Raw genomic sequence first — 56,684 nt, forward strand, 5'->3', positions numbered from 1 at the left:
CTATAACTCGGCATAGCAATTTTTCCTTCCGACCAACCCTAGAGGCATGGCTTTAACGTTTGCGTAAACGTCAACTTGTGACGGAATATAGAGCGCCCTCGCGCCTGCGGCAAGTTATACCCAAGTGTAATTTCTTAGGGGTAGGTACGTATCCCCGGAATCCCGCGGGTTTGTACCTCATAACTTCCCTGTGAAATCTTAGTGTGCCCTGCCTCTGGCACTATGAAAGTGACGTGTAAGCTTTGTCTGCCCCTCAATTTTAAAGGGAGAATATGGCGTGAAAGTGAGAATCGCCGCTTTTGGAAAACTCGATAATGCGGCTTCCCTCCACGCGCTTGGCCCAGCCTTGCTCCAGAAAAAACGAGAGCAGGGAGGTTCCCGCAATTCCTGCCAGATGAGAGCGCCGAGCACTCCAATCCAGACAGGATTTACACAAAGGGCGCCGCTTGCTCTCTTTGTCCGGTAGCACCACGCCCAGTTCACTGAGGAAGGATCGCCCGTCGCCAGTCAGATGAAGCTGCTCGCCGTCCTCCACCAAAAACGCTCGTGCCAGCAGACTGTCATAGGCCTGCACCCCATACTCTCCAGCCAGATGGTTGTAACAAACTCGGGCTTTGCGCAGGGCAGGCTCCTTTGGTCCAGTCCGCACACGGGTCATACCAGCGCGCATGGCAATCCCGCTCATGGCTTCCAGCAAAGCCGCAACATCAGCATCTGCCAGATTGTAATACTTGTGCCGCCCTTGTCTGCGCAGGGTAACCAAACCGGCCTCCGCCAGTCGTCCCAGATGAAAACTGGAGGTCTGAGGCGTGACACCAGCCTCTTGAGCCAGTTCACTGGCCGTCAACGCCACGCCAGTCATAAGAGCCTGCAACATGTTCGCCCGTGCCGGATCTCCAATGAGCGCGGCAATCCCGGCAATATTCGGACCTTCTTTCATGAGGGGGCTCCATCCTTGAATTCTACCCGATGACTATAGCACACACGCAGAATTGATTGTTCGATCACGATCGAAACAATTGCACATGCCAGCTTGTTACACCGGGGACATCGATGAATTGAACCGGAGATTTGTGATGCTCACCTGTGTCATCCGCTACCAGATAGATCCGACAAAAAAGGCAGAATTCCAACAATATGCACGCAATTGGGGGCAGGCGATCCCACGATGTGGAGCAGACCTGATTGGCTATTATGCCCCTCATGAAGGTTCCACCACATTGGCCTATGGCATCTACAATGTGCAAAGCTTGGCTCACTATGAAGAATACAGAGCCACTCTTGCAAATGATCCACTTGGACGCGAAAACTATGAGTTCGCTATGAGAGAGAAGTTCATCCTGAAAGAAGACCGAACATTTCTCACTCTTGCATCCACGCCGCATGCAAAGCCGTAATCGCCATACAAGCCGTGAGAGTTCCCAGCATGATTGCCGTTATTTTTGAAGTTGAACCCTTCGCAAACCACAAAGCCAGCTATCTGGATATGGCCGCCTCAATTAAGCCTGAACTGGAGAAGATCCCGGGGTTTATCTCGGTGGAGCGATTTCAGAGTCTCACCAATCCTGAGAAAATTTTGTCACTGTCATTTTTTGAGGATGAGGAAGCGGTGAAGCGCTGGCGTACTCAGGAAAAGCATCAGGAGGCGCAGCAACTGGGAAAAAATGAGTATTTCCAGAAGTATCGCATCCGCGTGGCAAGCATTTTGCGAGATTATGGTTTGGATAACAATTAAATTAAGACAATTCAGAAAGTTCGAGGTCATCCTATAGGTGAAAAATATTGAACGTATTCATCAGGAATAAATTCGAGCACCTACTGAGCCACTAGATCAAAAAAAGGTGGGGTAAATGCCCCACCTGACCGGACTGAAAATCAGCCGCGTTTCTCACGCAGCATACCCTCAACAATCGTGACGGTTCTCTGCAGGTCTTCAACCGCTTCATCAATGTTAGCGCGCTGACCTTCAAGCACTTTAATCTGCTCCTGAAAGCGGCTCAGCGCCACTTCAAGCTGTGTGACCTGACCGTCACGCAGATCATAAAGATCCAGCATACTGCGGATTTCAGTGAGAGAAAAACCGACACGTTTTCCCATCAAAACCAGCTTCAGGCGCGCCCGATCCCGACGGTTATAAATGCGATTAAGCCCGTCACGCTTAGGATTCAAGAGGCCTTTGTCCTCGTAAAACCGAAGAGTGCGGAGGGTAACATCAAATTCTTTTGCCAGGTCGCCAATGGTAAACTGTGTCTTCTTTCCCTTACCCAGCTCATTGGCAACAACATCAACAATCATCTCATTGATATGTAGGGCTTCGCTCATCTGCTTGACCTGTTCTTCTTTGCTCTCACGACACTGTCTCTAATGTATGACACGTGTACTTAAGTGCATGCTAAATGATGCACCGCGCAATTTCTATCAAGTTTATACATTGGCAAGAACACGTAGGTCTAGCGGCAGCTGCTTGATAACCCTTAATTCGAGTAAATCCAGACACGAATTATTTTCATGAGTTTGTTCCGTACTCCCTGAAATAGCGGGGTATCTGCACGATAACCGCAGTAATTCACATTCCTTAAGGGCTCTTCACGCAGAATTCGAGCTATTAACCCGCTATTTACCCTAACGAGTAAAAAACTAGTCCTACGAGTTTTAAGACCGGTGCAAAACCGCAAAGTGATTCGTTTCTTGACCCACTCATAGACCGCGTAAGGTGGTTGACGTTTATTTTTATAATGTGATTTGGGCAGGGAAAGACGACATGGCGCGGTCCGGACAGTTTTATGAGGCCCTTCAGGCATGTCTTGGAATAAACCAGAATTTGGAAAATCCGCTTCAGACAAGTCCTTTGGTGAAGGGCTGGATGCAGACCACGTAAAGTGGTTGGAGGAAAGTGGAATGGCGCAACATAATCCTGCAGCAGCAAGGCATGCGGCCCATTCTCCTTATTCTGATGAATTCGGTACAGAGGCACAGCAACCCTACGGACAACCTCATCCCACCTCTCAGGAAGCGGCGATGAATGAAGTTGCGCAGGCACTAAGCCGCCTGATGCAGTCTGAAGGCCGTACACCCCGCGCCCATACAGAACCACAGCCGCACACACGGGATCAACATATGCATGCGCCGCATGCGCGTAATCCTCATATTCGCGACTCTCACACTCGTGATCCCCAAACTCGTGACCCATGGCACCGCTCTGATCTGAGATCCGGTTTGGACCAGTCAACAAGCCCACATGCCTATGAGGATCAGTATGATACGTCTGCCGCCGAGCACTTGTATGCGCGCGCAGGTATTTCGCGTGATCCGCTCATGCACCCACGTCCACCAGTGATGCGCAGACAGGAACAGGCTCCTTTACCACAGGCTCCTGAAGCCTATGCGCCGCAGCACCGTGTCCAGCAATATGCTGAGCCTGCATCAATGCAGCCGCGTATGCATCAGCCATCTGCTCATCCCGCAGCTCCTGCGCAACCGGAAAAGCAGGAATGGGCTGCGCCAGTCGCCAGACAGGAAGAAGATCCAAACGCGGAAAACTCCAAGGTCAAGCGTATCAGTTCTGTGCTGGATGCCTTGAACGCTCTGGATGAACGCTTGAACTCCCTTGCTCATAATGAAAATGAAAAAGGGAAGGGTGTTCCGCCAAAAGCTGAAAACGCTGCGCCTATGCAGGAGCCAAAGCCTGCGCCTATGGAGCAGAACTGGGCACCTGTCGCACAAGACTATGCTCATCCTCCTGTCACTCAGATGGAGCCTCGCTTCAACGCAGGCGCAATGCCACACGGTGTAGAAGCACGGCAAAGTCAGAGATCAGCAGCACCGCAGCCAGCACAAACTGCGGAGTATTCTGAGCTCAACACAATGATTGATGGCCACTTCAAGCAGCTGGCCAGTCAACTGGATACATTGCGTGAGCCAGATGAAGCACGCTTTGAGCAACTGCATGATGGCATGCAGACGCAGCTCAACAGCCTGCGCGATGAAATGATGGATCGCACCTCAGACAATCGCTCGCAGCTCTCTGAGATTATTGGTCGCCTGCGCGATGAAGAGGGCAACGGCCTACTGCTGAAAGAACTGCGCCACGAACTGGAGCAGATGAAGTCTGCGCTGTCCCGCTCTGACATTGAGGACAGCCTCAATGCTCTGGGCATGGCGCATTCATCCATCCAGTCTCGCTTGCAGGAACTGGCAGAAAAGAATGTTGATCCGGCGATTTACGAGAGCCTGTCTGAGCGGATGGCCGAGGTGGAAAACCAAATCCGCCAGCTGCCTCGTGTTGATCAGCTCAACTCGCTGGAAAACCGTCTGTCCTCCATGGGCGACCGTCTGGAAGATGTTTTGCTTCGCTCCGGTACCGCTGGCCTGGAAGTTGTCCGCGATGAAGTTGCTCAGCTGAGACAAGTAATCGACCGTCTGGACTCAGGACGCATGATTCATGATGTGGATCAGCGCATCCGGTTCTTGACCGCCCGCATGGATGAGCTGGACCACTTCTCTGCCATCCAACGCGATATCCAGTCCCGCCTCAGCAGCGTTGAAACACGCATGCCAGATGGTGAGGTGATTGACCGCTTGCATGGCCGTCTGGACTCCATCTCCAACATTTTGGCTGAAGGCCCGGAAAAAGCAGGCAACAACGATCAGCTGAACCGCTTGGAAGATCGCCTTTCTGATATCGGCCAGAAATTGGACCGCATGGAGAAAAGCCCGGAGGCCTCAACTGGCTTCGATCAGGCTTTCTCTTCCATCGAAGGACGCCTCGACCATCTCTGCAATAAAGTGGATGGTATCGAAGTTCGTCTGGCGGAAACCTCTTTCGAAGTTGCTCTGAACGAGAACGAAAGTGCGGCTCTTGCCCGTCTTGAACAGCGTGTAATGACGCTGACCCAGATGGTTGAAGACAGCGCGCACGCCGGATCCTCCGATAAAGCGATGTCCATGATCCGCGCCGAGATCGCGGAATTGCGCGGCCACATCGGTGCATTGGCAACATCTGGCGACATTGAAACCCAACTGCAGGAGCTGGCTGCAACCATCTCCAGCCCGTCTGGTCTGTCCTCTGATGTTGAGATTGACCGTCTGGAACAGCAGATTGCGGACCTTTCTCACAAGCTGGATATGTCTCAGACCCAGTTTGGCGCGATCGGTAATCTGGAAAACAGCTTCGGGACCATCGAGCAAGAGATCAAGGGCCTTCACACCGATATGGTGGATAAGGCACAGCAGATCGCACAGGACGCAGTAAAGGCCGCAACAGACAATCTGGCTCTGGGCAATGGTGCAGAGCAGGGCGAAGCTGTTGAAGCCGCCATTTCCGCACTGCGTCTTGACCTACAGTCTCTACTGGAAGCATCTGGCCCGAAAGACGATGTAGATCAGCATGCTCTGCAAGATGTGCGTGATGTTTTGGGCACCATTTCCCATCGTCTGGAAAATCTGGAAAGCATCCGCCACGCCATCGGCAACACAGAGATTTCCAACGAACACCAGAAGCTGGTTGGCGACACGCAGATCAGCAGCATTCTGGGCGCCTTCACAATGGGGCGTAAGGGTAACTCGGCTGATCAGGCCGCTTTGGCAGCTGAACCGGAAGGTCCACGCAACCGGAAGGCTGACTTTATCGCAGCGGCCCGACGTGCCGCAAAAGCAGCGGCCAAAGAAGCGAAGACAGTCAAGCAGGAAGAAGAAAAACCTGCATCTGGTACGAGCAAAGCACCAGAACGGGCGCGTCGTCTGCGCGACTACATCAGCCCAAACCGGACCAAGAACATTGAGGTTCCTGAAAACCTGCGCGCCAAAAAGGCAGCTGCAACGGCTGAGGTTCTCAGCAAACTTCAGGTAGCCGAAGAGCCCATTTCCTTAAGCTCAGAAGATATAGTAAGCGAGACAGAGACTGCGGTGAAAGAGCCGATCAATCTGTCTGCTGCACCTGTTGAGTTGGGCAAAGTTGAAACAGAAACAAAAGGCAAGAAGAAGGAAAGCAAATCCAACCGCCGCCGTGCAATCATGCTGGCAGCAGCGGCTCTTCTTCTGACCATCGGCGCGTTGCGGGTGTTCGACACAGGTCTGTTCTCCAGTTCAGACGGCGTTGACACTGCAGGATCTGACACAATGCCAAGCATCATGGCGCCAGATGCACCAATGCCAGGCAAAGACAACTCCTCCCTGCTGAGCGGTGGTGTAGACGCAATTGCAGCACCTGATGTTATCAGCCGCGTATCCTCCATGCCTTCTGGGGCAGAGTTACCATCACCCGTCAGCTCCACAAGCATCTGGCAGTCTGGCTCCGCCACCGCACCGTCCGAACCAACCAAAGAGTTGATCTTTGGTCAGGCAACCGACATTGGCGGGGGAAATAGCAAAGCACAGCCAGCTCAAAAAGTTGCTTCCAATGTGGCCGCTGATCCAATCACAACGGCAAGCGTCCCAACCACACAGGCAACGGCCTCTGGATTTGGCGAGCAGGTGACACCAATCATTCCGCAGCAGCCAGTTCAGCAAGTTGCGCCAAAACAGTCAGCTTACGATCTGCCGTATGCAATCGGTCCGATTGATCTGCGCACAGCCGCCGCCACTGGAGAAGCCGCCGCCCAGTTCGAAGTGGCCCGTCGCTACACCGAAGGCAATCTGGTTCCGGCCAATCTGGGAGCCGCAGCGGACTGGTACCGCAAAGCAGCAGCCCAAGGCCTGGCGCCAGCGCAGTACCGCCTCGGCAGTTTCTATGAAAAAGGCCGCGGTGTTGAGAAGGATCTGGCACAGGCACGCGACTGGTATTCTCTGGCAGCTGCGCAAGGCAACATCAAAGCCATGCACAACCTCGCTGTTCTCTTCGTAGAGGGCATCGATGACAAACCAGACTACACCTCCGCCGTCAAATGGTTCCGCATCGCCGCTGACCATGGCGTAGCAGACAGCAAGTTCAACCTTGCCATCCTTGCAGCGCGTGGCCTTGGCATGAAGCAGGATCTGGTGGAAAGCTACAAGTGGTTCGCCCTCGCAGCCCTGCAAGGCGACGATGATGCCGCCGGAAAACGCGACGAAGTTGCCGCCAGCCTGACCAAGCGCCAGCACGGACAGGCTCTGGAAGCAGTCGCGACCTATCAGATGAAGCCAGTCGACCCTGCTGCCAACAAAGTCATGATCGACACCAAGTGGTCCGGCAAGCCGAAAACCACAGTTTCACAAGCTGGTTCTCCATCTGTGAAAAAAATACAGCAAGCCTTGCTTGATATGGGGTATGATCCAGGCAACCCAGATGGTGTAATGGGACCTAATACACGGCGCGCGATCAAGAGTTTGCAAGTGCGCTTGGGAATGGAAGCAACGGGTGAACCTGACCGGCGTCTGATGACGGCGCTGGCCTCTCAGACCATATAATTTCACGTTACTAGGGGATTTCTGGTTAGATTTGCACTTGCTGCTCCGCGTAGATTGACAGAGCGTCTGGAATGGCGCTTAACACTCTACAATGTTGTTGGATAAAAGGTGACTCGGGGCGCACTGTCAGGTCACCTGAGTGACCCGCGGTGCCATTTTGCAGATCTATCTACCCATTGCAGAACTACCGATTAATGTCTTTATGATCTTCGCCATGGGCGGAACCGTCGGGTTCCTCTCAGGGCTTTTCGGCATTGGTGGCGGCTTCCTGCTCACGCCACTGCTTATTTTCTCCGGAATTCCGCCAGCCGTCTCCGTTGCAACCGTCACCACACAGATCGTTGCCTCTTCGGCTTCCGGCGTTCTGTCGTACTGGCGCAAAGCGGGCATTGACTTCAAACTCGCCGGAGTTCTGCTGTGTTCGGGTATCATTGGCTCGGCAATCGGCGTCTGGATCTTCGGCATTCTGCGCAGCCTCGGGCAGTTGGATCTGGTGATCTCACTGGCTTATGTCACCTTCCTCGGCACCATCGGCGTGCTGATGCTGGGTGAATCCATGAAGGCCATCATGCGCCGCAAAAGCGGGAAAGCACCTGCTGGTCGAAAACCCGGACAACACAACTGGGTACATGGCCTGCCGTTCAAGGTCCGTTTCCGCCGGTCTAAACTCTATGTGAGTGTCATCCCGATCTTCGGTATCGGCAGCTCCATCGGTTTCCTCGGCTCTGTCCTCGGCATCGGCGGCGGCTTCATGATGGTGCCAGCACTCATCTACCTGCTGCGCGTACCGGCCAATATCGTCATTGGCACGTCGCTGCTGCAAATCCTCGGCACAATGGCCGTAGCAACCTTTCTGCATGCCATCAACACCCAGTCTGTTGATATCGTGCTCGCCCTGACGCTCATGATCGGCGGCGTGATCGGCGCTCAGTTCGGCGCACAGGTGGGGCAGGGCATGCGCGGTGAACACCTGCGCCTCGGCCTCGGCCTGCTGGTGCTCCTCGTTGGCCTGCGCTTCGCGTTCAACCTCATTGTGGAACCGGACGACCTCTACTCCGTCAGCGTGATCGAGGAGCCTGTCAAATGAGACAAGCGATCCACTCACTCACAATGCTGATGACGGTCCTCTTGCTGGCACTTATCTCTGGTGCGCCAGCTTTGGCTGAAAAGCTCGTGTCTGCCATCTCATCCTCTCACGTGGCCATCACCTCCAACTTTACCGGAACGCAGATCCTCGTTTACGGAGAGATCGCCAGAGACGCAGAAACCGTCTCCAGAACCGGCAATCAGGATGTGGTCGTCGTTGTGGAAGGCCCGCTGGAGCGCGTCACCACATGGCGTAAGGATCGTATCGTCGGCCTTTGGATCAACGCCACCTCACAGACCTACATCGCTGTCCCAAGCTTCTACGCCGTCCATGCAACGGATGACCTGCGCAACATCGCATCAGACGACTGGCTCAAACAGTACCGCATTGGTTTGGAACACCTGCCGCTTGCAGCCTTGGGCACCCGTGCGCCAGCGTTAGAGCGCAATGCGTTCAAGGCAGCGTTCCTGCGCTCCCGTGTCCAGCACGGCCTTTATTCGCAGATGTCCAAGTCCATCAACTTCCTGAGCCCGACCCTGTTCTCCACCACCGTGGACCTGCCAGCCACCATCCCGACAGGGGACTACAAAGTCACGACCTTCCTCTTCAGCGGAGGCGTATTGCTGGACCAGCAGGAGCAAGTGCTGACCGTGGCGAAAACAGGCTTTGAGCAGGTGACATTCAACCTGTCCCGGCAACATCCGGCAGTCTACGGCGCACTGGCCATTATTCTGGCCCTGTTCACCGGCTGGCTCGCAGGCGTGATCTTCAAGAAAGATTAGGAAGCGAAAGCGTTCAGCGATGGTAGACAAAAGAAAAGGCCCTCAAATCAGAAGGGCCTTTTTTGTTAGTCGCTGAGGAGCTTGGAGGCAGTGAATGGGAACAATCGCCCGTTGCCCAGCATGAACACCGAGAACCGCTTCTCGGCAAACACATCAGAAAAAGCTCTGTCCATCACATTCAGGCCACCTGTCAGCGCACCAAAGGCTGGCAACACAAGGCGGTTGCCGTTGGTCGCAAAGCAGGCTCTGCGAATGGTACGGCCCATCCGGCGCACTTTGGCGGCTGGGTGCAAGTGCCCGCAAATCTCGCCGCGCTCAGCCTCTTCATTCGGTTCATGCCGAAAACTGAGGGATTTGATGGAGAGCTCTTGATAACGCTCACCGCAAATGTGCCGGGCAATCTCAGGGTCGTGGTTGCCGGTAATCCAGATCCACTCCCGTCCCAGCTGCATGGTTGCCAGCATGGCGAGATACGCCGCAGGCATGCGCTCGGAGCTTTCGCAGTCATGGAAACTGTCACCAAGGCAGATCACGCGGCGCGGATCGAACAGATCGATCAGGGCGGAGAGCTTTTCCAGTGTGGCAGCTGTATCATAAGGAGGCAGCATCAGGCCCTTGCTCTTGGCAATGCTGGCTGCTTTTTCCAGATGGAGATCGGAAACCACAAGGGTCCGCTCTTCTGGCCACCACAGGGCTCCACTGTCGTGAAGGCCAACAAGTTCTCTTGCGAGAGACAAGTCGTGGCATACAGGAATAGGTTGACGATAACTCGGTTCTACTCGTGGCTGCAACTGACTGTTAAGTCTCACAATTGGGCCTCCAGTAATAAATCATCTGCTGCGTCCGCAAGCAGCTCTTCTGTCGCACTTCCAAAGATAGGCTCTTTCCCAATTTCAAGAAGAACCGGAATAGCCAAAGGAGAAACGCGACCCAAAGCACTATGCGTGATTCTTTTGTCGATACGAGAAAGAAAGTGACCTAAACGAGAGATATCCAGAAGTCCTGTAGCGGCATCCGTCCAGGTTGCTTGTAAAAGTAGGTGATCGGGCTCGTGTTCGTGCAGTACGTTATAAATAAGATCCGTATTTATAGTTATCTGCCGCCCGGTTTTCTCTTTGCCAGGGTGCCGTCGTTCTACGAGACCTGAGATCATAGCGCAATTTCTAAAGGTTCGTTTCATCAAACTACTTTCAGCAAGCCACGCTTCAAGGTCATCACCAAGCATATCTTCTTCAAATAGGTCATCCAGCTTCAAGCGCCCGCTTTTTATGGTAGCGCCCAAATCTGTCAGCCCCCACAGGGCCAGTGAATACTCAGTTGCCACAAACCCCAGAGGATGCAGGCCAGCGCGCTCAAGACGGCGTGTCAGCAGCATTCCCAGCGTTTGGTGAGCCAATCTGCCTTCAAACGGGTAGCACACAAGGTAGTGCTTATCGTTCCGCGGAAAGGTCTCTACCAGAAGACGTTCATAATCTGGTAACTGTGATTTCTCTTTTTGTAATTCCAACCATTCACGAACCTGACCTGGCAAAGAAGACCAACTGTTAGGATCAGAAGCAAAGTTGCGTACACCCTCAGCAAGATAGGTGCTGAGCGGAAACTTGCCGCCCTGATAACTCGGGATCTTCGGGTCTTGCGAAGCACTGCGGGACACATAGGCCTCGCTCTCCTTAAGGCCCTCAAACTTAAGCACCTGACCGGCAAACACAAAGGTGTCACCTACAGCAAGCTGCTCAATAAACCACTCTTCAATCTCTCCCAGCATCTTGCCGCCAAACCCAAGGGGCCGTTTGCTGTTGGCTCCCCGTGGTTTCACCTGACGAACTTTAAGCGTTGCTGCATCTAAAATCGTGCCGGAGTTGAGACGATATTGCTGGGCAAATTGCGGGTGGGAAACGCGAAACAATCCCTCTTTGGTTGGGCGCAACTTGGCGTATCTGTCATAGGCTTTGAGCGCGTAGCCACCAGTTGCCACAAACTCCACGGCCTTCACAAACAGATCATAATCCAGATGCCTGTAGGATTGGCTGCTGATCACCTCTTCATAAAGCTGCTCGGGCTCAAACGGTGCGGCACAGGCAACGCACATAATGTGCTGAGCCAAAACATCCAGTCCGCCCTCGCGAAGAGGAGGGGTGTCTTGCTCCCCTGCTTCTGAGGCTTCCAGGGCTGCCTGACATTCCAACACTTCAAACCGGTTGGAGGGCACTAGAATGGCCTTGGAGGCTTCATTCATGCGGTGATTGGCGCGTCCAATACGCTGCGCCAGCCGGCTTGCCCCTTTGGGAGCGCCCACATTGATCACCAGATCGATATCACCCCAGTCGATACCCAGATCCAACGAGGAGGTGCACACCACTGCTTTAAGCTGACCCGCGGCCATATGCGCTTCTACCTTGCGGCGTTGTCCCACATCCAGCGAGCCATGATGAAGCGCAATGGGCAGAGTGTACTCATTGATACGCCAAAGCTCCTGAAACAGCCGCTCCGCCTGCGAGCGCGTGTTTACAAACACCAGTGTGGTGGTGTGGGCTTTAATCTCCTCATAGATCTCCGGCAAAGCATAGATACAGGAATGACCAGACCACGGAAGACGCTCCTGTGTTTCCAGGATGCTGATATGAGGCTTGGCCCCACCTTTGGCCTGCACAATTTCAGCATGGCGAACGTCTTGCGATAAAGGTTGTTCTACCAGATAGGCACGCAGATCATCAGGGTGCGCAATGGTGGCTGAAAGCCCGATACAGCGCAGGTTAGGCGCCAGCTTGCGCAAACGGGTCAGAGCCAGAGCGAGCAAATCCCCACGCTTGGAGGTCACCAGCTCGTGCAACTCATCCAAAATAACATAATGCAGATCAGCAAACAGCCGCTCTGCGTTCTTGTCAGAAAGCAGAAGCGAGATCTGTTCCGGCGTGGTCAGCAAAATGTCTGGTGGAAGACGTTTCTGTCGCTGCTTCTTGTGGCTGGGCGTATCGCCGGAACGGGTCTCCAGCTTGATGGAAAGCCCCATCTCCTCAATTGGCACCTCAAGGTTCCGGTGAATATCCGTCGCCAGAGCTTTAAGGGGAGACATGTAAAGCGTGTGCAGACCACCCGTCCCGGCAGCCTTAGCTTCTCCGGCCTTGCGCTTGTCTGCCTGACGTTTGTGATGCAGGTCCACCAGTGACGGCAAAAAGCCCGCCAGTGTCTTACCGCCACCAGTCGGAGCAATCAGAAGGGCGGAGTTGCCAGCGGTCACCTTGTCAAACAGCTCCAGCTGGTGAGCACGCGGAGCCCAACCACGGCTGCCAAACCAGTTGTCAAAGACTGAGGGAAGGTGAGAGGTGTCTGTCATAAACGACGAAAAGGTCCGATCCTGAAAACAGTTGAGCGCACTTTGCCACCAATGATCACATGTGCCAATCAGAAATGGGGCAAACCAAGAACATTTTAGCAAAGAGGAGAAGGGAGGGGGATAAACCGATCTCACTCAACCCATTGGTGTCAAACCATGAGATTTATTCTGTGAGGTGGTCGGGATATCGGCATAAAAAGCGGAAAATACCCATGAAATTTGTTTCCTTCTGAAAAAAGGACTGGCAAACTGAGCCCTATCCACGGCATATAAGGGAAAACGGGCTCCAGAAGCCTTACCTTCGTGAAAAATGCTGGCACATCAATAAGCTGGGAAAAGGGGCAGTCACTATGAGTGTTCAGGACGAAACAGAACTAATGCTCTCCGAGTTGTTTGATAGCTATGCAGATGCCTATGAGGATTATGACGCCGGGCTGATTGCAGATTGCTTTGCATTTCCCTGTGTAATCTGGCAGCTGGAAGAAGGCCATGTCTTCAACGACAAGGCTGAGCTTTGCGAGAACATCGAAGCACTCTTGGAAGTGCACCGCGAGCATTATGTAACCTCTTCCATCTACGAAGTGGTGTCCTCTCACATCTCCGGCTCCACCGCGAGCGTCAGCCTCGACTGGCAGCAGGAAGATGACGAAGGCGAAGCAGTCTTCGATTTCACTTGTCACTACCTGCTTATCAACATCGAAGGCCGGTGGAAGATCGCAAGCATTGTGAACGAGCCTGCCTGATTGAATTCGGCTCAGCAATGAAGAATGAAGCTCCCGACTGCGAAGTTTGGGGGCTTTTTTGTAACCAACGCACAAAAAACGCCTTTAACGCAAACCAACGCACATAAGAACGCAAAGCTGATTTCTGATGTGTATCCGACTCCAATGTGACCGGTTTTCAGATAAACAGCCGTAAAAACAAAACTCTATAGCTGCTCATACGGTCTGCGCGTTTTTGTGAACGCCAGCACAGGGCTTTCTCATTGAAATCTATCTGTTTTTGCAACAGGATAGGCTGAGTGTATACATTGGGGAACAATCATGACTGCACAGATCGATTACTTCTATACGCACCTGTCGCCATGGGCGTATCTGGGCCATCAGGAATTTCTGCGCATTGCGGAAAACTATGATGTCACAGTAACCTTTCGGCCAGTCAATCTCGCTGTCTTGTTCCCGCTGACAGGCGGTCTGCCGCTGGGCAAACGCCATCCGGCCCGCCAGAAGTACCGGTTTATTGAGCTTCAGCGCTGGGCAGAAAAGCGCGGCGTTTCAATGAACTACAAGCCAGCCCATTTCCCGGCGGACATTGCGCTGGCAGATTCCATCGCAATTCGTCTGCAGGAGCAGGGCGGTCCGGTTGGCACTTATTCCCAGAAAGTCTTTGAAGCGGTCTGGCAAAAAGACCTCAACGCGGCCGATGAAAACGTCCTGACAGCCATCCTGAATGAGCTCGGTCTGGACGCGGATAACCTCATCGCGGCTGGAAAGTCTGATGAGATGCTGGAAGCTTACACAGTCAACTCCCGCATGGCTGAAACGGCAAATGCTGTCGGTTCACCAACCTATCTGCTCAACTCCGAGCCATTTTGGGGACAAGACCGCCTCGATCTTCTGGAAGATGCGTTGAAAAGTGGCCGCGGCCCTTATCAAAGCCTCGAGTAGTTCCCATTTCACACCTATGTCTGATCGGATGGTCAAGGCGCTCTGATTGCTGCTAAACTGAAAGCCATATCTGCAAGCAGGTATGGCGCTGCAATCTCCAGCTGCTCTAAGTCGTTGATTTGAAACAGAGATGGGAAGAAATCGTGAAACAGTCTTATCTGGCCAGTGGAATCCTTGCGGTCACCTTTGCGCTGAGTGGACAAAGCGCATTTGCCCAAAGTGAGCAGGATGTTCCCGTTCGCTTTGAAATGCAGCAGACGGATAAAGGACTGATCCGCCTCGACACCCGCACGGGGATAGTTTCACTGTGCGCCACCAAGGCTGAAAAACTCGTCTGCCAGCCTTCCCTCGACGGCATCATGGTCTACGAGGACGAAATCACCCGTCTGGAAGCAGAAAACAGCAAGATGCGTCAGGAACTTAGACGCATCTCCGAAGCACTTGCTACCCTGACCGAAGACGCCAGCATCGCCGCCATCAAACCCGAAGCAGGCCTCGACCTCTCCATCGCCAAACAACAGGAAGAAGGCTGGTTCGGCGATGAAGAAGAGCAAAAACTGGAAGAAGCACTGGAGTTCACCGAAAACGCCATGCGCCGTTTCTTCTCTGTTGTCGAAGAAATGAAAGACGATTTCCAGAAGGGCGAAAACGAACAACCAGCACAGTAACAAGCGGGCATAAAAAAAACCGCCTTCAAAGGAAGGCGGTTCTTAACGCGTTGATCGCAAAGCTTACTGTGTTTGTAAGGCCACCAGTGCTGTGCGGAAATCTGCTGTCAGAGGAACAGTCTTACGGCTGTTCAGATCCATGCTGATAGACACCTGATCACACACCGCCGCCAAACGCTTGGTACGAGATTCAAACAGATGATGGCGTATTGTGAAGGTGTTTTCCTGAACGCTGGTCAGCGTAGAAATCACCAGACCCATATCCCCCAGCTTCAGCGGGCTGATCCAGGAAAGCTTCTGCTCCAGCGCAACCCGGCCATATTCATTCTCATCCAACCACGCCGTGTTCATCGGAGTCCGCTCCCACACATGCGCCGCTGCATCAGAGAAGCAGGCAAGTGCAAATGCGTCTTCAGCTTTCTGCTCAGCATTCAGATTCCGTGGCAGAACTGTTGAGCGGCCAGTAATTTGCGCACCGCTCTTGAGCAAATCATCAATGGTTGGTTTGCCAGAGAACGGGCTCGGAGAGATGCCACGTGGAACCGCTGGCTTGGAGATATTCTCCTCAACATCTTTGAAGCGCGCCCGCAACTGCTTTGCAGAACTAGGATTTGGCGTATATCCGTCGATGGCGGTCGCACATATTTCCCCGGTGGAGCCTTCAATCATTTCATGCACAACAGAGAGCATGTGCGGCCCGTCAAAGGCCACATAAGACTTCACGGTAATCAGGGATGCAGCAACCAGCTCTGCATGGTAACGCACGTGCCGAACACGGCGCGCACCAACCAGTGCTTCGCTAAATCCGGTCATCATTCTGAATTGACGGTCAGCTTCTTCAAATTTGGAGAAGTAAAACTGCACGTTCAAATGGTCGTTCTCGTCGCATTCCCATGTATTCACAAACGAGAGAAGTGTTTCTAAGCTTGCCATATCCAACCCTTTGTGCAGCCTCGGTCCATAAGCGCTACTGCGATAACCCACTAATTATTAATAATTAGGTCAGGTCGAACCGAATTTCGTCCGAAAAAAACTATCTATCCTTTGGGTGCTCAGCTTGGCAAGAGCAAGATCAAAACTTTGAAAAACATGACATCCATGGGGATAAACCTCAAGTGAAGTCTCCACTTCAGCAGATTTCAACCTGGACGCGAGAAAACAAGTATCATCCAGTAGTGGATCTTCTGTACCTACACTTAGTAGCGTTGGCGGCAATCCTTCTAGTCGTGCATACAAAGGGGAAACAGCCGGATTGTCCGTATTTTCCTCTCCCAGCAGAAAATGCCGGCTGAACATTTGAAGGTCGCGGGTTGTTGGAAAAAGCACCTCCTCACCCCAAAGGCGAGCAGACGGTGTAAGGCCGATGTCATACCAACCTGATAGTAAAACCAAGGCCTTAAAGGGGATCATCCCATGCTTGTCACGCAACCGTAGGGCGGTCATCAAAGCCAGCGTTGCTCCCGCACTCTCCCCGGTCAGAGCGAAGGAGTTCCAACCATACTTACTTGCACCTTCATTCAAGATCCAATGACAAGCCGCCTCACAATCATCAGGTCCTTGAGGGAAGGGATGTTCTGGAGCAAGCCGGTACTCAACTGAGATTACATCTAACCCTGTAGCCTTCGCCATGCTCTCTAGGTAAGGATCTTGAAAGGAGGCAGAGCCGAACACAAAGCCTCCACCATGGAAATGAATAATCACACCTTTTGATGAGTTATTGTCAGCTTTGAAGAACCGCAGTGGGATAGAACCGTGCTGTCCTTCGATCTCCAGATCTTCAGCCTGCTCCGAATAAGTGGGGATAGGAAACGCACCAAGCCCCTGTAACCGGCGTTCACGGGTGACAGTTGGGGGGAAACTCCATGGATCAGGAAGCGCGCGCAGCTGTTCCGTCATTTCCTTGTTAAATGCCTTTGCTTCAGCGACGGCCTCTTGACTTATCGACAGAGGAGCGAAATTCTCGGACATGCATTTTCTCCGGAAGCGACAATAAGATGTTGCCAAGATGTTTATTATAGAAGTTGTCGCGCAATCTCGCGTCAATGACAACGACACGATCTTAATTAACGAATAATAAGGGGATGGATTTCGAGCATGTCGGGTTGGTCAAAAACGAAGAACAGCTGCGAAGTCTGGACCATCGATAGTGGTCAGACGCAACTCTCTCAATCTATGGGACGACTGGTGTTCATGACGGAAGGTTTGGGCTTTTATGAAGTTACCAAAGAGATCCGGGAATGGGCCAAGTCGCTTCAATTGAAAGACGGACTGCTCACATTGTTCGTTCGCCATACCTCGGCCTCTGTCACCATCCAGGAAAATGCCGACCCAACTGTTTTGCAGGACCTGCAAAAGGCTCTGGCAAATGTCGCGCCTGAAAATGGTGGGTGGCTCCATTCCTATGAAGGTCCGGATGATATGCCTGCCCACATCAAAACGATGCTCACAGGAGTATCCTTGCAAATACCGGTGGTCGACGGGGAGTTGGATTTGGGGACCTGGCAGGGTATCTACCTGATCGAGCATAGAAGAGCGCCGCATAGACGCTCTATGACCCTGCATTATCTTGGTTCCTGACCGCTAGTGAACGTCAGTCAGAAATACTAGCCACAACACTTACGAACCAGAGCCCCAGAGCGACAACCATCGCACGTTTGGAGTATTCGTGATAGGCGGTGCGTAGCGCGTCGCTTTGCATCCTGTTTGGATCTTGCCCACTGCTATCCTGCCCCTTGATCAAGGCCCACGCATCATCGCCTTCATGGTTGCCGTTTGGCATGATCCAGGCCTTGTAAACCAGCACAGCACTCAGAGCGATTGCGAGCATGGCACCTGTACGAAAGGAACTGGCTGGATCAAAGCTGAGCGCTGCCATAATGAGGAGTACGCCGAGGCAGTAAAATCCGCAGATACGAGCAACGCTGGCACGGGCAGCACGTTGTAAAGCGTCCATAGGTTTCTCCTAGGCTTCTATTGGAGATAAACTATAGACGCAGCTCTATTGAATTCGACTTAGCGGAAGTTGTAAATTTGAATCGGCGTAAATGGACTGCAAACGACCTTCAGTGTTTGTAAGAGTTTACTTACAACTTTCTGAAAATTACGTCTTAATCTCTATGAGTTCTTCTGGTTCATCCTTGTCAGAAGTATCAGGTGGATCTACCGAGAGATCACGTTCACCTGGTTGCTCTAGTAGACTTGCCAGATGAAAATGCCGCTCGTCCTCGGAAAAAGTAACGTACGAAAGTGAAATTCCGACGGCAAACCCAAGGAACACACCGAGCAGCCCGCCCATCTCCGCAGGAAACCCAAACCAGAAACCGGTAGAACCACTGGTCACCGCAAGAGCGTAAAACAAAGTCGCCAGGCTGCCTGCAAGCATTGCGCTGTAAGCCGCAGTTGCGTGAAACCTGCTCCACCAGCATGAAAGTACAAGCACAGGAAAGAAGGCTGCTGCTGCAAGGGAGAGCGACAATGTCAGCATGTTCAGGAACAACAAGCTCTCGCTATAGGCCAGGTACGTGACAAAGGCACAAATCAGCAGCACCACAACACGTGCCAGCACGATCTTCTGGTTGAGTGAAGCACGCGACAGCACCAAAGCCTCAATGAGATCTCGCGAAACGCTTGTTGAAAGTGCCATTAAGAGGGCCGAACTTGCCGCAAGTGCTGCTGCAACAATCCCGGACCTGATCAGCGCGGCAATGAGACCGCTTTGATGACCTTGATCCAATGCGTTCGGACCAAGCAAGCTCTGAAGCCGCTCATCTGCCAGCAATAGGAAATAAGCCGAACCAACGACCATCAGCAGTAAAAGGAAGGAAAGAGAATACCCGGCCGCACGACGAGAAGACGATGAACTCCCAGTACCCAAAAATTTGCTGAGAAGGTGGGGAAGGCTAGCCATGCCAATGGCAAAGAAAAGAGCTGTTCCAATCAACGGCCAGAGCCCACCAGCATATGGACCTTGCATTAAGAACCAACCGATACTCGTATTCTCAAGATCAATGATTGCAGTGAGTTGCTCTGTGAGCGAGGTGCTGACAACGCTGGTGAAACCGGCATTTTCAGAGATCATAGGTGATGTCAGCTGGTCTAACCCTAGCAAGATGACTGGCGAAAGACAGGCAAACACCATCAGCACGCCTTGCAGAGCCTGGGTCCACACAGCACTGCTGACACCGCCAAGCACAACAGAAATGAGCAACACCATAGAAAAGAGCAGAATACCCGTTGTCGAGGTCGCGCTGAGAGATGTTGCCAGTACCTGACCGCCAATCAACATCTCGGTGCATAGGAGAGGAATGCCAACAAGAATAACCAATCCGCTGGCAATCAACCGAACCAAATTACTCTGCATACGGACACCCAAAAACTCAGGAACCGTCGCTGAACCAAACTTCCGGAGAGGGGAGGCAAATAGCACTGCACACAAGACAACACTGCTCACCCATCCTAAAACAATTGGGAAGCTGATGTATTCTGGCAGGAAAATGACAGAGAGAAACAGCGGAAAGAAGCTGCCGCCAACAAAGCATGCAGCCAAGGTCACGCCTGTCAAACCTGCAGGCACGCTCTTACCGCCCCAATGATACTCGGAGAGCTTCATGGTCCGTGCCAGAACACCCACCATGGCGAATACCAGCAATGGCAGCAAAGCCATCAACGCCTCGATGAGCACGACAACAACACCAGCTTTCTCCATAACTGCAAGTAAGCCAGTCAGCAAAAAGAGTGCGAGCGTAAACAGAGAAAGCGCAAGCGGAAGGCCTTTGTATTGCGAAGGATGAGGGTCGAGACTGGAGAGTGTCATGATGTGCTCCCCCGTCGCTGAGATGAACCAGTGCTGCCTTCATCAAGCCTGTCCTGTGCACCGCAAAACCATGAGATCAAGATACTGGCGATGAAAAACAGGAGGCATCCCCACACATAACTATTTGACAGAGAACCTAAAAGCCCACTCAATCCATTTTGAGAGGCATTGGGATCAGAGCCGGGTGCTCCATAAAAGACAGCGACGCCAAAGAAGATGAGCCAGAGAATTAGCGTTGCAGCCATGAGCGCACGTGTTTTGGTCCAGTAGGCGACTCTATTTGGTGTACGCACTCCCACCTCCAGTAATGATTACCCAACGTATACATACTCTACAGTCCCCTAAGCGAACCGCTAGACTAAAATTCTACTACCTAATACTAATCCCCAATCCTCGAAGTGCACAAAACAGAAAGACGCAGGATTTAGGCAGCCCATACTTTGGGAGCAACTCTTGAGTTCTCTGCATGCCTTCTTGCAATATCTTAATGATTACTGACGGTTTTGTGGTAAAAGTACGTGAGATGAGTGAAAACAATCAACTTCATGCTTGCCAGCACCTCCCTGTTTCGCATAATGCTTTTGTATAGGGGGATGCGACCGGTTGAAACTCCGCGGAGTTCTAAGGTTGTAAAATATCTATCGTGGCGTTTTGGGAGAGCTGCGAAATTCTCGTTTATGCTCCCGAGGCGTCGAAAACTGCAAATCTGATGATCTTATTTCGACGAGACGGATCGAAGATCATTGGAGGCAGTCCACGACAAGAAATGGAGGAGCACAGCGTGCACAACGCGGTCCACCGCTTTATTATCGCTGATGACCACCCGCTGTTCCGTGGTGCAATGCGTCAAACAATCGAGAAACAGTTCGCATCGGTAAAGATTATCGAGGCTGGGAGCCTTGATGAAGTCACCGCTGCTCTCGATCGGGAGGAAGACGTAGACATGATCCTTCTGGATCTGTCCATGCCGGGCATGCGAGGGTTCTCTGGATTAATGTACTTGCGTGCTCAATATGTGGGTGTGCCAATTGTTGTCGTTTCCGGAACAGAAGATCCGACTACAATTCGCAGTGCCATTGAGTTTGGCGCGTCCGGGTATATTCCAAAGTCACTTGGTATTGATGTCATTCAGGATGGTGTTTCAGTAGTTCTGGAGGGAGGCGTTTGGATTCCACCAGACATTGACCTGAACACCGTTGATGAAGCAACCAAAATGGCTCAGCGTCTCGCGTCTTTAACACCGCAGCAAGTGCGCGTGTTGATGATGCTTTCGCAAGGTTTGCTGAATAAGCAGATCGCCTATGAGTTGTCTGTATCTGAAGCGACTGTAAAGGCGCACGTTTCTGCTATTTTGCAGAAGTTGGGCGTTGAAAGTCGGACACAGGCAGTCATTGCAGCGGCAAAAATCGAAGCTGGTCAGTGGCAAAGCATTGCTGGCTAGGCATTCATCGAGATGATCTACGAAAAAAGGCGCTCTTTGGAGCGCCTTTTTTGTTGCCAATGCCAAGCATATGCCCCTGAAAGGTCATGTATCCCCAAGAGCTGCCTTACAACGCATCAGATGTGCTCTGAGCACAGCTGGCTTCAGCGGTTTATGGATCATCTCCATATCTTTATCAGAGGCTTCTGCCCGTACCTCAGCTGTTCGGTCTGCAGTAATAAGCATAGCGGGGAAATGGACACCAAACTTCCAGCGCAAGTGAACAACTGCTTCAATGCCAGTGCCCTGATCCAGGTGGTAGTCTGCCAGAATAATGTCTGGTTGTGTCTTGCTGGCATAGATCGCCTTGGCAGCATCCTGTGCATTTGGAGCGGTCAACACGTTGCATTTCCATGTCCGCAACAAAGACTCCATGCCTTCCAGAATCTGAGGTTCGTTGTCGATGGCCAGCACATTGAGACCAGCCAGCTGACTGACGATAGCACTAGGTTGAGCTTGCTTCGCGGCAACCGGCACGCTCATGGCCTCTTTAATGGCAAGAGAGAAGCGAGAGCCTTTCCCATCCTGAGACTTGAGTGCCACGTTGAGCGCCAACACCTTGCTTATGCGTTCTACGATAGAAAGGCCAAGCCCAAGCCCGGAGGCAATGCGTGCACCATCATCAAGGCGGCGGAACTCTTTGAAGATCAGCTCCTGTTGCTTCTCTGGAATGCCAATCCCGCTATCGTAGACCTCAATATTTGCCATGTTGTTCTTCGTCTTGCGAACGCCAACAACCACGCCACCTTTTGTGGTGTACTTCAGCCCATTCGAAATGAGGTTCTGCAGCAAACGCCGTAAGAGACGTCGATCTGAGCGTACACAAACATCAGTGCTGCGGATTTTAAGCTTAAGCCCTTTTTCCTTGGCGATTGGAGTGAACTCCACGCGCAGCGGATTAAGAATGTCATCAAGGCGGAACGTCGAAATCTCTGCTTTGAACGCACGCGTATCCAGACGAGAGATATCGAGAACGGCGCCAATGATCTCCTCCACAGACTCCAGTGAGGCCTCGATGTTGCTGACCAGTTTACGGTCTTCCGGGTCTCCGTCCATGAAGCGGTCTGTAAGGGTAGACGAATAAAGTCGCGCCGCATTCAAAGGCTGCAAAATGTCATGGCTAGCAGCTGCCAGGAACCGCGTCTTGTCCTGATAAGCCAGCTCAGCTGTCTTCTTTGCAGCCTCAAGCTGCTCATTCACCTTCGTCAGCTCTTCGGTCCGGTCACGAACCCGTTGCTCCAGATTCTCATTGGCCCGCGCCAGAGCTTCCTCTGCAAAGACACGCTCTGTAATATCGGTGTAGCTGGTGACCAGACCACCATAAGGCATCGGGCTTGTGCGCACTTCCAACACCGTTCCGGTACTGACCAGATGCTCCTGATAGGTCTCTTGGCGGTTGATGAAGTTGTGCATGCGCAGGCCGACGATCTCGTCAACGTCACCATCCCCAAACTCACCAGCCTCAGCGATGTGGCGGATCATCTCTTCAAGCGATGTACCGACCTGCCCAAATTTGGCTGGCAACATCAGCATCTCACGATACTGCCGGTTCCAGCAGATCAGACGGAGATCCTTGTCATAAACGGAAATACCCTGACGAACCTGATCTAGCGCGATCTGTAAAAGGTCGCGGTTATACTGAATAGCCTCAGTTGCATCATCCAGCAGCTTGATCGCTTCCTGAGTGCCCGGGTCCCGCCGTTTGAGCAAAAGGGAAAGCACCAGTCGTGCGGACGCTGATCCGATTGCGCTGGCAAGTAGCTGCTCGGAAAAACGCAGGATCACGGCATCGGCTTCTTCGCTGCTGTCAATCGTGATGCGATGCTCCGCAGCATAAGTATCAAAGGAGCGTTGTGTCCGCTCTTCTCCGACATAGCGAGAGATCGTTGCTTGTAGATCTCCAATCGTCACGGTTGTTCGCAGCTTCCTCAGGGCAGGGGCCTGCGCAATCCCGGTGGGCACAAAAGTGTTTGCCTGTATACGCTCAATCGCAGTTGGATGCCGCGTGAGTGAGAAGACCACATAGAATAACAGTCCTGATAAAAGGCTCCAAAGTACACCATGCACAAACGGATCCATATCAAGATACAGCAGTGCTTCAGGCTTCAGGATCTCTATGCCGAACGGTCCATTATTCAGGATGTTTGAGCCAAAGATGCTCTCACGTGCAAAGACAGGAAGCAGTAGCGTGTAGAACCAGACAGCAAATCCAGCGGTCATACTAGCAATTGCGCCGCGTGCCGTCGCTCTGCGCCAGATCAAGCCACCGATAAAGGCAGGAGCGAATTGCGCAATTGCTGCAAATGAGAGGAGGCCGATGCTTGAAAGAGCCGCGCTATCACCTGCAACGCGATAGTAGACATAGCTTCCCAGAATGACGAGGAAGATCGACATGCGCCGAATGCCCAACACAAGCTGGCTCATGTCTTCTCCTGAAGTCGAGATGATCTCGTCTTCACTACGCCGGCGCAGAATGATCGGCATCACCAGATCATTGGAAACCATGATGGAAAGCGCAACGGTGGTCACAATCACCATGGCTGTAGCAGCAGAAAGGCCACCTATAAACACCAGTAAGGTCAGCCAGTCAGCATCATAAGCACGAGGCAGTGCCAGCACGAACATGTCTGGATCAACCGTGTTTCCCAAAATTGTTAGACCTGCAAGGGCAATTGGCACGACAAACAGGTTGATAGCGATCAGGTAACTCGGGAACAGCCATGTCGCTCGTTTCAGCTCTGCTTCGCTGTTGTATTCCGTCACAGTCACATGGAACTGACGTGGCAAAAGCACAATCGAGAACAAAGACAGGAGCGTGATAACGGCCCACTTGCTCGCGTTGATATTCGTGAACAGATCCTGCGAACTATTGGTGTTGGCAAAGGAAGCGTGCAGGAGATCCCAAGGGCCATCAAACAACATGAAGGTGACCCAGATGCCGATCGCGAGGAAAGCAATGAGCTTAACGACGGCTTCAGTAGCGATGGACAGCATCAAGCCTTCTTGGTGCTCGGTCGCATCAATATGACGAGTGCCGAACAACCATGTAAACACCGCCATAAAAATAGCGATCATCAGTGTCTCATCACCGAAGATCGAGATCTCTGCGTCATCGAGCGACAATAATGGATGCAGCACAATTGTGCCGACAGACAGATCCAGTGCCTTCAGTTGAAGTGCGATGTAAGGGATCATGCCGATAAAGGCGATCAACGTGACAATCGCGCCAACCATAGGGTTTTTGCCATACCTGGCGGCAATAAAGTCAGCGACAGATGTGATCTTTTCCGCCTTCGCAAGTTGGATCACTCGCAGGATCAGCGGAAACCCAAAGGCGAACACAAGAATAGGCCCGAGGTAGATGGCAATAAACTCGAAACCATTTCTTGAAGCAGATCCAACGGATCCAAAAAATGTCCATGATGTGCAGTAAACGGAGAGTGAAAGGGCATAGATGAGTGGCCGCCCTCTTGTCTTCTTAACGCGGTTCTTGGCGACTTTGTCACCGTAACTCGCGATAACAAATAAGAGCAGTATATATGCCAAAGCGACAAGGACTACGATCCAACCTTGAAGCATGCTTCCCCCGCCGGACTGGTAAGTCCGTTACTTCCATTAAATGTTTTTTGTCTCTCAATGTTGCACAGTTGACCGATCTTTTGTGAAAGGCAAGAGTTCAATACGAGTTATTGCGTCTTTGTAACTGTAGATTTTTCCGACCGCGACGAAAGGCTATGAGTTGGGACAGCAACGCAATTCTACCAAAAAGAACCTGCTGGGTGCCTTTGAAAATATCGAGAATGTATCTCTCGACAGTCCAAGCTGGCTGAAGCGCATCTATGCTTTCTTCTTTTATAGATCCGACTTGGATACCCTTGCCAAGTTAAAAGGGTATCTTGGGCGTAGTGCGGCCTATCTGACTTATAAGAATGTGCAGGAATACTCCCGCTCTCGAGCAGGTGTCCATTGGAAGACACTGCTTGACGAGGAAGATTTTCAGCAGGCTCTTGAAGCCTCTCGCTGGAGTTCCTTCTCCATTACGGTTGAGCTTGTCGGCGAAATGGCTCTTATTGTGTTGCGGCAAAAAACGAGAATGGACCCGCAGGACCTTGCTGGCATGATCGGGCAGCTCCTTAAAGAAATCTTGGTCGAGCATCGGGAAGTCTCCGTTTGCTCAGCGCAGGAATGGACCACCGCAGCTCAGAACATGCCAACCAAAATGCGCACAGATGCTTTGGTGCCAACCCGTAATGTTGCAGATATTGCAGCTACACAGGTCTCAAAGATCTTTGGTAGTCTGCCGGTTCACAAACGCCTGCATGGTCACGATGAGCTGTTGCTTCTCAATGGATTGCGTCTGAATCTTTTGCAGCTGCAGCATGAGTTCTCAATACGTGCCAATTTCAAAGCGCTCACTGAGTTGGCGCAAAACCATCAAATCCGATCTCCTGATCCCGACTTGTAAGTGGCGAAATAAAATTTCAACTGGCAAACACGACTCAAAGAGAAGCTTCGATAACTGAGCCAAAGAGCCGAAAACGTTGTGCTTCGGTGGAAAACATGGGTTCAGGACATGATATATCCTGCGACATATACGCGCCGTATAGGTGAACACGCTTACTACTTTTGGTTTACTCTACTTAGTCTTATTCCAAATTACGCAATGATTTTGCGTCACCACCTAAAACTCGTAAAATAATATTTTACATAAACTAACCTAAGGGTTCTCTGGGTTTTGCAATAGGTAAGTGCATTATCTAGGCGGGGGTTTATCTCGCTATCAATGTCTTCAAACTTCAAATTTACACGCTCAGGTTTAGAGAACGCTCGTCTCCTACATAATATATCAATGAATTAGCGGGAATTAATCGTTAAATCAGTCGCAGGCTAGGTGATTGACCTAGCTCGGGCCATGGGATAGCTGATTAGTCAAAATACCCATCTAGATACCCGTTTAGATAAGCGTACGGGTACGCCTACAACAACTAGGAAACTACTATGGTCTCCTCTTCATGCTTGCACAGTGTTCTGGATACAGCCGTTAATGGCATCATCGTCATAGATGATAACGGAACTATCCTGATCTATAACCGTGCTTGCGAGAACATGTTTGGCTACAAGAGCGCCGAAGTCGTTGGCAAGAATGTCAACACATTGATGCCGAGCGCCATAGCTAAGCAGCATGACCAGTTCATTCGGAACTATCTGAAATCTGGAGACCCGAAAGTTGTCGGCATTGGCCGCGAAGTCGTCGGTCGCCATAAAGATGGAACCGAAATTCCAATAGAGCTGTCCGTTGGTGAAGCTCAGACCGAAAGTGGCCACCAGTTCATTGGCGTCCTGAAAGATCTTCGGGCAACCAAGGAATATGAAGAGCGCCTTCGTGTGTTGCAATCTAACCTGGTGACGATGACCCGCGTGAACGCGCTGGACGAAATGGGCGCGGCGATCGCACACGAAGTTAATCAGCCACTCACTGCTCTGATGCTCTATCTGCAAACGGCAGCGCGCCGTGCAAGAGCTGCCGATCAGCCCGATGATCCCATGATCAGCCTGATGGATAAGGCTGTGGTGGAAGCTGAACGTGCTGGTCAGATCATCCAGCGGATGCGTAACTTTGTCGAACGGCAGGCCCCGCAATGCATCGGAACCGGTCTTGCAACACTCATTGATGATTGTCTTGAGCTCGTTCGGGTAGGGCACGAAGCGGATGATGTCGAGTTCATCTCTACTTTCGTGGACTATAACTACCAGCTTGAGTTGGACTCCGTACAAATACAACAGATTCTTGTAAACTTGATCCGAAATGCAGGCGAAGCCGTAAAGGATCAACCTGTTAAGCAAGTAATTGTCTCCGTCGAACGCGACGATGACAATGTGTTTGTTAAGGTTATGGATACCGGACCGGGGCTGGATGAGGAAGCAGTGTCGCACCTTTTCAAGGCCTTTACTGGGACAAAGCGGCGCGGTTTAGGTATTGGACTTGCGATTTCTCGGAGTATAGCCCAAAACCATGGTGGCGATTTACTTGTAAAGCCATATGAGGAAGGTAAAGGTGCAACCTTCACTTTGAGGCTCCCGGAAAACTCAAAAGCAACGAGCTAAGCTGAAGCTGTTGTTTAGAACAACAAGAATAAGGACCTGAGCAATCATGACCATGCCGTCTGTGATCCATATTGTTGACGATGACCCAGCGGTTCGCGACGCGCTTTCTCTGCTGTTTGAAACAGAAGGGTTTCGCGTAAAATCCTTTGCGAATGCTGAAGAGTTTCTTGGTGGGGTAGAAGAAGAAACACCGAACTGTGTGCTTCTTGACGTTCATATGCCAGGACGCTCAGGCATTGATATTCTGAAAAGCCTGAATGGTGAGAACTTCCCTGCACCAATCTTTATCATTTCCGGTCAGGGCGATATCCCAATGGCTGTTGAAGCGATCAAATCAGGCGCTTACGACTTCATTGAAAAGCCGTTCGACGTTGAATCCATCATCTCCCGTGTGCGTGAAGCTGTTTCCAGAAACGCGCAGGCGAGTGGTGCAAACACACTGACATTCCCTGGCGCAGAAACTTTGACGCCACGCGAACGTCAGGTGCTGACTGAGATCACTGCTGGCTCCTCCAACAAGGAAGCTGGTAGAAACCTCAAGATCTCTCCACGTACTGTTGAAGTTCACCGCGCGCGCATCATGGAAAAACTTGGTGCACGTAATGCTGCGGATCTCGTCCGCATCGTCCTCACAGGTGAGCCACCAGCTGCTTGATGTAGCGCAACTTCATAGGGAATGACTGGCTATACTTTCGGCCAATCTTGTTATTCCCGAGTGTTACTACGCATTACAAGACCCCGGCGCTTGGTTATGGTGACTGGTGAGACAAAGTGCTGCACCTTTGTGCTTTGTCTCATGAGCTACGAGAACAACGCTGGGGTTTGTTGTGATCTATATTGTCGAAGATGATGTATCTGTACGAGATGCAATTGCTAGGATGTTTGAGAGCCTCGAACTCTCATGCGCCGCTTTTGCAGATGGAGAATCGTTTCTCTCAGATGCTTCACCTCGTATAGATGACACTGTCTTTGTTGATCTGCACCTTCCCGGATTGGCGGGATCTGATCTCATTGAGAAGGTTGCTGCTTTGGATGAGGCGCCACAAATTGTCGCAATCAGCGGCCAGCCTCTCTGGAAGATTACGCGAGATTTACCAAAAATCACCACAACGCCTGTTGTTCGTAAGCCATTGAAAGAACAGGATTTATTGGTGTACGTGTAAACTTGATCTAACGCAAAATTTCGGTTGTTTCAGATCAAATTACTAAGATATGAACCTGCTCTATAAGTTTTAATGCGTATTTTGACGTTGCATTCTAATCAGTAAATCTGCATCAACAGGTCAGGCAAGCAATGACGGATGTTTGCCATGGCCAAGCGGCATTTAGAGAATAGACGAATAGTTCTCGCTACTTGCCCAGGCACGATGTTTGCGGAGATATCCGCGAGGAGGGATTATGGTATCGGCCACATTGACAAAGCTTAGCGACCTTGATGGCCAGGCACCATTCAGCGGTTGTCAGGAAAGCTTCAAGCAGCCAGAAGCCGCGGGAAAGCATCTTGGTCGTAAGCAGCGTTTGTCTGCGCATGACGTGCTTTTCTACGAAGGTGACAAGGCAGAACGCCTCTATGAAGTCGTGCGTGGGGTAATGATGCTCTACAAGCTGCTTCCGGACGGTCGTCGCCAGGTGGTATATATTCTGCGTGAAGGCGATATGCTTGGTTTCTCCAACCGTGACTTCTTTGACTGCACGGCAGAGGCGTTGACCGAAGTTGAACTGCAGGTTTTTGAAAGCCGCGAGATCTCTACATCTCCGATGATGCAGCACTATGTAAACCGTTGCTTGCTCTCCCAGATGGAGATCCTTCACGAGCACACAGTTCTGCTGGGCCGTAAATCCGCACTGGAGCGCGTTTCTACCTTCCTGATGAGCTTGGTGCCAAACCGTGGCGGTCACGGCTGTTCAGGCCCGAATGAAGAAGGTCGACCAGATACCAAGACTGTTGCTCTATCCATGACACGTCAGGAAATTGCCGACTATCTCGGTCTGACCATTGAAACCGTAAGCCGCGTGATTTCTCAGTTGAAGCGTCGTGGTCTGATCAAGGTTGAAAAGCAGGACAGTATCCACATCACCAACATCTGCGGCATCTGCCAGCTGACCGGTATGCATTAAGAAGCTTACTGTAAGATCAAAGATGACCGACTAAGGCATCCGTAGTACATGAATGAAACAGGCGCTGAAAACTCAGCGCCTTTTTTGTTGTCCGGACAAAAGAAAAGCGGCCCATAAAGGCCGCTTTTTTCATCATTGGATCAGGTCGCGATTATACCGCAACAGAGTGCCGTGCTTGCTGAGTTGCAAGGTAAGTATCAAACGCCGCTGCTACAACGCGAACATAGCGTCGACCTGCATCTGTCACTGTAACAACCGTTCCCTCAAGGGTCGCAACGCCATCATCGATCATTTCCTGCATCTCAGCTGGAATGCTGTCAAACTCACTGACTGGCAATCCGTGCTTTTCTGCAGTGGCTGCGTAATCGACCTCATAGTAGGTCATCAGCTGCATGATGATTTCAGCACGACACAGATCAATCTGATCAACGGCAATGCCTTTCTTGATTGGCAGTACATCATCAACAACCATACGCTCCCATTCGCGAGCTGATGGTGTCGTTTGCACATAGCCCTGTGGCAAGAAGCCGATGGAGCTGCAACCGAAGCCGATCAAGGTATCAGCCGTGTCGGTGGTGTACCCTTGGAAGTTCCGGCGTAGGCGGCCTTCCTTCAAGGCGATTGCCATCTCGTCCGTTGGCAGAGCAAAGTGGTCAAGACCGATCACTTCATAGCCTGCATCGACAAGCGCATCGCGAGAAACGTCAGAAAGGCGGATACGCTCGTTTGCGCCCGGCAGGTTCTCTTCCTTGATCAACTGTTGGTGTTTCTTGAACCAAGGCACGTGCGCGTAACCGAACAGAGCAACACGGCCCGGCGCAAGTTCTTTGGTGTACTCAACTGTCTCGTGAATTGTCTGCTCAGATTGTCCCGGCAACCCGTACATCAAGTCAAAGTTGATATCGTTCAATCCAACATTACGAAGAGCGGTAACAGCCTTCATCACTGTTTTGTAGGGCTGAATGCGGCCAATCTGTTTCTGAACGTCTTCATCAAAGTCCTGAACGCCCAAGCTGGTCCGTGTGATGCCAGCCATCTTAAGTGTCTCGGCCAGATAATCACCAACGGTTCTCGGGTCGAGCTCAATCGCGTGCTCAATGTCCTCGGAGAAAACGAAGTTGTCCTTCAGCTTTTCGACAATCTTCAGGAAGGCTTCGCGCGGAACGAGGCTTGGTGTGCCGCCACCCCAATGGATGTGGTGCACCAGACGGCCTATACCAAGGCGCTTCAGCACAAGGTCAATCTCTTTGAGCATCAACTCCACATACGCAAGCACCGGCGCCATCTTGCGTGTCGCCTTGGTGTTACATCCGCAGTAATGGCACATTTCCTGACAAAACGGCACATGCAGATAAAGCGACAAAGGAGTGTCATGAGGAATACTCTCCAGCCAGTCACCATAGAGAGACGGCGTCACAGCTTCACTGAAGTGAGGGGCTGTGGGATAGGAGGTGTAACGGGGTACGTTCAAGGACGCATATTTTTGCTCTAGATCGGTCATGACGCTACCATACGCAAATGGACTAATTGAACTTTGATCCCTGTCAACAACACTGAGTTTTTAAAAAACTCAAGTCCCTTCAAGCAATTCGTGGCTGTTTGCGAACAGTTCTAAACTCTCTGATTGATATTATATATTGATTGGTTCTATCAAGATTGATCATATGAATTGCGATTTGTACTTCTTGTGTCGTGACGACATGAGGAGGTAAAGCCGTGAGCGGAAAAGACATTCTGAGTTTAGTTGGAGTTCTTGTGCTTGGAGGGGCAGGAGCTGCTGTCTTTGAACTGCTTTCTCTTCCTGCTGGTTTTCTGGCTGGGCCTATGGTTGTCTTGGTTCTGGCGAAATCTCTTTCTCTACCTTTGATCGCTAATCAGGATTTCACGTTTCCTAAGCACCTAACCTCCACAAATTCCATATTTATCGGAGCTGCAATGGGGACTGCTGTCTCTCCAGATTTCTGGGAGGGGGCCTCTTTGTGGCCTTTGTCGATGTTAGCACTGGGTGCTGTTGTCGGTGGCATCACCACAACGGTCTACCTTTACGCTTACAAAAAATGCAACTGGGGTAGGGATGAGGCATTCTTCGCAGGTTTGCCGGGCGCACTGGGAATGACCGCTGCGCTCGCCTTGGAGAGGGGAGCGCCCATGGACCGAATTATGATTGTCCAGCTCGTGCGCCTCTTCCTTTTGATTGCTGTTCTGCCTTTGATTGTCACAAATATGGTCGATTCAAATGAGGCAGCCGACGTTATAGCTAAAGATGCCGAAGTGGCATTCAGCCCAACGGTTGCAGTTGAACTCATAGCTGCTCTTCTGGTCTGCGCGATCTTTGCAGTGCTGGCCTTAAGGCTGAAGGCGCCTGCTGGACTGCTCACCGGGGCATTCTTTGCCAGTGCTGCCCTTAACTCAACGGGGATTTTAGAGTTTAACTTACCTGCTTGGCTTGCCATACCTTGCTACGTAATCATGGGAACCAATGTAGGCCTCTATATTGGGAAGATGGAAAGCAGCACCCTAAAGCCCATGCTTGGCACGTCTCTTGTGGTGTTTGCGATCAGTCTGTCAGTTGCGCTAACAGGGGCGCTGGTGACGTCTTGGGCTCTGGACATCTCATTCGATAAGGTTTTTCTGGCCTTTGCTCCCGGAGGTATGGAAGCAATGCTTCTTATATCGATCCTGCTGGACATTGATCCGGTGTTCGTTGCCACCCACCAGTTAGCTCGCTTTATGGGACTTTTAGCATTCATGCCGGTTGTGACCAGATACGTGCTGGGGCCAACCTGCGCGCAAAAAACAGATCCCACGGAAAATTCGGTTGCGACCTAGGTCGAGTTTCGCCGCGGGAGTTTGGTGCGCTGCGGTATAGAATTGAGAACTTATCTAGCTAATCGTGATTCTATGTATGCGTGCCGCCTCCGCTTCACCTATCAAATTACGCTAACTTTCTCAGGAACCAGTGAAACTCGCTTCAAGCTGCGCCAAAACAACGCATCTTACCCTAAATTCATGTAATATATGACGAAAACCCAATAATGGGGGGTGTAGTTGCGAATTAGAGTAATTTTATTTTTTTTGTTCGAGTTCTTTTTGACATGTATCAAGGGCGGGGCAATTTGCCACCCATAGAACTACGCTCAGGTAGTCCTATCTGGACGAACTTGTTTACTTTATATGGGGCGAACATCATGGGTGAGCGGAAAGTCAGATATCTGTCACTTGAAGAAGGCGGTTACACCGTACTTCTTTTGGTAGCAGCGATTTTCTGTCTGATCATTGCAGGGAAAACCTGGGATCAGGTCTTGGCATTTCATACCGCTTTGATTGCATTAGCATCACTGGCGGGTATCTTCTTTATTTTTCGCCGATACTTCGACGGAAACAACAGTCCGGCACCGTTAGAGATTAACGGCAAACCGAACTATAATATGGGGCCCGTAAAATTTGCGACTTGGGCTTCTGTTTTTTGGGGTATCGCAGGCTTTTCCGTCGGCGTGATTATCGCTTCGCAGTTGGCATTCCCAGCGTTGAACTTTGATCTGCCTTGGACCAATTTTGGGCGTCTCCGTCCTCTCCATACTTCAGCCGTGATTTTCGCATTTGGCGGAAACGTGTTGATTGCAACATCGTTCTACGTTGTGCAGCGCACGTGTCAGGCCCGTCTGATGGGTACGATTTCGCCTTGGTTTGTTGTTCTGGGTTATAATCTGTTCATCGTTGTTGCGGGTACAGGTTACCTGCTTGGTGTTACACAGAGTAAAGAATACGCCGAACCAGAATGGTACGCAGATTTGCTGCTAACTATTGTCTGGGTGGCCTACCTGTTGACATTCTTGGGGCCAATCTGGCGTCGCAAAGAAGCTCACATTTACGTAGCGAACTGGTTCTACCTCGCGTTTATCGTGACAATTGCAGTTCTGCATTTGTTCAACAACGCGTCTATTCCTGTCAGCATCTACTCCACTAAATCCTATATTGTTTGGGGCGGCGTTCAAGATGCGATGGTGCAGTGGTGGTATGGCCATAACGCTGTTGGCTTCTTCCTGACTGCTGGTTTCCTGGCAATCATGTATTACTTTATTCCAAAGCGTGCTGAGCGTCCGGTGTATTCTTACCGTCTGTCAATCGTGCACTTTTGGGCTCTGATCTTCCTATACATCTGGGCTGGTCCTCACCACTTGCACTACACGTCTCTGCCTCAGTGGGCGGGCACGCTCGGTATGACCTTCTCCATCATCCTTTGGATGCCTTCCTGGGGTGGTATGATCAACGGTCTGATGACCCTGTCAGGTGCTTGGGACAAACTGCGGACAGATCCTGTCCTGCGTATGATGGTTGTTTCCGTTGCATTCTACGGCATGGCGACCTTCGAAGGACCTCTGATGTCCATCCGTGCTGTGAACGGTCTGTCGCACTACACCGACTGGACGATTGGTCACGTACACGCTGGCGCACTCGGCTGGGTTGGTTACATCTCCTTCGGTGCTCTGTATTGCCTGGTTCCTTGGCTTTACAATAAGTCATTGTACTCTTTGCGCTTGGTTAACTGGCACTTCTGGGTCTCTACACTTGGCATCGTGTTCTATATCTGTTCAATGTGGGTATCCGGCATTATGCAGGGTCTGATGTGGCGTGCTTACGACAGCCTCGGCTTCCTTGAGTACTCCTTCATCGAAACAGTTGATGCGATGTACCCGTTCTATGTCATGCGTGCATTCGGCGGTCTGCTCTTCCTCGCAGGTGCTCTCGTCATGGTTTACAACCTCGTAATGACAGTTCGTGCCGGTGAAGCAGTTGAGAGCGAAGGTGCAGGTCAACCTGCTCTGACGCCAGCGGAATAATCGGGAGATCACGAATGTCTGCTTGGAAAAAACACCAAATCTTCGAGAAAAACTCGCTGATCCTGATTGTTGGCATCATCATCATGATCTCAATCGGCGGTCTCGTGGAAATCGTGCCTCTTTTTTACCTGAAGAGCACGATTGAGAAAACTGAGGGCATGCGCCCTTACACTCCGCTTGAGCTTGTTGGACGTAACATCTATGTGCGTGAAGGCTGTTATGCATGTCACTCACAGCAAATCCGTCCAATGCGTGACGAGCTGGAGCGCTACGGCAACTACTCGCTGGCAGCGGAATCCATGTACGATCGCCCATTCCAATGGGGTTCTAAGCGTACTGGTCCTGACCTCGCTCGTGTAGGCGGCAAGTACTCTGATGAGTGGCAGCGTGATCACCTGATCAACCCACGCTCAGTGTCTCCGACCTCAGTGATGCCTGGCTACCCGTTCCTGATGGATGCCAAGCTCTCTACGATCGAGATCGAGAACCATCTGAAAGTGAATGCATTGTATGGTGTTCCTTATACCGAGGAACAGATCGCAAGCGCAAAAGTGGATCTCCTCGCTCAGGCCGAGCCTGATAGTGATGCAGCGGAAGCGTTCGAAGAGCGTTACCCAGATGTTCTCATCCGCGACTTTGACGGCAACGCCAAAGAAGTGACTGAGATGGATGCACTTGTGGCTTATCTGCAGATGCTTGGCACACTCGTAGACTTTAGCCTCTACGACGAAAAAGCCAACTTGCGCTAAGGAGAAGATGATGGACGCGACTTACACCGCTCTTGCACACTTCGCGCAAACTGGTGGCCTGCTCTATTTCATGGCAATCTTTGCAGGCGTAGTTCTTTACGCTTGCTGGCCAAGCAATGGGGAGCGCTTTAACGATGCTTCACAGATCCCGCTGCGGGAGGACGATTAATGGCTGAGCACAAAAAGGAAATCGACCAGATAACGGGTGTCGAAACCACTGGTCACGAATGGGATGGCCTGAAGGAACTCAATCATCCGCTCCCTAAGTGGTGGCTCTATATGTTCTACGGCACCATCGTATGGTCCGTAATCTACTGGATCCTCATGCCAAGTTGGCCATTGGTCAACGGCTATACAAAAGGTCTTCTGAACTACAGCCAGCGTGCGGTTGCAACGGAGAACTTTGATGTAGCGGCTGCAGAGCGCGCAGAAACCGGCAAGATGCTTCTCGAAGCATCTCTCGAAGAAATTCGTGATACTCCGGAACTGCTCGAGTTTGCTATGGCTCAGGGTGAAGTGGCATTCGGTGACAACTGTGCACCTTGTCATGGAACTGGTGCGACAGGCTTTGAAGGCTATCCTAACCTTCAGGACGACAGCTGGATCTGGGGTGGTGACTTGGACACCCTCTCAACCACGATCTCTTATGGTGTTCGTTCAGAACATGACGAAACCCGGTATGCGGAAATGCCTGCATTCGGCCGTGATGAGCTGCTTGAAAAAGAAGAGATTGTTCAGGTTGCGAACTATGTTGGTTCTATAGCAGGTCTTCCAACACAAGAAGGCGTTGATCTGGAAGCAGGCAAAGTGATCTATGAAGAGAACTGTGCTGCCTGTCATATGGAAAATGCTAAGGGTGATCTGGAAACAGGTTCTCCGAACCTGACAGCACCAACCTATCTCTATGGCAAGTCCGTAGAAGACATCATCGCGCAGGTGAATGCACCACGTCACGGTGTGATGCCTGCATGGATCGATCGTCTGGGTGAAACCACAGTTAAATCACTGGCTGTGTACGTTCACTCACTCGGTGGCGGTCAATAAGATCTCTGAATATTTTTGAGATGACGACACAAGCGAGGACGCGTAAGTGCCCTCGCTTCACTTGCACAAAGCACATCGCCAACTGAGGAAGACATTATGTCTAGCCAAGTTGAACCCATCGATAAAGAAGAGGACGAAGCCTGGTTCGCGTCAGCGGCTAAAGTTTACCCTATGGAGGTAAATGGCCGTTTTCGGAAAATCAAATGGGCAATCCTTTTTATTACCCTTGGAATTTATTACTTTACTCCCTTCATCCGTTGGGACAGAGGGCCTTTGCTCCCTGATCAGGCTGTTCTCGTCGATTTTGAGAGAAAAAGAGGTTATTTCTTCTTTCTCGAAATCTGGCCACAGGAAGTCTATTACCTCGCCGGATTGCTCATCATTGCAGCTGTTGGTCTGTTCTTGATGAATGCTATCGCGGGTCGTCTCTGGTGCGGTTATCTTTGCCCGCAGACAGTTTGGACAGACCTGTTCTTCCGCGTAGAAAGCGTGATTGAAGGCGATCGCCGCAAAAGGATTACGCTGGACAAACAGCCCTGGAATGCAGAAAAGATTCTCAAAAAGGGAACGAAGCACTTCCTCTGGCTGATGATTGCCTGGTGGACTGGTGGGGCGTGGGTTCTTTACTTCGCGGATGCTCCAACCCTTGTGTATGATCTGGCAACCGGTCAGGCTGCATTTTCTGCTTATGTCTGGATCGGCATCCTGACGTTCACCACCTATTCGCTGGCTGGTCACATGCGTGAGCAGGTCTGTGTGTATATGTGTCCTTGGCCACGTATTCAGGCAGCTCTTACGGATGAGCATGCGCTCAATGTGACGTATCGCTACGACCGTGGTGAACCTCGTGGTCACTTGAAAGAGAGCAAAAAGCGCATCGCAGAAGGCTTGCCAGCTGGTGATTGTATCGACTGTAATCAGTGTTTCTATGCATGTCCGACTGGTGTCGACATTCGTAAAGGCGCGCAGCTCGATTGCATCCAGTGTGGTCTGTGTATTGATGCGTGTGACTCAATCATGACCAAGGTTGGAAAGCCAACGGGTCTGATCGCATATGACACGGACGATAACATTGAGCGTCGTGAGAAAGGTGAGACAGCAGTTTACCGTCTGATCCGTCCTCGTACTGTAGTCTATACAGCAATCATTGCGTTGATTGCAGGTGGGATGCTGTACGCCCAGCTCAATCGCTCCATGACGAGTTTGTCTGTCGTTCATGACCGGAACCCGCTGTATGTTAAACAAAGTGACGGGTCCTTCAGAAACGGCTACTCACTCCGTCTGCTGAACAAACACAACAACGAGCAATCTTTCACGCTTAGCGTTGAGGATATGCCTACAGGGGCTACCTTTGAGGTTGTGGGCATTCACAAGAATGCGGCTGACGTGACAAAGGATACTCAGCTGAGCTTGTCGGTAGATGCTGATACGACCCGTTCTGTACGAGCACTGGTGTTCTCTCCAGCTGGCGTTGAAATGCCAAGCTCTCTGCCTATGAGCTTTAAGCTGGTGGACACAGAGACGGGTGAAACAACAGTGATCAGCGACTTCTTCCGGGCACCCGGCAAATAGTCGTCACAGGCTGTAAAAGCACCTAATTAAACTTGCGTGATAAGGGGTACGCCCCTTATCACTTTAACAATCAAAAGGCGAAGCTCACCCCCCATCTTATGAGCCGCCAAAAGGAGCTAGGATATGACAATGGCTGTAGACCACAAGTCTCCACGCAAGCCACGGCAGATTACCGGCCGCATGGTTCTGTTCAGCCTTATCGCGTTCTTCGGTGCTATCGCCGCTATGAATGCTGTTATGATCTATATTGCGCTCGACACCTTCCCAGGACTGGAAGTCGATAGCTCCTACAAGGTAAGCCAGCGATACAACAAAGAAATCGCCAAGGCGAATGCTCAGGCCGCTCTGAACTGGAGCGTAAATGCTTCCATTGAACGCAACGGTGATGGCTCTGCCCATATTCGCGTTCTGGCTAAAGATAAAGCCGGTGCTCCAATCACCGGTGAAATGGTAACCGTTAAACTACATCGCCCAACAATCACCGCAGCTGATCAGGATCTTATCTTGTCTGAGCGTTCCGCAGGTGAATATGTAGCCAATGCATCTGGCATTGGCGCTGGCAACTGGAACGTGGTCGTAGAAATCGCGGATCGAAGCGATAAGACGCTTCCGATTTTCCGTTCCAAAAACAAGATTTTCTTCGCTGAGTAAGGCGGTAATAGCATGTCTGCGCCTGAAAGGGATTGGGCTGCATTCGTAACAAACTCCGACGATGGCAAGGCTCATATGGACCTTGCCGTTGACGGTATTACGTGTGCTGCATGTATGTACGAAATTGAGCGCGGCCTCCAGAAGTTGGATGGCGTAGAAAAAGCACGCGTGAACCTATCATCCCATCGACTCTCAGTTGACTGGGATGGCGAAAAGACCAACCCATCTCCGATTGTCGATCTTCTCCAAAGGCTGGGCTATAAAGCATATCCTTTTGATCCTGCGCAGGTGAAGTCGCGTGGCGATGCGGTCGGCAAAGAGATCTTGCGGGCGCTGGCTATTTCTGGCTTTGCAGCAATGAATATCATGCTGCTATCCATCTCAATCTGGTCTGGTAACGCATCGGATATTGATCCAGAGACCCGGTCTTTCTTCCACTGGATTTCCGCACTCATTGCATTGCCGACCGTCGTTTACACTGGCCGCATTTTCTTCCGCAGTGCCTATATGGCAGTGAAAACAGGCCGTTTGAACATGGACGTGCCGATCACGATCGGTGTGTTACTCGCAACTGGTCTGTCCATGTGGCAAACTGTTCAGGAAGCCGAACACGCTTACTTTGATAGCGCGGTGATGCTGCTGTTCTTCCTGCTTGTCGGGCGTTATTGCGATCATCTCATGCGCAGAAAAACGCGTTCTTTTGCGGAAAACCTCGCGACTTTGAAAGCTGAGAGTGCTGCAAAGATACAAGAGGATGGCAGTGCACTCGATGTGCCTCTGTCAAAGTTGTCCGTCGGTGATCGCGTTTTGGTCAGAGCCGGTGAACGCATTTCCGTCGATGGCAAAATTTCGACGGGCACATCAGAAGTCGATCAGAGTTTGGTGACAGGTGAAACCCTCTTGCAGCCCGTTGGGGAAGGGGACCTTGTCTACGCAGGTACCATGAACACCTACGGCGTGTTGGAGATTGAGGTAACAGCTGCAGCCAAAGGCACATTGCTTGATGAAGTGAACAGACTTCTGGAAACGGCCATGGAAGGTCGTTCCAAGTACGTTCATATCGCAGATCGCGCCTCACAGCTTTACGCGCCCGTCGTGCACGCCGCTGCGCTTTTGACACTCGTGGGCTGGATCATGCTTGGTATGGCATGGCAACCAGCTTTGGTTATCGCAATCTCTGTACTCATCATCACATGCCCTTGTGCTCTGGGACTGGCAATACCCGCAGTTCAAGTTGTTGCAAGTGGTTTGTTCTTTAATGAGCGAGTTCTGCTGAATGCTGGTGATGCGATTGAGCGTCTGGCGACAGTTGATACCATCGTGTTCGACAAAACTGGCACACTGACACTTCCAGAAACCTCACTCTCAGAAAAACATGACCTTTCAGCAGACCAACTGGAGCTGGCTGGTCGTCTTGCTCTGTCCTCATCACATCCACTGTCGCAGGCCATAGCAAGAGCAACTGGTGCACAACAAGCGTTGCCAGATGCAAAGGAGAGTGCGGGCAAAGGGGCTGAAGCTGTCATAGATGGCGTGCCTGCTAAGCTAGGTTCTCCAGCATTTTGCGGTGTTTCTGACGAGCAGCTTGATCAGGCGAAAGTGCTGCAACCCGACGCTTCCTTTGTGGCCTTCCAATTCGGAGATGAAGCCGCACAGTTGCTGCCTGTTGGCCAGTTTATGAGGGAAGGGGCAACTGAGACGATCCAGAAGCTCAAAACCGCGGGCTTCACAATTGAAATCCTCAGTGGTGACCATAAAGGCGCCGTAGAACATGCAGCTCAAGTGCTTGGTGTTGATAGCTGGCAAGCTGCTATGAAGCCTCAAGACAAGATCGACCATATCGAAGAACTGAAAGCACAAGGCAAGAAGGTTCTGATGGTTGGTGATGGTCTCAATGATGCGCCTTCGCTCGCCGCAGCAAATGTATCCATCTCACCTGTCTCTGCTGTTCACGTCAGTCAGGCAGCAGCAGATGCAGTCTTTTTGGGAGATAGCCTTGCGCCTGTCATGAGTGCGCTGACAATCTCGAAGAAAGCGCGCTGGGTGATGAACCAAAATCTCGCCATTTCTGTTGTCTACAATATGATTGCAGTGCCGTTTGCAGTGCTAGGTTTTGTCACACCTCTTGTTGCAGCCTTGGCTATGTCGGGTTCTTCCATTATTGTGACGCTCAATGCTGTACGCCTGAGAATGCTAGCAGGCTCATCTACTCAGCCCAATTCGGAGGCCTGAACAGAACTATGGAAGTCTTAATCTACCTCATTCCGATTGCGTTGTTTCTTGGTGGCGCAGGTTTGGTAGCGTTCTTGTGGTCCTTGCGCTCTGGCCAGTATGATGACATGGAAGGGCCGAAATGGCGCATCCTGGATGATGGTGACTTGCAGGAAAATAGTGCACCTGTAGAAGCTGCGAAACGCAAGGTTTCCTGAGTAGGTATCTGGTCGTTACTAGTTGTATTTAGCGAAAAGCATCACGAAATGAGAGGCTTGTAAGCGATCCGCTTCAAGCCTTTTTCTATGTGCCAATGTCGCTAACAAAAAAGGCCGGCAAATATGCCGGCCTTTTTGCGATGAATTGAAGTGGTTTTTAGCCGCCTGCAAACTGATAAACAGCCTGACCTTGCGCAGCATCCAGATCTTCTTCAGCTGGAGCATCGGTGAATGGCAACTCAAGTGTCTGCCATACATCCACCAGAGCATCGCGCAGATGATCAATCAGAGCATCGTTGTGAACTGGACCCGGAGTGATGCGCAAACGTTCTGTGCCGCGTGGAACTGTTGGATAGTTGATTGGCTGAATGTAAATGCCATGCTTATCCAGCAAAAGGTCAGTTGCCTGCTTACACAGATCAGGATCAGCAACAAGCACTGGAATGATGTGTGTGTCAGAAGGCATCACAGGAAGACCTGCGGCTTTCAACACGTCTTTCGTGCGCTGTGCCTGACGTTGTTGGCCTTCACGCTCTACGCCGGATTCTTTCAGGTGCTTGATGGAAGCTGTTGCAGCTGCCGCAAGTCCTGGAGGAATAGCTGTTGTGAAGATAAAGCCCGGAGCATAAGAGCGAACTGCATCAATGATGGTCTGAGAAGCGGTGATGTAACCGCCCATCACACCAAATGCTTTCGCTAGAGTACCTTCAATGATGTCGATGCGATCCATAACATTATCGCGCTCAGCAATACCTGCGCCGCGTGGACCGTACATGCCAACAGCATGCACTTCGTCGATGTAGGTCATCGCATTATATTTGTCGGCAAGGTCACAAATGCGCTCGATCGGTGCGATATCGCCATCCATGGAGTACACGGATTCAAACACGATCAGTTTTGCGCGGTCGTTTCCAGCAGACTTGAGCAGGTCTTCAAGGTGCTCAAGATCATTATGTCGCCATACTTTCTTAGAAGTTCCTGCGCCGCGAACACCCGCAATCATGGAAGCGTGGTTCAGCTGGTCAGACAGGATCAGGCAATCAGGAAGCAATTTTGCAATTGTTGAAATGGACGCTTCGTTGGAAACAAAACCGCTGGAAAAGACGAGGGCACCTTCTTTGCCATGCAAATCAGCAAGTTCTTCTTCAAGCTGTACCAGAGGGTAGTTCGTGCCTGAGATGTTACGCGTGCCGCCTGCGCCTGCTCCCATACGCTGAACGGTTTCCGTCATGGCATCAATAACTTTAGGGTGTTGGCCCATCCCGAGGTAGTCGTTTGAACACCAAATGACGATTTCACGGAGGTTTTGATTTTCTTTACGCCAGAGAGCGTGTGGGTGACGCCCTGCAATGCGTTCGAGATTAGCAAATACGCGGTACCGTTTTTCATCCTTCAAAGAAGCAATCGCTTCATTGAAGATATTTTGGTAGTCCATTTTTTGCCCCTTATATTGCGGCGGTATTATTTGGCGATACTTTAGAGTTAGCCTAAACTTAGCGATAATCCTTATCCCTGTCGAAGGACACATTGACGCGGTCCATGGAATTGCGGATTTATCAAAGGATATTTTCACCTAACGCATATCAGCCTATATATATCGCAGACATAGTCTTTGACATAGAACTATAATTGGGCAGTCTTGCAATTTGTTTTGTTCTCTGCCACACCTTGTAACTAATAACTGAATTTCTGTTCTAATTTAATTGGGTTACGTCAAGTGACCGGGGCATGACTGAGTGAGTATAGACCTCTCATCCTTATCGTTTTTGGTGGTTGAAGACAGCGCTTACATGCGCACAATCCTGCGTACAATGCTTCAGAGTTTTGGGGCCCGGAAAATCGTCGAAGCGGAAGACGGGGCTTCTGGTCTGGAAGCGATGGATCGCGCTAATCCGGATATCCTGATTCTCGACTGGGTTATGCCAATTCTCGATGGTGCAGACATGGTACGCATGATCCGTACCCAGAATAATCCGTACGCTTATATCCCAATTATTATGGTCACAGCTCATACCGAGCGCAGTCGCATTATTGAGGCCAGAAAATTGGGCATTCATGAGTTGCTGTGTAAGCCAATCTCCGCCAAGTCGCTCTATCAGCGCATTGCCTCAATTATTCTTCAACCAAGAGATTTTGTGAAAACAGCAGGTTACTTCGGCCCAGCACCGCGTGAAGTCCGCGGACACAAGAAGAACTGGGACGGAAATAGCATGATTGGCGAAGCAAACTCAGCCACCATGGTCTGAGCTCTCTTATCCGTAATCAAACATGCAATACCTCCTTGGAAGCGTCGAGCTGCCCCCAAGGTGGATCACCCGTGACGCCTACAGTGCGGAGAGGGCCTTGATTGCTTGGTCCCATTTTTCTGATGGAAGACTGGATACCAATCGAATGAGTTTGGCGAACTCTGCTTCTTCAAGTTGATAGCGAAGCATCTGTAACTCTGCTTCGGAAAACTTTCCGTGTGCTGCTGTTGGGACATCCGCGTCGATGACTGCCTGATCCATTTTTACCTCCTGAAACTCCAACAAAATGAATATCAGCGGACACTTGCACGAGAGCTCATGCAGGTGCGCTTGGGAGGCATACCCTCTTCCCCGATCCGCAAAACGGTTGGTTGGAAAACTACCCCAATACGCCCCCAAGACCACAGAAACGTCGCAGGACTCCCGCCACATGTAAACCAACTCCAAGATGAAATTTGGTCGAATTGTGGCACGTTGTATCTCAGACACAGTGCCGCGAAGGCAGGTGAGGCTCAGCTCAATAACGTGGAATTTTATTTCATTGAGCTGATATTTATGTGTTCAGGTGAGTTTGTTTATTTCGCGGCTGCTTTGGATTATCGATGGATTACCGTTGATAAGTGCAATTACTTGCCCTCAGAAAAGTCTGTGTGACAGAGAAGGCTCACGGCAGAGTTGTAAATTGTTCTAAAATTCTTTGATTTTTTAAAATCAGATTTCACAGCAAGAATGCGATATGCCTGATGCAGTTCAGTGAAATGATCAATTGTGAAGAAGAATGGTGCTGCCGGAGAGATTTGAACTCTCGACCTCTCCCTTACCAAGGGAGTGCTCTACCCCTGAGCTACGGCAGCGCGCCGAAATTTGTGCAGCGCTGTTAGAAGAATGGTGCTGCCGGAGAGATTTGAACTCTCGACCTCTCCCTTACCAAGGGAGTGCTCTACCCCTGAGCTACGGCAGCATCGCATAAATATGAAGCACTTAAGCGCTTCTCGTATCTTCCAAACCAGCGCATTTTGCAACGAGGTAAGTGCTCCGCAGGCAGCGCCCTCGGAACGAGGAGGCTTATGTCATAACCCTTTTAAACCTGCAAGGGGTTTTATTGGCAGTTCTGTGGAAACTGAATAACACAGCGAAATGAGAGCATTGCCATGCACTTGTCGTATATTAGGGCACTTGGCTTCAATCCCGTCCTCGTGTACCTGTTGAGCATGACAGATTCAAAGAAAACCGAAACGACGGGCAACCAGTTAAAGTCCGCAGTAAAGCCAAAAAGCGACCCAAAAGCAGATCGTTTGGCCGAAGCCTTACGTGCCAACCTGCGTCGCAGAAAACAGGCTGCTAAGAAGAGCACTGACGAAGACTAGAGATTGCTGTATCCGCTCTACCAATGGCGAGGGCGTTAAGTAAAAATCTAGCATTTATCGCTAAATTGGAAATATATGGAAATCTCGCCGAAAACTGCAGGTTTTGGGCGGAGTAGGATGTTGCGGTTCTTGTAAGTCTTGCTAATGCGAAATATCAGCAGGATCTATTGGGGAAAACCGTTGGGGAAGAAACTAGGCAGAAGCGCTGCCTTGCTTATGCCACAGCCCTGATGTTAGTGGACACGATCAATTCTTCTTCAAATTTGTGTTTCCCGCCGCGGGCTTTATTGGGGTTATAGAAGTATGGACAAAATTCGTATTGTTGGTGGCAATCAGCTTAATGGTGTTATTCCGATCTCAGGCGCGAAGAATGCTGCGCTGCCTTTGATGATCGCGTCGCTGCTCTGCGAAGATACGTTGACCCTTGAGAATGTGCCCCGCTTGCGTGATGTCGCACTTCTCACTCAGATTCTCTCCAATCACGGAGTAGATTATTCGGTCGACGGAAAACGGGCTGGTCAGGATACAATGACCGGTCAAACTGTTCACCTGAATGCCAGCAACATTGTCGACACAACTGCTCCATATGAGCTCGTGTCCAAAATGCGTGCAAGCTTCTGGGTCATCGGTCCACTGCTCGCACGTATGCATACAGCTCGTGTGTCTCTGCCAGGCGGTTGTGCAATCGGTACCCGTCCGGTTGACTTCTTTATCGATGGTCTGAAAGCACTTGGCGCTGATATTGAGATGGATCGCGGCTATGTTCAGGCAGATGCCAAAGGCGGCCTGAAGGGTGGCCGGGTTGTCTTCCCGAAAATCTCTGTAGGTGCAACACATACAGTCATGATGGCTGCGACACTGGCCAAGGGCGAAAGCGTGATTGAAAACGCCGCTCAGGAACCAGAAGTCACAGATCTTGCAAACTGCCTGATCGGTATGGGCGCAAAGATCGAAGGTGCAGGCACCGATACGATCCATATTCAGGGTGTAGACAGTCTGGGCGCACACCGTCATCCAGTTATTCCTGACCGCATCGAAACCGGCACCTATGCCATGGCCGTGGCGATGACGGGCGGTGAAGTAACTCTGGAAGGCGCACGCGGCGATCTTCTCGAGGGTGCATTGGATGTCCTGCGCCAGACCGGAACAGAAATCACTGAAACCAATATGGGTCTCAAAATTAAGCGCAACGGAGCTGGTATCAGCCCGGTAGACGTTTCCACTGAGCCTTTCCCGGGTTTCCCAACAGATTTGCAAGCACAGTTCATGGCGCTCATGACCCGCTCCAAAGGTGTGAGCAAGATCACTGAGAACATCTTCGAAAACCGTTTCATGCACGTTCAGGAACTGGCACGCCTTGGCGCTAAGATCACACTGGACGGGCAAGTGGCTTCTGTTGAGGGTGTTGAAACCCTGCGCGGCGCTCAGGTCATGGCAACAGACCTTCGCGCATCTGTTTCTCTCGTCATTGCTGGTTTGGCAGCAGAAGGCGAAACAACGGTTAGTCGTGTCTATCATCTTGATCGCGGTTTCGAGCGGTTGGAAGAGAAGCTGTCTCGCTGCGGTGCCGTGATCGAGCGTATCTCGGCCTAACAAAACTGAAGCAAAAGATTTAGACCCGGTCTGTTTTTCAGTCCGGGTTTTTTCATGGAGATTTTCTCAAAGAAACTGGATCACACCTTCATGCTTGAAATCTGCTCCGTTCATTCATAGATGTTTTTCTGTAAATTGTTGTAATAGTAAGGATGTCTCGCGCTATATACGGTGCGCGAGGCTCGGAAAATCTGCAAGGGATCAATATGGAACAGGTAAAACCAATGAAGCTGATGGCGCTGGATCAGGAAGATTTGCAGATCATCTCTTCCATGGTGCAGGACAGTGTTCTGAAACTCGCGGATATCAAGTACTTACCTGCCGAGCGCCGCCTGGTGCTGACAATGAACCGATACCTCTGGGAAACGGACGAAAACAACCAGAAAAGAAGAATGCGCGCACGCTCCGTTCTTTCTGTTTCTCGGGTTGATGCAGTCAAAGCTCAGAAAATCAACCAGACAAACAAAGACATGGTCCTGTCATTGCTCTGTGTGCTGTTTGAAGAGACAAATGCACCAGCGGGTCAGTTGAAGCTTGAGTTTTCCGGTGGGGCTGCTATTGCAGCAAATATCGAGTGCATCGAAGCACAACTGGCAGATCTGGGCTCCGTTTGGGAAACTGAAAGCAGACCTGAACATGACCTAGAAGGCTAGTTGGAAAGCGCGGGATAGTTTCGTAAAATCCCGACACAACCTGAAGGCTTGGACTGCATCTCTAAAAATCTGACATCATCTCGGGAAAAACAGTCCCGGGAACTATAATAAATTGGGAACGATAACGTGGCGATTAAGCTCTCCTCAAAGTCTGAAGGTTTCGAAGAAGAAATCCGTGCCCTGCTTGGAAGCAAGCGGGAAACTTCAGAGGATGTGGATCATATCGTGCGCGACATCCTGCGGGATGTTGAGTTGCGCGGTGATGCGGCCGTGCTCGAGTACACCAATAAATTTGACCGCATGTCGGCCAAATCTATGGACGAGCTGAAAGTAACTGAAGCGGAGATTGAGGCAGCTGTTGCGCAAATCCCTGCTGAAACACTGGAAGCCTTGCAGCTTGCCCATGATCGTATTCGTTCCCACCATCAAAAGCAGCTGCCCGAAAGCTACACTTACAAAGATGCAATCGGCGTAGAGCTGGGCGCCATCTGGACTGCAGTGGAAGCTGTTGGTGTGTATGTCCCTGGCGGTCTTGCCAGCTATCCATCCTCTGTGCTGATGAATGTCGTGCCTGCAAAGGTTGCTGGCGTTGAGCGCATCGTGATGGTGGTTCCAAGCCCTGATGATGTGCTTAACCCACTCGTGTTGGCTGCAGCTAAGATGTCCGGCGTTTCCGAGATCTACCGTGTAGGCGGTGCTCAGGCTGTCGGTGCACTGGCATACGGCACAGAAACGATTGCAGCGGTCTCCAAGATTGTTGGCCCTGGCAACGCATACGTTTCAGCAGCAAAGCGCCGTGTATTCGGAACTGTCGGCATCGACATGATCGCCGGTCCATCCGAAATCCTCGTTGTGGCTGACAAAGAGAACAACCCGGACTGGGTTGCCGTCGATCTGCTCTCTCAGGCAGAGCATGATCCGGTTGCACAGTCAATTCTCATCACGGACAGCGAAGAACTGGCCGCAGCTGTAGAAGAGGCCGTCGAACGCCAACTTACCACGCTGCCTCGCGCAGACGTTGCGCGTCAGAGCTGGAATGATTTCGGCGCGATCATCACCGTCGACAATTTGGATGACGCTATGGTGCTCTCCAACCGTTTTGCACCGGAACATCTTGAACTGTGTGTTGATGACCCTGATGCGCTGCTGCCAAAAATGAGAAATGCTGGCGCTGTCTTTGTTGGGCGTTACACTCCAGAAGCGATCGGCGATTATGTGGGCGGTTCAAACCATGTGCTGCCAACGGCTCGCTCGGCCCGCTTCTCCTCTGGTCTTTCTACGCTGGAGTTCGTGAAGAGAACCTCGCTTCTGCGCTGTAACCCGGAAAATCTGGCACAGATCGGCCCCGCAGCCGTCACGCTGGCAGAAGTGGAAGGCCTGCAGGCGCATGGACGTTCAGTCTCCATCCGCTTAAACCACTAGTTAATTGATCCAGTAAGGAAAAGATCGCTTGATGCACAAGGAAGTCCCTGTAAACGAAGAACAGAGACAGCAAGGAATAGAACGCCTTTTTGAGGTGGTCCTTGATCCGGATTCTATTGTGCGCGCCGACAAAGACGTCGAGCGGGAGCGAAAAATTGCGATCTTTGATCTGGTAGAGGAAAACATGTTTTCTCCGGTCGGGCCCGATCAGGGCCCGTACCGACTGGATCTTGCTATGATCAAGCGCAAGCTTGTATTGGGAGTTCGGGATGAAATGGGCAGCGAAATAGCAACCCATATCCTCTCGCTCACCCCTTTTAGGAAGATCATTAAAGACTACTTCATGATCTGTGAGAGTTACTACGATGCAATTCGTAGTGCCTCTCCCAAGCAGATTGAAGCAATCGATATGGGGCGTCGTGGACTGCATGACGACGGGGCCTGCATATTGGAAGAACGCCTGAAAGGGAAAATCACCATCGACCATCAAACCGCCCGACGACTGTTTACGCTCATTTGCGCCTTGCAGCATCGGGGGTAGGTATGGCCGAGTTTATGTCACGGCCAAGTTCCATCCTGTTTATCTGCAGAATGAACGCCGTACGCTCTCCGATGGCAGAGGGGCTGACCCAGCTGCTCTATCCCAAACAGGTCTATACGCGCTCCTGTGGCGTCTTTGCAGGCGAACGTGATCCGTTTGTCGACTCTGTTATGGATGAACTTGGGATGGACCTGAGCGATCACCATCCCAAGACATTTGAGGATCTGGCTGAGGACGGGTTCGATCTTATCGTTACACTCGCGCCGGAAGCACATCATAAGGCATTGGAGCTGACACGTACGCAACATGTGGATGTTGAGTACTGGCCAACGATCGATCCAACGGTAGCCACAGGAAGCCGTTCACAGATCATGGATGCGTACAGAGCGGTGCGTGATACGCTTAAGAGAAAGATAGAACAACGTATGCAATAAGCTGCTGAAAATGCTCTACGCGTGGCCTTTGCATGTGTTTTCCACCCCAAAACATGGAATATGCGGTAAAACTCGTGAAACTGCCCTCCAAGAAATGGTGGTAGCCTGTTCACTTTTGACGAGTTATCCGGTAGGTTCCGCGAAAATTCCATTTAACAAATCAGGAATCCTAATGGCTAAAGAAGAAATGCTGGAGTTTCCAGGCGTCGTCGTCGAACTCCTTCCTAATGCGACTTTTCGTGTGAAACTTGAAAACGATCACGAAATTATCGCTCACACTGCTGGTCGTATGCGTAAAAACCGTATTCGCGTTCTGGCTGGCGATAAAGTGCTCGTGGAAATGACACCATATGACCTCACAAAGGGTCGTATCACCTATCGCTACAAATAAGCGATCCACTGAGCGCGGGTTCATGATGAACCTGCCTTAGTTGAGCTCGGTCTGTAAATTTATCGGGGAACTGGCATATGACCAAAGAACTGCCGTTAGTATTGGCCTCCGGGTCACCACGTCGTCTGGCGTTGCTTCAGCAGATTGGTATAGAACCGGAATTCCTCTTGCCCGCAGACATTGATGAGACGCCTGTGCGTGGGGAAAGCCCGCGCGCGCTGGCTCAAAGACTTGCACGCGGCAAAGCCGCCGCTGCACGTGTTCTGATCGACCGGGATGACGAAAAAGCGCATTCCCTCATCCTGGGGTCTGATACGGTTGTTGCAGTTGGTCGCCGCATCCTGCCAAAGGCCGAGAGCAAGGAGCAGGCAAGTGTCTGCCTTCAACTGCTTTCTGGTCGCATGCACAAGGTTTACACCGGCGTTTGCGTGAACATGCCTGATGGTGTGGTTCGCACAAAACTGGTTGAAACCCGTGTAAGGTTCCGTCGTCTGTCTTCTCATGACACGGAAAAGTACCTCGCCTCAGGGGAGTGGCGTGGCAAAGCAGGCGGCTACGCTATTCAGGGCCTTGCTGGTGCGTTTATCGCACGTGTGATCGGGTCTTACCCAAGCGTTGTCGGTTTGCCTCTACTGGAGACCGCAAGCCTCTTGCAGTCCGCTGGCTATCCAACTCAAAAGACATGGGACGAAGACGCCGTTCCTGCTGCATAGGCAGGAGAAGGCTAAAGCTACCGCGCGAACCCACCCACAGTTTGCACGAACCGTGGTGATAGGCTCGCGAGCGCGTTGCGCAGCTCCTGTGTTGGCTTGCCGTAAACTGTCATACCTGTTGGGTGCAGTGTGTCCATAAACTGCTTTGCATATGTGTTGGAGAACCACGTCAGGTGCAGCATTGCCGAGTTGCTGTCCTTAAAGCTCGTAAAAATCTCGCAGGATTGACCATCTTCACTCAGGTACCAAACATAGGCTGTGGTATCGCCCTGCATCTGCTGGACTGCTTTCACCATCTCCACCATCAGTCCTTCAAAGACTTTCGGTTCTGCTGTGGCCATGTGCGCTGTCAGAATCCAAGAAACTTCATTGTTCATTATAAGCTTCCCCGGTTTTCGCGAGATACTGTCAAATCCATACAGAACTCATAGGGTATTTCTGAAAAGTGGTTCTGTTTCTCGGATAAGGATACGCGCATGTTCAAAAGTGCCTGCCTGTGAGTAATATTAGTCTGAACTTTAATCGCTGCAAAGTTGTTTGCACCTAAACTGTTTAACACCTTAAATTTAGGAGACAATTTCCAGTTGTGAAGAGGTGGGTGACGCGTCGTTACTCCTAATTCGGCAAAACCGTCAAAATGATCTGTTTTTATCTCTTGATGTCCTGCGTAATTCTGGCTAGAGGCACTGGCAGATGCTCTGCTGAGCCGGATAAGCGAACAGTCATGTCGTCGAAGATCAAAACTAGCAGTTGAGAGAGATGATGAAGAAGCCATCAGCAAAATGCCCGATCTGCGAGAAACCAGCACAAGAGGCAACAAAGCCGTTTTGCTCAGACAGGTGTAAACAGGTGGATCTCAACAAGTGGTTGAGTGGTCACTATTCCGTACCCGCAGTTGAGGAAGAGTTCTCTGAAACTGATATCTCTGACCTAGAAAATTCACGTATTCTGCACTGAGCATTTGGGGATAAATATTTCGAGAATCTAAGGGTTTTTTCGATAAATTTTACCAAATTAGGGCGTTTTCTACCTCTGATTTATTGAGCCAACAAGTTGATATATTATAAGGATTCTCAACAATCCTACCCCTTGTAATGGGTGCTAAAAAGGCTCGCGACAAAAAAGTCAGGCTCTGAATTTTTTTTCAGTTAGATGGCGAAATATATCTCCTTTAGTCTTGTGCCTGTCACAGTTATGGGCAATTGTACCGAGCGTGTTCTTGGGAGGTTTGCGCGGATATAGAGATTCTCGCGTAGCCGTCTCGTTAAATTGCTTGGGGCAATTGAAAAAAGGCAAGACCTATGAAAAAGCATCTCTTGGGCGCAACTGCGCTTTTGTTGTCTTTTGGCGTTTCCGCGCCGGCTATGGCAGAATTTGATCTGACCATTTTGCATACGAATGATTTCCATTCCCGCATTGAGCCAATCAACAAGTACGACTCTAATTGTTCCGCAAAGGATGATGCAAAAGGCAAGTGTTTGGGTGGCACTGCCCGTTTGGAAACAGCAATTAATGAGCGCCGTGCAGCTGCTAAAAACTCTATCCTCGTGGATGGTGGTGACCAGTTCCAGGGTTCTCTGTTCTACACTTACTACAAAGGTAAGGCTGCTGCTGAGTTCATGAACACTCTTGGTTACGACGCAATGACCGTCGGCAACCACGAGTTCGATGATGGTCCAGAAGTTCTCCGTGGCTTCATGGATATCGTGAACTTCCCGGTTCTTCTCGCAAACGCTGACTTTTCCAAAGAAGGTAAGCTGATCGGCGTTTTGAAGCCTACTTCTATTGTTGAGCGTGACGGTGAAAAAATCGGCTTCATCGGCCTGACGCCAGATGACACGCACGAGCTGTCCAGCCCGGGCGAGCATGTCACATTCTACGATCCAATCGAAGCAGCAACCAAACACGTTGCTGAGCTTCAGGCGCAGGGCGTGAACAAAATCATCGTTCTGTCTCACTCCGGTTACGACGTTGATAAGAAAATCGCTGCTGCAGTAGACGGTATCGATGTGATTGTTGGCGGTCACACCAACACTTATCTGTCCAACACGTCTGATCGTGCTGAAGGCCCATACCCAACTTGGGTTGAAGCTCCAAACGGTAAGAAAGCTGCGATCGTATCTGCATACGCTTACGGCAAATTCCTTGGTGAGCTGAACGTGAAGTTTGACGACAACGGCGATGTGATTGAAGCTGTTGGTGAGCCAATCATCATGGACGCGAAGATTTCTGAAAACGAAGTAACCAAAGCACGTATCGCAGAACTCGCTGGTCCGCTTGACGAAATTCGTACCGAAGTTATCGGCGCAACTGCAGCACCAGTAGATGGTGACCGTAAGTCTTGCCGCGCACGCGAGTGTGAAATGGGTGTTCTCGTAGCTGACGCTATGCTTGCAGCAACCAAAGACAAAGGCGTTGAAATCGCAATCACCAACGGTGGTGGCCTGCGTGCTTCAATCGACGCTGGTGAAGTAACCATGGGCGAAGCTCTGGCAGTTCTTCCTTTCCAGAACACTCTAGCGACGTTCGAACTTCAGGGTAAGTTCATCAAAACCGCTCTCGAAAACGGTCTGTCCAAGATCGAAGAAGGCGGCGGACGCTTCCCACAGATTGCTGGTCTGAAGTTCACCTTTGATGCGTCCAAACCTGCTGGTGAGCGTGTTGTTGAAGTAACTCTTGAAGACGGTTCTGCAATTGATGCAGACAAGCTCTACAAGCTTGCAACCAACAACTACGTTCGTAACGGTGGTGACGGCTACAAGATCTTCGCAACAGAAGGTAAAAACGCATACGACTACGGTCCAGGCCTTGAGTTCGTACTTGCTGACTTCCTGAAAGCGCAGGGCGGTGCATACGAACCTAAGTTGGCTGGTCGCATCACTGACGCAACTGCAAAATAAGCTGATCTTTTTGAGCAGATAAATTTAAGCCGGAGGCACACGCCTCCGGCTTTTTCTTTGCCTTGCTCATTATTGCTCTTTTTAAACAGAGGCTTGCACAAAAGCGCATTGACCGCTTACAAATATGCAGCTTCTGAACCTCAAAAGGCGTGTGAACGTGAGCATTCTCGAAACGGAACAACAAAGGCTCATTGATCGTTTTCACGCCCAAAAGCCAATCCGCTCCTGGTCGATGATCGTCTCGATCTTTGGAGATTGCGTTGCGCCGCGTGGTGCTGAGCTCTGGATGGGGAACATTACCGAGATCATGCAGATGGTTGGGGTCAACTCAGGAGTGGTCCGCACTGCTATGTCTCGTCTGGCCAATGATGGCTGGTTGGAGCGCACACGCATTGGCCGTAACTCTTTCTATCGCTTGACCAAAATGGGCCGCGAGACCTTTGATCAAGCAACGCCGCGCATTTATGCCCGTGGTCCAACCAAAGGCAATGGCAGTTGGATCACAGCAATTTTGAGTGAGGTAGAGGGGCGTGCTGAACGCCGGGAACACCTGACAGATCAGGGCTTTGGCGTGATTGCACCGAACGTATTGATCAAACCAAACATCGGGCAGCAACTGCCCAAGTCTTCCGACAAGATCGTGTTTATGCAATCCACGGCACCGCCAGAAAGAGCCGTGCAGCTTGCCCGGCAGGCCTGGAATCTGGAAAGCCTGCAACAGGGCTATCACGAGTTCATTGAGAACTACAGCGGCCTGCAAGCGCTTCTTGAGTGCGGCGCGCGCGCTCCTATTGCGCCGGAAACAGCTCTGATCATCCGTATCATACTGATCCATGACCTTCGGCGATTGGTTCTCAGAGACCCGGAATTGCCTCTGCAAGCCCTGCCAGATGAGTGGGCGGGAAGTGTTGCACGAGAGCTTGCAGCAGGCATCTACAACACTCTCCGAGACCACGGTGAGATCTGGCTTGATTCTAACGCCAAGAATGCAGAAGGCACGCTGCCACCTCCTGAGCCCGCTTTTTTTGAACGGTTCCAAGCTTTGTAATCATTAGCGAATTTAGAATTGTCCTAAAATGCACCCTTAAATGTTACAGAAAATACTTGTGAGAATGATATTCTGTGACATATTGAAGCGGAGACGAACATTGGTGTGCTCTTGGGAGGGACCTTACCTATGTACACGCAAGCATTGAACAACCCGGCTGTTGAAGCTGGCGTTGAGGACGAAGAGAAGCTTGCTGCTTTTCAAGCTCGCATTGATCGCGAAGAGAAGATTGAGCCCAACGACTGGATGCCAGCAGCCTATCGCAAGACGTTGGTTCGGCAGATCTCGCAGCATGCGCACTCCGAAGTGGTCGGCATGCTGCCAGAGGGCAACTGGGTGACGCGTGCTCCGTCCTTGAAACGCAAAGCCATCTTGCTCGCCAAGATTCAGGACGAGGGTGGACACGGCCTCTACCTCTATTCTGCCGCAGAAACTCTGGGCGTTTCCCGCGAAGAACTGGTCGATCAGTTGTTGACCGGAAAAGCCAAATACTCCTCCATCTTCAACTACCCGACCCTCAACTGGGCGGATGTTGGGGCTGTTGGCTGGCTGGTTGATGGTGCCGCGATCATGAACCAGATCCCGCTATGTCGCTGTTCTTTCGGACCTTATTCCCGCGCGATGATCCGCATCTGTAAGGAAGAGAGCTTCCACCAGCGTCAGGGTTACGATCTTCTCGTTGCCATGATGAAAGGCACAGCGGAGCAGCAGGAGATGGTTCAGGACGCCGTCAATCGCCTCTGGTGGCCTGCATTGATGATGTTTGGTCCATCCGACAAGGACAGCAAGCACTCAGCCGATAGCATGAAGTGGAAGATCAAGCGCTTCACCAACGATGAACTCCGTCAAAAGTTCGTCGATGCCACTGTGCCTCAGGCAAAGGTGCTTGGCATTTCTCTGCCGGATCCAGATCTCAAGCTGAATGAGGAAACTGGGCACTGGGAACATGGTGAACCGGACTGGGACGAGTTCTACAACACCATTAAAGGCAATGGCATCTGCAACAAGCAGCGGATGAAAGACCGCATCAAGGCGCATGAGGACGGTGCCTGGGTGCGCGAGGCTGCGCAGGCGTACGCTGCAAAGCAAGCCGCAAAGAAATCAGCTGCTTAGCGTATTCCCGAAAAGTGGAAACCGGTTTTCGGACAAGAATACGCAATAGAAACAGACAAAGCAGTTTTGCGATAATAGAGCAAAACTGCTTAAGGGAGGGCGGAACATGAGCGAACAAGCAACACCACTTTGGGAAGTTTTTATCAGAGCACGCAATGGCATGTCCCATAGACATGCCGGTTCTGTCCATGCAGCTGATGCGGAAATGGCATTGCAAGCAGCGCGAGACGTTTACACACGCCGCGGAGAAGGGCTGTCTATCTGGGTTGTCCCGTCAGCGGCTATCATCGCGAATGATCCGGACGAGAGGGGCGAGATGTTTGAGCCAACAGCTTCAAAGATCTATCGCCACCCGACATTCTATGAGTTACCTGACGAAGTCGCGAATATGTAAGGAGGCCATGATGACAGATACGGCACTATTTACATATTGCATGCGGCTGGCTGACGACTCCGCAATTCTGAGCCAGCGACTGGGCGAATGGTGTGGTCACGCTTCTCACTTGGAAGAAGACATCGCACTCACCAATATCGCGCTTGATCTCATCGGTCATGCCCGTGAGCTCTACACCTATGCAGGGCAAATCGAAGGCAAAGGCCGCGACGAAGATGCCCTGTGTTTCCATAGGGTTGAGCGGGAGTTCAATAATCTTCTGCTGGTCGAACAGCCCAATGATGACTTCGCATATGCCATCATGCGACAGTTCCTCTTCTCCGCGTTCATGCACCCGTTCTGGGAAGCGATGATGAACTCGAAAGATGAGCAGCTGGCTGGTCTGGCAGCGAAAGCAGAGAAAGAAGCAACCTACCATCTGCGCCATTCTGCTGAGTGGGTGATCCGTCTGGGAGACGGCACCGAGGAGAGCCACAATCGCATCAGTGATGCGTTGGAGTTTCTCTGGATGTACACCGGTGAGATGTTTGAGTGTGACGAGATTGTATCATCGCTGGTTGCTAAGGAAGTTGCCATAGACCCTATGTCTATCAAGCACTTATGGGATGAGACGGTGAACACGGTTCTGGTACGCGCCAATCTGGAGCGCCCAACTGAAAGCTGGATGCAGACAGGTGGTCGTAAAGGCGAGCACAGTGAGCATCTGGGACATATCCTGTCGCCAATGCAGTATCTGCAGCGCTCGTTCCCGCAAGCCCAGTGGTGATCGGGAGCTAACCCATGGCAGTTGCAGCGAAAATTCTGAGATCTGAGTTGGATCAAAAGGCCTGGGATGCGGTGTGCGATGTGCCCGATCCTGAGGTGCCGGTGCTCACCATTGAGGACCTTGGTGTCTTGCGCGATGTGCACGTGCAGGCAGATGGCTCTGTAGAGGTGACCATCACACCAACTTACACCGGTTGCCCGGCCATGAGCATGTTCGCATTTGATATTGAAGCGGCTCTGCTCACCGCTGGTTTTGAGAGGGTGGACGTCAAATCCGTCCTCGCGCCAGCCTGGACCACCGATTGGCTCTCAGAAAAAGCGCGTGAAAAACTAAGGGTTTACGGCATTGCACCTCCAAACGGCAAGGCCTCGCGCCGGGCC

56 protein-coding genes and 2 tRNA genes (2 of these 58 running past the window's edge) are annotated in these 56,684 nt (G+C 51.2%); 40 read left to right on the forward strand and 18 right to left on the reverse strand.

Going from position 1 to position 56,684, the window contains the following annotated elements:
* Window positions 1–14 carry the beginning of an acyl-CoA dehydrogenase C-terminal domain-containing protein gene (locus PsAD26_RS08300; protein ID WP_063309995.1) on the reverse strand. The gene continues 1,783 nt to the left of window position 1, outside the view, so 14 of the gene's 1,797 nt are visible here — the first part of the coding sequence; its start codon is at window positions 12–14; its stop codon lies off the left edge, out of view.
* Window positions 15–259: 245 nt separating this feature from the next.
* Window positions 260–940 (reverse strand): winged helix-turn-helix domain-containing protein, encoded by a 681-nt coding sequence (locus PsAD26_RS08305; protein WP_063309996.1) that lies wholly within the window; start codon window positions 938–940, stop codon window positions 260–262.
* Between the two features lie 136 nt (window positions 941–1,076).
* Between PsAD26_RS08305 and PsAD26_RS08310 the strand changes: the two genes are divergently transcribed.
* Entirely contained in the window at window positions 1,077–1,397 is a 321-nt protein-coding gene (locus PsAD26_RS08310) for an NIPSNAP family protein (RefSeq protein ID WP_063287326.1), read from the forward strand.
* A gap of 29 nt (window positions 1,398–1,426) precedes the next feature.
* Entirely contained in the window at window positions 1,427–1,735 is a 309-nt protein-coding gene (locus PsAD26_RS08315) for an antibiotic biosynthesis monooxygenase (RefSeq protein ID WP_063309997.1), read from the forward strand.
* A gap of 140 nt (window positions 1,736–1,875) precedes the next feature.
* Here the strand turns inward: PsAD26_RS08315 and PsAD26_RS08320 are convergent, their stop codons facing one another.
* On the reverse strand, window positions 1,876–2,322 hold the full coding sequence (locus PsAD26_RS08320) for a MerR family DNA-binding transcriptional regulator (RefSeq protein WP_063309998.1): 447 nt from the start codon (window positions 2,320–2,322) through the stop codon (window positions 1,876–1,878).
* A gap of 477 nt (window positions 2,323–2,799) precedes the next feature.
* Between PsAD26_RS08320 and PsAD26_RS08325 the strand changes: the two genes are divergently transcribed.
* The 3 genes from PsAD26_RS08325 to PsAD26_RS08335 all read left to right on the forward strand — a co-directional run bounded on the left by PsAD26_RS08325 (window position 2,800) and on the right by PsAD26_RS08335 (window position 9,252).
* The gene (locus tag PsAD26_RS08325; RefSeq protein WP_063309999.1) at window positions 2,800–7,383 is read left to right on the forward strand and encodes a peptidoglycan-binding protein; all 4,584 of its coding nucleotides are present in this window, start codon (window positions 2,800–2,802) and stop codon (window positions 7,381–7,383) included.
* A 157-nt stretch (window positions 7,384–7,540) separates the two neighbouring features.
* Window positions 7,541–8,470, forward strand: a complete 930-nt coding sequence (locus PsAD26_RS08330) for a sulfite exporter TauE/SafE family protein (protein ID WP_063295740.1) — start codon at window positions 7,541–7,543, stop codon at window positions 8,468–8,470.
* Window positions 8,467–9,252, forward strand: coding sequence for a TIGR02186 family protein (locus PsAD26_RS08335; RefSeq protein WP_063310000.1), 786 nt, complete (start codon window positions 8,467–8,469; stop codon window positions 9,250–9,252). Before PsAD26_RS08330 ends, PsAD26_RS08335 begins: the two co-directional genes overlap by 4 nt.
* Window positions 9,253–9,317: 65 nt before the next feature.
* Here the strand turns inward: PsAD26_RS08335 and pdeM are convergent, their stop codons facing one another.
* Together pdeM and PsAD26_RS08345 are read right to left on the reverse strand one after the other, a co-directional pair.
* Window positions 9,318–9,989, reverse strand: a complete 672-nt coding sequence (gene pdeM / locus PsAD26_RS08340; RefSeq protein WP_193758274.1) for a ligase-associated DNA damage response endonuclease PdeM — start codon at window positions 9,987–9,989, stop codon at window positions 9,318–9,320.
* A gap of 68 nt (window positions 9,990–10,057) precedes the next feature.
* The gene (locus PsAD26_RS08345; protein ID WP_063310001.1) at window positions 10,058–12,586 is read right to left on the reverse strand and encodes a ligase-associated DNA damage response DEXH box helicase; all 2,529 of its coding nucleotides are present in this window, start codon (window positions 12,584–12,586) and stop codon (window positions 10,058–10,060) included.
* 350 nt (window positions 12,587–12,936) lie between these two features.
* Between PsAD26_RS08345 and PsAD26_RS08350 the strand changes: the two genes are divergently transcribed.
* The 3 genes from PsAD26_RS08350 (at window position 12,937) to PsAD26_RS08360 (ending at window position 14,921) form a co-directional block, all read left to right on the forward strand.
* Window positions 12,937–13,329 (forward strand): DUF4440 domain-containing protein, encoded by a 393-nt coding sequence (locus PsAD26_RS08350; RefSeq protein ID WP_057464953.1) that lies wholly within the window; start codon window positions 12,937–12,939, stop codon window positions 13,327–13,329.
* Between the two features lie 300 nt (window positions 13,330–13,629).
* On the forward strand, window positions 13,630–14,253 hold the full coding sequence (locus tag PsAD26_RS08355) for a 2-hydroxychromene-2-carboxylate isomerase (RefSeq protein WP_063302342.1): 624 nt from the start codon (window positions 13,630–13,632) through the stop codon (window positions 14,251–14,253).
* Between the two features lie 143 nt (window positions 14,254–14,396).
* Window positions 14,397–14,921, forward strand: coding sequence for a hypothetical protein (locus PsAD26_RS08360; RefSeq protein WP_063310002.1), 525 nt, complete (start codon window positions 14,397–14,399; stop codon window positions 14,919–14,921).
* Between the two features lie 63 nt (window positions 14,922–14,984).
* Here PsAD26_RS08360 and PsAD26_RS08365 read toward each other — a convergent pair whose 3' ends face one another.
* Together PsAD26_RS08365 and PsAD26_RS08370 are read right to left on the reverse strand one after the other, a co-directional pair.
* Window positions 14,985–15,854: a thioesterase family protein gene (locus tag PsAD26_RS08365; protein ID WP_057464956.1), complete on the reverse strand. Its 870-nt coding sequence runs from the start codon at window positions 15,852–15,854 to the stop codon at window positions 14,985–14,987.
* A 69-nt stretch (window positions 15,855–15,923) separates the two neighbouring features.
* Window positions 15,924–16,889, reverse strand: coding sequence for an alpha/beta hydrolase (locus PsAD26_RS08370; RefSeq protein ID WP_063310003.1), 966 nt, complete (start codon window positions 16,887–16,889; stop codon window positions 15,924–15,926).
* Window positions 16,890–17,093: 204 nt separating this feature from the next.
* On the opposite strand from PsAD26_RS08370, the gene PsAD26_RS08375 reads away from it, so the two are divergent.
* Window positions 17,094–17,498, forward strand: coding sequence for a secondary thiamine-phosphate synthase enzyme YjbQ (locus PsAD26_RS08375; protein ID WP_206600000.1), 405 nt, complete (start codon window positions 17,094–17,096; stop codon window positions 17,496–17,498).
* 13 nt (window positions 17,499–17,511) lie between these two features.
* On the opposite strand, the gene PsAD26_RS08380 is transcribed toward PsAD26_RS08375, so the two are convergent.
* The 3 genes from PsAD26_RS08380 to PsAD26_RS08390 all read right to left on the reverse strand — a co-directional run bounded on the left by PsAD26_RS08380 (window position 17,512) and on the right by PsAD26_RS08390 (window position 20,027).
* A complete protein-coding gene (locus tag PsAD26_RS08380) occupies window positions 17,512–17,874 on the reverse strand; it encodes a hypothetical protein (RefSeq protein WP_063310005.1) in 363 nt (120 codons plus the stop codon).
* 147 nt (window positions 17,875–18,021) lie between these two features.
* Entirely contained in the window at window positions 18,022–19,734 is a 1,713-nt protein-coding gene (locus tag PsAD26_RS08385) for a sodium:solute symporter (protein WP_063310006.1), read from the reverse strand.
* Window positions 19,731–20,027, reverse strand: coding sequence for a hypothetical protein (locus PsAD26_RS08390; protein ID WP_208985573.1), 297 nt, complete (start codon window positions 20,025–20,027; stop codon window positions 19,731–19,733). Before PsAD26_RS08390 ends, PsAD26_RS08385 begins: the two co-directional genes overlap by 4 nt.
* A 488-nt stretch (window positions 20,028–20,515) precedes the next feature.
* On the opposite strand from PsAD26_RS08390, the gene PsAD26_RS08395 reads away from it, so the two are divergent.
* Entirely contained in the window at window positions 20,516–21,175 is a 660-nt protein-coding gene (locus PsAD26_RS08395) for a response regulator transcription factor (RefSeq protein WP_008550072.1), read from the forward strand.
* 84 nt (window positions 21,176–21,259) lie between these two features.
* Here PsAD26_RS08395 and PsAD26_RS08400 read toward each other — a convergent pair whose 3' ends face one another.
* Window positions 21,260–24,793 (reverse strand): PAS domain-containing hybrid sensor histidine kinase/response regulator, encoded by a 3,534-nt coding sequence (locus PsAD26_RS08400; protein ID WP_208985574.1) that lies wholly within the window; start codon window positions 24,791–24,793, stop codon window positions 21,260–21,262.
* Between the two features lie 160 nt (window positions 24,794–24,953).
* On the opposite strand from PsAD26_RS08400, the gene PsAD26_RS08405 reads away from it, so the two are divergent.
* From PsAD26_RS08405 to PsAD26_RS08425, 5 genes are all read left to right on the forward strand, one after another.
* Window positions 24,954–25,679, forward strand: a complete 726-nt coding sequence (locus PsAD26_RS08405) for a hypothetical protein (protein WP_063310007.1) — start codon at window positions 24,954–24,956, stop codon at window positions 25,677–25,679.
* 533 nt (window positions 25,680–26,212) lie between these two features.
* The gene (locus tag PsAD26_RS08410) at window positions 26,213–27,319 is read left to right on the forward strand and encodes a PAS domain S-box protein (protein ID WP_063310008.1); all 1,107 of its coding nucleotides are present in this window, start codon (window positions 26,213–26,215) and stop codon (window positions 27,317–27,319) included.
* 52 nt (window positions 27,320–27,371) lie between these two features.
* The gene (locus PsAD26_RS08415) at window positions 27,372–27,974 is read left to right on the forward strand and encodes a response regulator (RefSeq protein WP_181952038.1); all 603 of its coding nucleotides are present in this window, start codon (window positions 27,372–27,374) and stop codon (window positions 27,972–27,974) included.
* A gap of 172 nt (window positions 27,975–28,146) precedes the next feature.
* Window positions 28,147–28,482 carry a response regulator gene (locus PsAD26_RS08420; protein WP_057464964.1) on the forward strand — a complete coding sequence of 112 codons (336 nt, stop codon included), beginning with the start codon at window positions 28,147–28,149 and terminating at the stop codon, window positions 28,480–28,482.
* Between the two features lie 235 nt (window positions 28,483–28,717).
* Window positions 28,718–29,437, forward strand: coding sequence for a helix-turn-helix domain-containing protein (locus tag PsAD26_RS08425; RefSeq protein ID WP_063310009.1), 720 nt, complete (start codon window positions 28,718–28,720; stop codon window positions 29,435–29,437).
* Window positions 29,438–29,588: 151 nt separating this feature from the next.
* On the opposite strand, the gene hemN is transcribed toward PsAD26_RS08425, so the two are convergent.
* A complete protein-coding gene (hemN, locus tag PsAD26_RS08430) occupies window positions 29,589–30,938 on the reverse strand; it encodes an oxygen-independent coproporphyrinogen III oxidase (protein ID WP_063310010.1) in 1,350 nt (449 codons plus the stop codon).
* 215 nt (window positions 30,939–31,153) lie between these two features.
* Here hemN and PsAD26_RS08435 point away from each other — a divergent pair, with 215 nt between their 5' ends.
* From PsAD26_RS08435 to ccoS, 9 genes are all read left to right on the forward strand, one after another.
* On the forward strand, window positions 31,154–32,266 hold the full coding sequence (locus PsAD26_RS08435) for an AbrB family transcriptional regulator (protein ID WP_063310011.1): 1,113 nt from the start codon (window positions 31,154–31,156) through the stop codon (window positions 32,264–32,266).
* Window positions 32,267–32,625: 359 nt separating this feature from the next.
* Complete coding sequence (gene ccoN / locus PsAD26_RS08440; protein ID WP_057464968.1) at window positions 32,626–34,278, forward strand: cytochrome-c oxidase, cbb3-type subunit I; 1,653 nt, start codon at window positions 32,626–32,628, stop codon at window positions 34,276–34,278.
* A 14-nt stretch (window positions 34,279–34,292) separates the two neighbouring features.
* The gene (gene ccoO, locus PsAD26_RS08445; RefSeq protein WP_063287341.1) at window positions 34,293–35,027 is read left to right on the forward strand and encodes a cytochrome-c oxidase, cbb3-type subunit II; all 735 of its coding nucleotides are present in this window, start codon (window positions 34,293–34,295) and stop codon (window positions 35,025–35,027) included.
* A gap of 10 nt (window positions 35,028–35,037) precedes the next feature.
* Window positions 35,038–35,196: a cbb3-type cytochrome c oxidase subunit 3 gene (locus PsAD26_RS08450; RefSeq protein WP_057464970.1), complete on the forward strand. Its 159-nt coding sequence runs from the start codon at window positions 35,038–35,040 to the stop codon at window positions 35,194–35,196.
* The gene (gene ccoP, locus PsAD26_RS08455; protein ID WP_063310012.1) at window positions 35,196–36,071 is read left to right on the forward strand and encodes a cytochrome-c oxidase, cbb3-type subunit III; all 876 of its coding nucleotides are present in this window, start codon (window positions 35,196–35,198) and stop codon (window positions 36,069–36,071) included. The genes PsAD26_RS08450 and ccoP overlap by 1 nt, the downstream gene beginning before the upstream one ends.
* 171 nt (window positions 36,072–36,242) lie before the next feature.
* Window positions 36,243–37,643 carry a cytochrome c oxidase accessory protein CcoG gene (gene ccoG / locus PsAD26_RS08460; RefSeq protein WP_057465034.1) on the forward strand — a complete coding sequence of 467 codons (1,401 nt, stop codon included), beginning with the start codon at window positions 36,243–36,245 and terminating at the stop codon, window positions 37,641–37,643.
* 123 nt (window positions 37,644–37,766) lie between these two features.
* On the forward strand, window positions 37,767–38,294 hold the full coding sequence (locus PsAD26_RS08465; RefSeq protein WP_063310013.1) for a FixH family protein: 528 nt from the start codon (window positions 37,767–37,769) through the stop codon (window positions 38,292–38,294).
* A 12-nt stretch (window positions 38,295–38,306) separates the two neighbouring features.
* Window positions 38,307–40,526, forward strand: coding sequence for a cation-translocating P-type ATPase (locus tag PsAD26_RS08470; RefSeq protein WP_063310014.1), 2,220 nt, complete (start codon window positions 38,307–38,309; stop codon window positions 40,524–40,526).
* Between the two features lie 8 nt (window positions 40,527–40,534).
* Window positions 40,535–40,723 carry a cbb3-type cytochrome oxidase assembly protein CcoS gene (gene ccoS / locus PsAD26_RS08475; protein ID WP_063295663.1) on the forward strand — a complete coding sequence of 63 codons (189 nt, stop codon included), beginning with the start codon at window positions 40,535–40,537 and terminating at the stop codon, window positions 40,721–40,723.
* Between the two features lie 157 nt (window positions 40,724–40,880).
* On the opposite strand, the gene hemA is transcribed toward ccoS, so the two are convergent.
* The gene (hemA, locus tag PsAD26_RS08480; RefSeq protein ID WP_063295664.1) at window positions 40,881–42,158 is read right to left on the reverse strand and encodes a 5-aminolevulinate synthase; all 1,278 of its coding nucleotides are present in this window, start codon (window positions 42,156–42,158) and stop codon (window positions 40,881–40,883) included.
* A 301-nt stretch (window positions 42,159–42,459) separates the two neighbouring features.
* On the opposite strand from hemA, the gene PsAD26_RS08485 reads away from it, so the two are divergent.
* On the forward strand, window positions 42,460–42,969 hold the full coding sequence (locus PsAD26_RS08485) for a response regulator (protein ID WP_084403607.1): 510 nt from the start codon (window positions 42,460–42,462) through the stop codon (window positions 42,967–42,969).
* 78 nt (window positions 42,970–43,047) lie between these two features.
* Here PsAD26_RS08485 and PsAD26_RS08490 read toward each other — a convergent pair whose 3' ends face one another.
* From PsAD26_RS08490 to PsAD26_RS08505, 3 genes are all read right to left on the reverse strand, one after another.
* Complete coding sequence (locus PsAD26_RS08490) at window positions 43,048–43,230, reverse strand: hypothetical protein (RefSeq protein ID WP_057464977.1); 183 nt, start codon at window positions 43,228–43,230, stop codon at window positions 43,048–43,050.
* Window positions 43,231–43,748: 518 nt separating this feature from the next.
* A tRNA-Thr gene (locus tag PsAD26_RS08500) sits at window positions 43,749–43,823 on the reverse strand.
* 32 nt (window positions 43,824–43,855) lie between these two features.
* A tRNA-Thr gene (locus PsAD26_RS08505) sits at window positions 43,856–43,930 on the reverse strand.
* 190 nt (window positions 43,931–44,120) lie between these two features.
* Between PsAD26_RS08505 and PsAD26_RS08510 the strand changes: the two genes are divergently transcribed.
* From PsAD26_RS08510 to PsAD26_RS08545, 8 genes are all read left to right on the forward strand, one after another.
* Window positions 44,121–44,336 (forward strand): hypothetical protein, encoded by a 216-nt coding sequence (locus PsAD26_RS08510; protein WP_063310017.1) that lies wholly within the window; start codon window positions 44,121–44,123, stop codon window positions 44,334–44,336.
* 303 nt (window positions 44,337–44,639) lie between these two features.
* Window positions 44,640–45,929 (forward strand): UDP-N-acetylglucosamine 1-carboxyvinyltransferase, encoded by a 1,290-nt coding sequence (gene murA, locus PsAD26_RS08515; RefSeq protein WP_063310018.1) that lies wholly within the window; start codon window positions 44,640–44,642, stop codon window positions 45,927–45,929.
* 206 nt (window positions 45,930–46,135) lie between these two features.
* Window positions 46,136–46,582 carry a DUF2948 family protein gene (locus PsAD26_RS08520; protein ID WP_057464980.1) on the forward strand — a complete coding sequence of 149 codons (447 nt, stop codon included), beginning with the start codon at window positions 46,136–46,138 and terminating at the stop codon, window positions 46,580–46,582.
* A gap of 126 nt (window positions 46,583–46,708) precedes the next feature.
* Complete coding sequence (gene hisD, locus PsAD26_RS08525; protein ID WP_063310019.1) at window positions 46,709–48,004, forward strand: histidinol dehydrogenase; 1,296 nt, start codon at window positions 46,709–46,711, stop codon at window positions 48,002–48,004.
* 31 nt (window positions 48,005–48,035) lie between these two features.
* Window positions 48,036–48,545 carry a UPF0262 family protein gene (locus tag PsAD26_RS08530; protein WP_063310020.1) on the forward strand — a complete coding sequence of 170 codons (510 nt, stop codon included), beginning with the start codon at window positions 48,036–48,038 and terminating at the stop codon, window positions 48,543–48,545.
* A gap of 2 nt (window positions 48,546–48,547) precedes the next feature.
* Window positions 48,548–48,979 (forward strand): low molecular weight phosphatase family protein, encoded by a 432-nt coding sequence (locus PsAD26_RS08535; protein WP_063310021.1) that lies wholly within the window; start codon window positions 48,548–48,550, stop codon window positions 48,977–48,979.
* A gap of 172 nt (window positions 48,980–49,151) precedes the next feature.
* On the forward strand, window positions 49,152–49,370 hold the full coding sequence (gene infA, locus PsAD26_RS08540; protein WP_008549604.1) for a translation initiation factor IF-1: 219 nt from the start codon (window positions 49,152–49,154) through the stop codon (window positions 49,368–49,370).
* A 77-nt stretch (window positions 49,371–49,447) separates the two neighbouring features.
* Window positions 49,448–50,083 carry a Maf family nucleotide pyrophosphatase gene (locus PsAD26_RS08545; RefSeq protein WP_063310022.1) on the forward strand — a complete coding sequence of 212 codons (636 nt, stop codon included), beginning with the start codon at window positions 49,448–49,450 and terminating at the stop codon, window positions 50,081–50,083.
* 17 nt (window positions 50,084–50,100) lie between these two features.
* On the opposite strand, the gene PsAD26_RS08550 is transcribed toward PsAD26_RS08545, so the two are convergent.
* Both PsAD26_RS08550 and PsAD26_RS29670 read right to left on the reverse strand, forming a co-directional pair.
* Entirely contained in the window at window positions 50,101–50,460 is a 360-nt protein-coding gene (locus PsAD26_RS08550; protein WP_063310023.1) for a hypothetical protein, read from the reverse strand.
* Window positions 50,460–50,858: a hypothetical protein gene (locus tag PsAD26_RS29670; protein WP_193758275.1), complete on the reverse strand. Its 399-nt coding sequence runs from the start codon at window positions 50,856–50,858 to the stop codon at window positions 50,460–50,462. The genes PsAD26_RS08550 and PsAD26_RS29670 overlap by 1 nt, the downstream gene beginning before the upstream one ends.
* Here PsAD26_RS29670 and yacG point away from each other — a divergent pair.
* From yacG to paaD, 7 genes are all read left to right on the forward strand, one after another.
* Entirely contained in the window at window positions 50,843–51,040 is a 198-nt protein-coding gene (yacG, locus tag PsAD26_RS08555) for a DNA gyrase inhibitor YacG (RefSeq protein ID WP_063310024.1), read from the forward strand. The two genes, PsAD26_RS29670 and yacG, sit on opposite strands and share 16 nt — an antisense overlap.
* A gap of 344 nt (window positions 51,041–51,384) precedes the next feature.
* On the forward strand, window positions 51,385–52,983 hold the full coding sequence (locus PsAD26_RS08560) for a 5'-nucleotidase C-terminal domain-containing protein (RefSeq protein WP_063310025.1): 1,599 nt from the start codon (window positions 51,385–51,387) through the stop codon (window positions 52,981–52,983).
* A gap of 157 nt (window positions 52,984–53,140) precedes the next feature.
* A complete protein-coding gene (locus tag PsAD26_RS08565; protein WP_153041468.1) occupies window positions 53,141–54,031 on the forward strand; it encodes a PaaX family transcriptional regulator C-terminal domain-containing protein in 891 nt (296 codons plus the stop codon).
* Window positions 54,032–54,160: 129 nt separating this feature from the next.
* Window positions 54,161–55,144: a 1,2-phenylacetyl-CoA epoxidase subunit PaaA gene (gene paaA / locus PsAD26_RS08570; RefSeq protein ID WP_063310027.1), complete on the forward strand. Its 984-nt coding sequence runs from the start codon at window positions 54,161–54,163 to the stop codon at window positions 55,142–55,144.
* Window positions 55,145–55,250: 106 nt separating this feature from the next.
* Window positions 55,251–55,538, forward strand: a complete 288-nt coding sequence (gene paaB, locus PsAD26_RS08575) for a 1,2-phenylacetyl-CoA epoxidase subunit PaaB (RefSeq protein ID WP_063310028.1) — start codon at window positions 55,251–55,253, stop codon at window positions 55,536–55,538.
* 7 nt (window positions 55,539–55,545) lie between these two features.
* Window positions 55,546–56,304 (forward strand): 1,2-phenylacetyl-CoA epoxidase subunit PaaC, encoded by a 759-nt coding sequence (gene paaC / locus PsAD26_RS08580; RefSeq protein WP_153041469.1) that lies wholly within the window; start codon window positions 55,546–55,548, stop codon window positions 56,302–56,304.
* A gap of 14 nt (window positions 56,305–56,318) precedes the next feature.
* Window positions 56,319–56,684 carry the 5' portion of a 1,2-phenylacetyl-CoA epoxidase subunit PaaD gene (gene paaD, locus PsAD26_RS08585; RefSeq protein ID WP_063310030.1) on the forward strand. The gene runs 144 nt beyond the window's last position, so only the first 366 of its 510 coding nucleotides appear in the window; it begins with the start codon at window positions 56,319–56,321; its stop codon lies off the right edge, out of view.

Origin of the sequence: Pseudovibrio sp. Ad26, assembly GCF_001623285.1 — a bacterium.
Classification (GTDB): domain Bacteria; phylum Pseudomonadota; class Alphaproteobacteria; order Rhizobiales; family Stappiaceae; genus Pseudovibrio; species Pseudovibrio ascidiaceicola.

Excerpts from the sequence above, each read along its gene's own strand:
- PsAD26_RS08550 (WP_063310023.1), bottom strand. The coding sequence starts at position 50,460 with ATGAACAATGAAGTTTCTTGGATTCTGACAGCGCACATGGCCACAGCA.
- yacG (WP_063310024.1), top strand. The coding sequence starts at position 50,843 with ATGATGAAGAAGCCATCAGCAAAATGCCCGATCTGCGAGAAACCAGCA.
- paaC (WP_153041469.1), top strand. The coding sequence starts at position 55,546 with ATGATGACAGATACGGCACTATTTACATATTGCATGCGGCTGGCTGAC.
- ccoP (WP_063310012.1), top strand. The coding sequence starts at position 35,196 with ATGGCTGAGCACAAAAAGGAAATCGACCAGATAACGGGTGTCGAAACC.
- PsAD26_RS29670 (WP_193758275.1), bottom strand. The coding sequence starts at position 50,858 with ATGGCTTCTTCATCATCTCTCTCAACTGCTAGTTTTGATCTTCGACGA.
- PsAD26_RS08490 (WP_057464977.1), bottom strand. The coding sequence starts at position 43,230 with ATGGATCAGGCAGTCATCGACGCGGATGTCCCAACAGCAGCACACGGA.
- PsAD26_RS08375 (WP_206600000.1), top strand. The coding sequence starts at position 17,094 with ATGGGACGACTGGTGTTCATGACGGAAGGTTTGGGCTTTTATGAAGTT.
- PsAD26_RS08365 (WP_057464956.1), bottom strand. The coding sequence starts at position 15,854 with ATGGCAAGCTTAGAAACACTTCTCTCGTTTGTGAATACATGGGAATGC.
- PsAD26_RS08425 (WP_063310009.1), top strand. The coding sequence starts at position 28,718 with ATGGTATCGGCCACATTGACAAAGCTTAGCGACCTTGATGGCCAGGCA.
- PsAD26_RS08520 (WP_057464980.1), top strand. The coding sequence starts at position 46,136 with ATGGAACAGGTAAAACCAATGAAGCTGATGGCGCTGGATCAGGAAGAT.
- ccoG (WP_057465034.1), top strand. The coding sequence starts at position 36,243 with ATGGAGGTAAATGGCCGTTTTCGGAAAATCAAATGGGCAATCCTTTTT.
- ccoS (WP_063295663.1), top strand. The coding sequence starts at position 40,535 with ATGGAAGTCTTAATCTACCTCATTCCGATTGCGTTGTTTCTTGGTGGC.
- PsAD26_RS08335 (WP_063310000.1), top strand. The coding sequence starts at position 8,467 with ATGAGACAAGCGATCCACTCACTCACAATGCTGATGACGGTCCTCTTG.
- PsAD26_RS08345 (WP_063310001.1), bottom strand. The coding sequence starts at position 12,586 with ATGACAGACACCTCTCACCTTCCCTCAGTCTTTGACAACTGGTTTGGC.
- paaB (WP_063310028.1), top strand. The coding sequence starts at position 55,251 with ATGAGCGAACAAGCAACACCACTTTGGGAAGTTTTTATCAGAGCACGC.
- PsAD26_RS08400 (WP_208985574.1), bottom strand. The coding sequence starts at position 24,793 with ATGCTTCAAGGTTGGATCGTAGTCCTTGTCGCTTTGGCATATATACTG.
- PsAD26_RS08415 (WP_181952038.1), top strand. The coding sequence starts at position 27,372 with ATGCCGTCTGTGATCCATATTGTTGACGATGACCCAGCGGTTCGCGAC.
- PsAD26_RS08410 (WP_063310008.1), top strand. The coding sequence starts at position 26,213 with ATGGTCTCCTCTTCATGCTTGCACAGTGTTCTGGATACAGCCGTTAAT.
- PsAD26_RS08310 (WP_063287326.1), top strand. The coding sequence starts at position 1,077 with ATGCTCACCTGTGTCATCCGCTACCAGATAGATCCGACAAAAAAGGCA.
- PsAD26_RS08510 (WP_063310017.1), top strand. The coding sequence starts at position 44,121 with ATGCACTTGTCGTATATTAGGGCACTTGGCTTCAATCCCGTCCTCGTG.
- hemA (WP_063295664.1), bottom strand. The coding sequence starts at position 42,158 with ATGGACTACCAAAATATCTTCAATGAAGCGATTGCTTCTTTGAAGGAT.
- PsAD26_RS08350 (WP_057464953.1), top strand. The coding sequence starts at position 12,937 with ATGAGTGTTCAGGACGAAACAGAACTAATGCTCTCCGAGTTGTTTGAT.
- paaA (WP_063310027.1), top strand. The coding sequence starts at position 54,161 with ATGTACACGCAAGCATTGAACAACCCGGCTGTTGAAGCTGGCGTTGAG.
- PsAD26_RS08320 (WP_063309998.1), bottom strand. The coding sequence starts at position 2,322 with ATGAGCGAAGCCCTACATATCAATGAGATGATTGTTGATGTTGTTGCC.
- ccoO (WP_063287341.1), top strand. The coding sequence starts at position 34,293 with ATGTCTGCTTGGAAAAAACACCAAATCTTCGAGAAAAACTCGCTGATC.
- ccoN (WP_057464968.1), top strand. The coding sequence starts at position 32,626 with ATGGGTGAGCGGAAAGTCAGATATCTGTCACTTGAAGAAGGCGGTTAC.
- murA (WP_063310018.1), top strand. The coding sequence starts at position 44,640 with ATGGACAAAATTCGTATTGTTGGTGGCAATCAGCTTAATGGTGTTATT.
- hemN (WP_063310010.1), bottom strand. The coding sequence starts at position 30,938 with ATGACCGATCTAGAGCAAAAATATGCGTCCTTGAACGTACCCCGTTAC.
- PsAD26_RS08530 (WP_063310020.1), top strand. The coding sequence starts at position 48,036 with ATGCACAAGGAAGTCCCTGTAAACGAAGAACAGAGACAGCAAGGAATA.
- PsAD26_RS08315 (WP_063309997.1), top strand. The coding sequence starts at position 1,427 with ATGATTGCCGTTATTTTTGAAGTTGAACCCTTCGCAAACCACAAAGCC.
- PsAD26_RS08560 (WP_063310025.1), top strand. The coding sequence starts at position 51,385 with ATGAAAAAGCATCTCTTGGGCGCAACTGCGCTTTTGTTGTCTTTTGGC.
- PsAD26_RS08325 (WP_063309999.1), top strand. The coding sequence starts at position 2,800 with ATGTCTTGGAATAAACCAGAATTTGGAAAATCCGCTTCAGACAAGTCC.
- infA (WP_008549604.1), top strand. The coding sequence starts at position 49,152 with ATGGCTAAAGAAGAAATGCTGGAGTTTCCAGGCGTCGTCGTCGAACTC.
- PsAD26_RS08545 (WP_063310022.1), top strand. The coding sequence starts at position 49,448 with ATGACCAAAGAACTGCCGTTAGTATTGGCCTCCGGGTCACCACGTCGT.
- PsAD26_RS08355 (WP_063302342.1), top strand. The coding sequence starts at position 13,630 with ATGACTGCACAGATCGATTACTTCTATACGCACCTGTCGCCATGGGCG.
- PsAD26_RS08370 (WP_063310003.1), bottom strand. The coding sequence starts at position 16,889 with ATGTCCGAGAATTTCGCTCCTCTGTCGATAAGTCAAGAGGCCGTCGCT.
- PsAD26_RS08465 (WP_063310013.1), top strand. The coding sequence starts at position 37,767 with ATGACAATGGCTGTAGACCACAAGTCTCCACGCAAGCCACGGCAGATT.
- PsAD26_RS08450 (WP_057464970.1), top strand. The coding sequence starts at position 35,038 with ATGGACGCGACTTACACCGCTCTTGCACACTTCGCGCAAACTGGTGGC.
- PsAD26_RS08305 (WP_063309996.1), bottom strand. The coding sequence starts at position 940 with ATGAAAGAAGGTCCGAATATTGCCGGGATTGCCGCGCTCATTGGAGAT.
- PsAD26_RS08385 (WP_063310006.1), bottom strand. The coding sequence starts at position 19,734 with ATGACACTCTCCAGTCTCGACCCTCATCCTTCGCAATACAAAGGCCTT.
- PsAD26_RS08470 (WP_063310014.1), top strand. The coding sequence starts at position 38,307 with ATGTCTGCGCCTGAAAGGGATTGGGCTGCATTCGTAACAAACTCCGAC.
- PsAD26_RS08380 (WP_063310005.1), bottom strand. The coding sequence starts at position 17,874 with ATGGACGCTTTACAACGTGCTGCCCGTGCCAGCGTTGCTCGTATCTGC.
- PsAD26_RS08535 (WP_063310021.1), top strand. The coding sequence starts at position 48,548 with ATGGCCGAGTTTATGTCACGGCCAAGTTCCATCCTGTTTATCTGCAGA.